The following is a 47,968-nucleotide window of genomic DNA, read 5'->3' as shown; positions in this document are numbered from 1 at the left end:
GTGCGCCATGGGCAAAATAAAACTCTTCTTATTATTACTAGGGGTGCTTGGACTGGTGACTGGATGTGGTTCTTCTAAAGAAAGTCTTCAACTTCATGAAGCTACAGTAATGTTGAAGGAACCGGGGTTGCAGAATTTGGACAACCCCGATAAGCAAATTGCGATTCTACCAACGGGAACTAAAGTTGTTATTCTTTCCAAGGAATATGGCAAGGACTATTTGGCATATGAAGTTGAAACAAGTGATGGGCTGAAAGGGTACATAATTCACTCAAACAAGATGACCCTAACAAACCCAGATTAACGACAGCTAAGGATGGGAAACAAACCATTTTCCATCCAGTTGTTCCCACACAATAAATGGGTATCGTTGTGAAAATAAACAGAACTAAGCTGGCATATATCTTAGCTCCAATATTTCCGGCACTGTATATGTTGGCAATACCGTATTTGTCAGGCTCATCATATACAGGGCGACACGATATTTTATTGGTTTTATTATTCTCATTATCGGTAAGCTACTTGTCATGCCTGTTACTAGGCTTTCCGCTTGTTAAATTTTTAAGGAAAAGAAACTCTTTAAGTCTTGTGAATGTGGTCGTCGGTGGAGTCCTATTGGGAATGCTGGTCTATTACGTGTTTGGATATGGATTTACCGCACTTCTTGATTCATCAATGGAAAGTGGATCACTTATTCAAGTGTTAGCTTGGGGCGCAGCACTAGGTGCGTTGGTAGCGTTACCATTTAGTCTAATAGCTGGATTCCCTCTCACCCACCCAAAGAAGACGGGCTGATACAAACCTGCAATAGAGTACTTTAAATTGTCTAATTGTTCCCACCGATCGATCGGTGGGACAATAATCACAATCTGAATGCATTACTAGCAATTGCCAACCATTGGTAAGGCCTGAGATTTCCCGACACCTTTTATGGTAAAAATGTAACGATAACCATAAGAGGTAAATCATGGGTAAAGGTATCCAATATTCGGACGAGTTCAAACAAGAAGCCGTAAATCAAGTCGCAGTGCATGGCTACAGTGTCAATGATGTTCCTTGCCGGCGAGTCAAAGAGCGGTACCGGTTCATAAAATCTCGTAGTTCACGTTATCCCGTGAGAGTTTTGTGCCGAACGTTAGACATTCACCCCAGTGGCTATTATGACTGGCTTAAATCGCCAGTCAGTAAGCGGGAGCGTGAAGACCAACAGCTCGCGCAAAAAATATAAAGACAACAGGGAGCGCTACAGGCCAGTAAAAATGGCGCACCCGACAGGATTTGAACCTGTGACCTCTGCCTCCGGAGGCCGCCGCACGTTGCTGGGTGTGTTTGATATTTACCGTTAAAACAAAGAGTTAAGTGGGGTTTTAATTTGGGGCAGCCCGCAAAAAGCACGCCTTTTTAGATCGTTAACCGTCTATCTTAGTCACATAACTCAATTCGAAAAATGACCATTACCCAACAAAAAAATTGTGATTGTGACAAAATTATCTAAGTCCTTGTGTCGAATATTTTTGACATGTATAACTTAGATTAGTAACTCGCCAGTGAATTCAGCTAGTCTGAGTTGCGCCTTGAGGGCATACATTGCCATTAAGATCATGATAAGGACATACTATGAATAATTATAAGGAGCTTTCTCAGTGCTTATTGCTCACATTATTCGCCGGGTTATCGCTTTCAAGCCAGGCTCGGGAGATGCAACCGCTGTTGGAGTACGGTGCTTTTGGAGAGACTTATAAGTTGGTGCAAGAGCTTGAGCCGGAGGGCTATCGAGCGCAGATGCTTGCTACCTACTATACCTTTGTAGGCCGCCAGGATTTAGTTTACGACATCGAAGAAATGCTGCCTTTACCTGATAAATGCTTAGAGGATGGTGACCCTTCACTATCGTCTGCAGAGCACTGGGCAGAAACCGCGTTCAATGACTATAAAATCGTGATGATTAACGAAAACCACTTCCACCTGGCGTCCAGAGTCTGGTTGCTGGGTATGTTAGAGAGCTTTAAAGATCAAGGTTTCACGCATATTGGTTTTGAGTCATTTGCGCCGGGCGATAAATACCCCGATGAAGGCTTTTATACCCATGAGCCGACATTTGCCGCAATGGTAGAGCGAGCTCATGACCTGGGTTTTGAGGTATTTGGTTACGAATCGACTAAGGAAGTGCCTGAAGGGGCCTCTGCCCTTGAGGTTCGCGAACAAACCCAGGCTCAGAATATTGCAGACACCATAGATGACGCAGACTCCGATTCCCGCTTTTTGATTTTCGCAGGCTGGGGTCATATCGCAAAATATCCTGTGGGCGATGACGAACAACTTTGGATGGCGGCTCGCTTTATGCAGCTTACCGACATTGAGCCTTATTCGATTGATTTAGTAAGCTGTGTGTATCACGCAAGCCAAGTCGCCCGGCCTGAACGCGGCAAAGTGATGCTCGATAGCGAAGGGGCGCCTATATTAAAAGGTCGATTCGGTCCGCTGGTTGATGCGCAGTTACACCTGCCAACGATATCCGGAGAGACTAAATCCACGGGCTTCTATCGTCAGGCCTTGGGTGAGGCAGTGTCCATACCCGAATCTCTGCGCCATACCGAGGAAACCCGACTGGTTCGTGCATTTAAAGAATCCCGATCAGACAGCATCGTGCCCTACGATCAGGTTCTTTTGTTTGCTGGCGAGAACTACCCCCTATATCTCGGATCCGGGCACACGTACGAACTCATCAGTGTGGATGAAAAAGGGGAAATACAGAGTAGGGAAACTATAAACCTGTAATACACGCCGGTATTCGGTAAAAGATTTGTGCGAGGTACTGGATGCCTACCGCAGCACATTTAAATACTGGCAGCGACGAGATAAACGTATTTCGCCAGAAGCGATCAGGCTCCGCAGTCTGGTGCGCAAAGCGCTAATGGCTCAGCCGGCGCCAGAACACTAGCTGACATGATTACCAATGATGATGCGCACAGCATTACGCTGACACGTTAGCGCGCTGGGCGCTTGATGAAGAAATTAAAGCTACCTCAGCCTCCGGAGGGCAGTCACGGGTTCGGTGGTAAATCGTTAAAGCTAGGTATAGCAAGAGTTTAAGCGGTGTTGTAACTTTTTATTTTGCGTCGAAATCGACACTTTTGAGACCGTTTAAAGACAAAATTGGTCACAGGAAACCGAAGTAGAAATTTCAATTTTTGACCTTTGCCTCGCGACAAAAAATTCTGAACATCCGAAAAATCCTGAGTTTTTAGGTGGAAAAAATTCCACCGTATTGGACATGGCTTAGACGAGTGGCATAGGTTATAATTTATGCGACTCATCATAAGGGTACATGATAATGAAACGCACAAAAAACAGCCCAGATAAACAAGAGCGCTTTGTTCCAAATATTGAGAACTTCAAAACCAGTCTTGGGTATGAAGGCCTTAAAATGAAAGAGTCTTCTGAAAAGCAGTCTATCGCATCTTTAAAACGTAAATATGCGAGATAAGTACGGCGTTGGGCAAGATCCGTATTGTTACCCAGACGCGGATGCTTTGGTTAACAAGCTCAATATTCGCGATGAGGAAAATCTAGCCGCTGCCGAAATAGAATTTACTACCCTACGTTATAAATCCTACACATCCACGATATTAGACATTCAAGAGTTCACACTCGAGCATCTGCAGCGTTTACATCTGCATTTATTTCAGGATGTATACGATTGGGCTGGCGAGTTACGAACAATTGATATTTCAAAAGGCGCAACTCGATTCTGCACGGCGTCAAGAATAAAAACTGAGGCTGATAGATTATTTCGCCAAATTCCTTTGCTAAAACATGCAAAAACACCTGAAGTTTTCGTGCGTGATGTGGCTGATTTATACTGCGAGATTAATTTATTACATCCATTTCGGGAAGGTAATGGGCGTGCGCAACGATTCTTTTTTGAAGAAATGCTATTTGCACTTGGTTATGATGTATTGTGGCCTGAAATATCGCAGCAAGAGTGGGTCTATGCCAATGTTTCTGGTGTGAATCTCGATCTTCAGCCACTTGTCGATATTTTTTCGAGCGCCATGAAGACAAGAGCAGAGTTCAATCAGTACTAGCACTTTCTACGCATAACTACTCCTATTTTTGGGGGGATTACACTCACGGATTTCAACCTGCTCAGGCGTCATCGGGCTGGCTTTTGGAGCCTTACCGGCGCGTTCTTCTCGTAGCTGCTTTACCCATTTACCAAGCGTTGAATACCCAACGCCCATGGCATCGGCGGTTTCCTTGTGAGAATACCCTTGGTCGACGACTAACTGTGCTGTTTCCAGTCTAAATTCCGGGCTGAAGTTAGGACGGTTCTTCTTTGTCATTTTGTCACCTAATTTTGCGATGCTGTCATCATAACAGCTCTAATCAGGTGGCCAAATTAACTATGTCACTACAAACGTCTACGCCAGAGTGGAGTTTACGCCAAATAAGGCGCTTTTCTTGGCTATGCTTACGGACTTTCCATTCGCCGAAGATTTTCAGCCCTGTGGCATTAAACACCACGTACGCTACAGGGCCTGCGGGGCGTGGTATTTTTACCTTTACCGTACGAGCCCGTTTGCTGGCAATGCTGTAGTCGGGACTCCTAAGCGGCACATCCATCAACTTAAACAAGGAGTTTAAAGCCTTCGGTGCTGCGCAAGCTGAGTTTATGCACCGCCTGAAGCATCATGAACATGACGATAGCCTGGTCGCGGTATGCAGGTCTCTGCCTCGTTTGCCGTATCATGCCACCACTGAGTGATAGGTTTATTGTCGAACCAGAACGTCACTGAGCCTCTGATTTTTAGGGCTTTATTGTATTCAGACCAGTTTTTAACTCGGTATTTGGTTTTGCTCATTACGATGTTCTGTATCGGCGTGGGTTCGGCGATCTGCTCAACGCGAACTGAGAAAGTTCCCTTATTTGTTCAACAAGACCCTGCTGCGGTGGTGCTCATGGCGATATATTTCTCGTACCACCGCAAGGAATAGGCATAGTTCTGGGGCAGTATCAACACCAGCTTAAAATTTCCGAATTAGGACATTTAGCAAGTGTTCACTAACAATCTAGACGCTAATTGTTTAAAACTGTATTCAGCCAGCGGAACATATCTTCTCGAGCATTATCGGGCAGAGCATGTCCTGCGCCGCTATAAACTTTTAGCTCGTACTCGTGTCCGCTTTCGTCAAGCGCTCTTGCTAATAGATGTGCTTGCTCAACATCTACTCGATCATCAGCGTCACCATGCAGAATTAAAACTGGGACGTCTGGCAGCTCATCAGCCCAGAATATGACGGAACGTTTAGCGAGTTCTTCTTCGCGATTATCTTCGAAGTTAGGTACCCGCTTTAGATAAACGTCAATCATCTCAGGACGGTCTTGCAATGCACGTTGGTGGTCAGCATTGCCAGCTTCAAAAACAAGTGCGCGAATGTCGTTGCGGTTTCTAGCAACCTGCATCATTTGGGACGCGCCCCGGCTGACACCCCACAATGCGATACGATTATGGTCTACATTCTCCATACCATGCACAATATTTAAAAGTTCACGGGTGTCGTCTACATCTGCACCACCAAACTCATCATTCTCACGCAAGTTACTACCAATAATAGTGTAACCATTAGCTGCCATATCTAGGTATTTTAAATATAAGTTGACCCATCGGATTTGCCCATATTTGCCGTTGCCTCCACGATGGTAGACCAGTACTGGAGAGTCGCTCCCTGCATTTACAGAGCGAAACATAAACCCAGGTACTTCTGTGCCGTCTACTTGATAAGTGAAACGCAGACACTCATAACGATTCTTTCTCATATCAAATAGCTGTTCGCTGAAGACATGGTTAATAGCTCTGCTCTCCATTTGTGTAAAATCAGCGATGATAGTGCGTAAATTGCTAGCATCATCATAAGGAGGCGCGAAGCAGTCAGTCTGTTCCGTAATGGCCGAATGGCTGCTGAAAAACTGGCCGTTGTTCGAGGCAGAATTTGCACTGCAAACTACACCAGACATTAATGAAATCAAAAAAACTTTTAACGCTAATTTTGAGAGTGCCATTATAATAGTTACCCTACTTTATGTACCATTGGTTCCACGACATTACAAGATTACTTAGGTTTGAGCAAATATTAGCCAGCGTAAAGTAGTACCAACGAAAAGGTGGGTAAAGGTCAAAAAATTATACCTCAAAAATCCGACCTAAAAATTCTGCCACAGATTTGCCACATATCTGCCACATGCATTTTTTAGGCGAGTTTTAGCGAATTTGGGCAAAGGTCATGCGTGATTTGAGGGTGACCTCAACTCATAAAAAGAAAAGTAATGGAATTTGCAGGGGAAATGCTCTGAAAGCCTTTGATGGCGCACCCGAGAGGATTCGAACCTCTGGCCTCTGCCTCCGGAGGGCAGTCACGGGTTCGGTGGTAAATCGTTAAAGCTAGGCGTGGTAAGGGGTTAAGCGGTGTTGTGGCTTTTTATTTTGCGTCGAAATCGACACTTTTGAGACCGTTTAATGACAAAATTGGTCACAGAAAACCGACTCCGAAATTTCAATTTTTGACCTTTGCCTTGCGACAAAAAATTCTGAATCTCCAGAAAAATCTGAGTTTTTAGGTGGAAAAAATTCCACCTCGGTGAACTCACTTGCGTGACATAAATTCATAGGCTCGAGCATTAAAAGTAGAATATTGCAGTATCTAATTTATGATAATTAGCACTTAATACTTATCGATCCGTCTAGCTCAAGCAATGTGATGTACGGCTAACAAGTTCCTTCCGTTTTTGAATAAGTAAGCTGACTTTTTAGTTTTAATTATCGAGGACAACTCTCTTTTAAATTTAGCTGTTTTCAGCGAAGGGAAATCTTCGGTGGCTCGGTTGAGATGTGCTTCAAGGCCGTCCTCACTGCACAGCCAAAGAATTTGCTTATGTAAAGAAGAGTTGTTGTAATCGTCGTATATCTCTTGAGACATCCAGCGAAGTAACTCAGTGTGCCTGCTGTATATACTTCGCAAACGCCTTATACTTTGTTTAGGTGTACTTGGACTGCTATCAAGAATAGTCCGAGAACCGTGCGTATTTAGCTGACCATTAGACATCGGAGGCTGTTCAGATAATAGGTTACCTAGCTTCCAAATCGGTTCGTGATGTGCAACACGATTTCTGAAGTTTCTAATTAGTTCCAGTCGATAAGATAACTTTGTCTGTTCTATATTTGAGTTCCATTGGTTGCTTTTAGATACACGATGGTTGGGATATATTTGGCTTAATGTGTTGGGCCAGTCAATATCAGGGCATTTTTCGACTAATGAAGACCAAAATCCGAATGTAAGGCTGGATACAACATCATCGGCGGAGGGGCTTCTTGAGCCGGCTAATGGTCTACCATTTCGTCCATGATGAGTTACCGAATGAATGTTGTTAAGGCCTTTTTTGTTCAAAATAAAACTGTTATTGATTTCTGAGTTATACCAATTACAAGAAGATTGATGACCAATGGTAGCAGAAGCGCTCTTAGTCCATTGGCGATCTTTGAAGTTTTCGACTACCTTTTTTTGTTGATTAAAGTATCTGACACTTAGAGCCGAATGCATTCGATTTCTCATTATTATTTCAATTAAACTGATGAGTTTAAACATAGAGTGAGAAAGCGCCTCATTCCACTGGTAGCATCCAAAAATTTGGTCATCGCAGAGTGTTGATCCAAAGAAAACTTTATACGCATTAATTCTCGGTGTGGATAAAGCCGAGAATGTTTCTTGTAAATTTGTTGGCCTCATGTTTTATCCTTGGCTAATTATTCATAGTCTGGCAGCTCGAATAGTTACCATATAATCCTTTAGTGCGGATTGATGTAGAGGCTTGACATTACACAATGCATCAATGATAATCAATCACGTAAGCGCTTGTGGCGTTAACCGAAGAACCGCAAAAATATCAAGGTTTGTAGGGTTACAAGTAGCAATGGACAGAAGGGAGATACTTAAGTATCTCCCTTTTTTCTTTCTAAATAACATAAATCCAAGCCTATGGTTTGACAGAATCTCTTGTGAATAGAGTGAATCGCCACTAGTTCACTAGACACTCAGTAGCCTCGTTTTTAAATCGTTTTTCATACTCTACTGGTGAAAGCTGATCGTTAAAACCATGTCGGCGTTTCACGTTGTAAAACATTTCGATGTAATCAAAAATATCGCGACGTGCATCATCTCGATTTGAATACACCCTTCGTTTAATACGCTCACGCTTTAGAAGTTGGAAAAAGCTTTCAGCAACCGCATTGTCGTGACAGTTTCCGCGACGGCTCATGCTTCCTTCTAAATTATGGCTTTTAAGGAATGTACTCCAGTCGTGACTCGTGTACTGATTTCCTTGATCCGAGTGAACGGTAACGGTTTGTTGGGGATTTCTCCGCCATACCGCCATGAGTAGCGCATCAAGCACCAACTCTTTGGTCATTCGCTGTTGCATCGACCAGCCAACCACGGGACGTGAGAATAGGTCGACTACTACCGCGAGATAAAGCCAGCCTTCGTGAGTTTTGATATACGTGACATCAGTCACCCAAGCTTGGTCTGGTTTATCCGTGCTGAACTGACGATTAAGTCTGTTCGGCGAGACGACATGAACACTACCGCCGCGATGACGTGGTTTATTGTAACCGACCTGAGCCTTAATTTTGCTAAGCTTCATCAGTCGATGAACGCGATTGACGCCAATGTTTTCGCCGTACTCACGCATATCGCTGTATATTTTTCGATAGCCATATACACCACCTGATTCGAGCCAGAATTGCTTGATCAGGCCAGCCTGACGCGTATCACGCTTCTGGCGCTTTGAGCGGGGATTTTTGAGCCACGCATAAAACCCACTAGGGTTCACTTCCAGAAGTCGGCACAGCTTTCGTACTGGCCAGCAGTCCTTGTGCTCTTTGATAAAGGCGTACCTTAGTCGGACTGCTTCGCGAAGTACGCCGCGGCTTTTTTTAAAATGTCACGCTCTTCTGTGACGCGTTGGAGCTCTTTGCGTAGTCGCTTCAGCTCGGCCTGTTCCTCATTACGGCTCTTGTTTGCCTCGGCATCCGGGCCAAATTTCTTAACCCAGGCATAAAGGCTGTGAGTTGAAACATCGAGCCGCTTGGAAACATCAGCTACCGAGTGACCTCGGTCGGTGATCTGGCGGACTGCTTCGATTTTAAATTCGTCGGGGTATCGTTTGTTGGTCATAAGCACCTCTTGTATGCCATTATCTATGGCTACGAGGTGTCTAGCAAATCAGTGGCGATTCACTCGTTTGAATAAAAATTTTACTCACAGTGTGAGATAAGTATTAAATCAGCGAATCACTGTCGCAAGTAACACGAACCAGAGCCGATCAACGATGAATGACAGAACAGAGCCAATGATCCAAAACACGGAAGCGTTTGAGCAATTACTCGAGTCACATCGCGGTATTTTGTTCAAAGTCGCCAATACATACTGCTGGCAGCCGGATGACCGAGCTGATCTGCTGCAGGAAATGGCGACTCAGTTATGGCGCGCATGGCCTGACTTTGACCCGACTCGCACTTTTTCGACCTGGATGTATCGCATTGCATTAAATGTCGCCATTAGCTATTTGCGCAACCAGTCGCCGCATCGACGGAACCTGGTGTCAATGAGCGAAGAGCATCACCTGGTTGCAGATCCGCAAACGGCTGAGCAAACATCTGAGATGACCCATCACCGCCTGCTATTACATAACTTTATTGAGCGCCAGACAGCTTTGGACAAAGCCTTACTGTTGCTCTATCTGGAAGAGCATTCGCAGCGGGAAATTGCTGACATTCTGGGTATTACGGAAAGCAATGTTTCGACCAAGATTGGTCGGCTGAAACAGCGCTTACACGATGAGCTGTGAACATGCACTTAAGCGGCAAATGAAGTAACAAAGTAAGTAACAAATTAAGCAAAGGACATCACCATGGAAACTCATGAACTAAAAGCGGCCTGGCAAGCTATCGATAAGCGCTTCGAGCGAGAAAATCGCTTAACCTGGCAGTTATTGCGCGACCAACGGCTCGACAAGGTACGCAGCAGTTTGTGGCCTTTGATTATGGGCCAATGCCTGCAGATGCTATTTGGGATAGTTTTTATTCTGCTGGCCGTTCTGTTGTGGAACACCTCGGCAAAGCCTGTTGCGACTATGATTGCCGGCATTGTGGTGCATGCTTATGGTGTCATCGTGATCATTACCGCCGGGGTGGTGTTGGGCAAACTCCGGTCAGTCGATTACGCGGCTCCCGTACTCGCCATTCAAAAGCAATTGGCGCAGGTGCGTCGTTACTACGTGATAAGCGGCATGATCGCCGGTCTGCCCTGGTGGTTTATGTGGGTACCCGTGCTGATGGTGCTGATAGGTCTCACGGGCGTTGATTTGTATGCCCATACGCCCTGGACAGTCTGGTCAGGTATAGCAGTGGGCGCCATCGGGTTGCTTAGCACGGCGTTGTTTCACCGCTGGTCACGCAGCAGCAAACGGCCAAAACTAGCTCGCTATATGGAAGATTCCGTCACCGGTTCCAGTTTGCGCAAAGCACAGTTGCAACTAAGCGAGTTGCAACGCTTTGAAGAGGATTAAAAAAGCCGCTGGAGCAAACAATGCTCCGGCGGCTTCGATGAACCAAAGACCAAGTCAACGCGGGTTGCGGTGAAGCGGACGTTACCGGTGTTACGCTCGACAATTTCATACGAGTTCTTGCCGGTTGGTTTCCACTGGTAGCCCATGTCGACTAAGTGCACGAAGAAGTCATTCGACAGCGTGCCCACACGGTCGGTGAAGACCCCATGTTTGCTGCCACCATAGTTCACACCCAGAGTCCGCATACCACCTAAGAGCACGGTCATTTCTGCTGCTGTTAAGCCCATCAACTGTGCTTTATCCAGCATCAACTCTTCCGGCTTCGACTTAAAGTCATGCTTTAAGTAGTTACGGAACGCATCATGCACAGGCTCTAGTGGTTCAAAGCCCTCGATGTCGGTTTGCTCGGCAGTTGCATCACCCCGACCCGGAGTGAAGGGCAGAGTAATTTGCACGCCACCGTCTTTCGCGGCTTTTTCAACCGCAGCGGTGCCACCAAGGACAATTAAGTCCGCTAAGCTTATTTTTTTCGCTAAACCGCTTTGAATACCTTCCAGTACGTTAAGTACTTTCTGTAAGCGGGCTGGCTCGTTGCCTTCCCAGTCTTTCTGTGGGGCTAAACGAATTCGTCCACCGTTGGCACCACCGCGATTATCTGAACCACGGAAAGTACGTGCGCTGTCCCATGCCGTTGCAATCAGTTCCGCTACCGTTAAATTGGTTGCCAGAATCTTGGCTTTCAATTCACTGATTTCACTGTCAGACAGCGTGTAATCAACCGTTGGAATAGGATCCTGCCAGAGTAAATCTTCGCTCGGCACGTCCGGGCCCAAATAACGGCTTTTCGGACCTAAATCGCGGTGCGTTAGTTTAAACCAGGCACGAGCGAACACGTCGGCGAAGTATTCCGGGTTGTTATAGAACTTCTCGGAAATCTTGCGGTATTCCGGGTCCATCTTCATGGCCATATCGGCGTCGGTCATAATTGGGTTCCGACGGATGCTTGGGTCTTCCGCATCAACCGGCATATCTTCTTCTTTGATATTAATAGGCTCCCACTGCCACGCGCCGGCCGGGCTCTTCTTCAGTTCCCAGTCGTAGTTCAGCAATAAGTGGAAGTAACCGTTATCCCATTGCGTTGGGTTAGTGGTCCAAGCGCCTTCTAAACCACTGGTCACCGTATTGGCACCAATACCGCGACTCTTGTGATTATTCCAACCGAAACCTTGATCTTCCAGTTCTCCTCCTTCAGGAGCATCACTTAAATCTTCAGCATTACCATTACCGTGGCATTTACCCACGGTGTGCCCGCCCGCCGTCAGAGCGCAGGTTTCTTCGTCATTCATCGCCATACGCTTGAAGGTTTCGCGCACATCTTTCGCTGTCCGTAATGGATCAGGATTACCGTCCACACCTTCCGGGTTCACATAAATAATACTGAGGTACGTACTATGGAATAGTCTTTCGATAGATGGCGCACCCGAGAGGATTTGAACCTCTGACCTCTGCCTCCGGAGGGCAGCGCTCTATCCAGCTGAGCTACGGGTGCATACTGAATGGGTAGAACGGAAATGAGCGGGCATTATAGTGACCATCGCTGCGCCTGTCCAGATGGAATTTGCGCAGGATGGCCAGTAATGTTAGCTGATTTTGTAAAGCCATTCGTTTGTGTGGAATTTTTCATCAACGAGCTGTTTAGCGGTCGTTAGTTCGTCTTCAAAGTAATCCCCAAGCTGGCTGCTGTAGCGTTTTGAGAAATGTTCAATAAAGGCATTGATAATGGTGTCGCGGGAGAGTCCGGTTTGACTGCGCATGGGATCAACGCGTTTGTTTGCGCTGGTGGTGCCTTTGTCAGAAAGTTTCTCTCGGCCGGTGCGTAATACTTTGAGCATACGGTCTGCATCAATGTCGTAAGCCATGGTCGCATGGTGCACAGTAACGCCATTGGCGTAGCGTTTTTGGGCGGCACCGCCAATTTTCCCTTGGGTCGAAGCAATGTCATTAAGGGGAACGTAATGGGCCTTAATTCCAACCTCCGCAAGCGCGGCTAATACCCATGTATCTAGAAACTCATACGACTTTTCGATGCTCATGCCGTCCACTAAAGAAGTCGGCACGGTCAGAGAATAGGTAATGCAGTTGCCGGGCTCCATAAACATGGCTCCGCCACCTGTGACACGCCGTACCACGCTCACGCCATGCTGTTCAGCCGCCGCCATATCCACTTCATTTTTAACCGACTGGAAGCAACCGATCACGACCACTGAGTCGTCCCAATCCCAGAATCGTAAGGTGGGCTGACGTCGGCCACTAGCGACCGATTGGGCAATCACTTCGTCCAAAGCAACATGTTCTACGGCGGGTAACGTCACCGGTGGGATAATGGTGAATTCATGATCAAACCAACTGCTGGCTTTCCCGAGCGCGCGACGCACTGCGGTTGCAATTGCTGGTGGGGAAAAGCCGAACAGCATCACATCATCGGTTAACACGGCTTGCACTGCTTGGGTAATCGCTTGGTGGCTGGCGTCTTCTGGGAGTCCAATCAGCGCCTGATTGATATCATTCAGAGCGCTATCAGGCTCAAGAAAAAAGTCACCAGAAATACTGGCTGAGCTAATTTTGTTATGAGTGACTTCAATGTCGGCAACAACCAGCTTGCCACCAGGAACTTTAAATTCTCCGTGCATCATTTCACCTGTAAGGTTTTGAGCGAATGAACCTAATTTATCATCAATGGCGAGCGGTCGCACTACTGGCGTTGTAACCGCAAATGATGGAAATCAAAACTGAAGTCGGTAAACGAAGCAATCGCTTTTAACCGCGCTTCGGTAACTTGGTTATCACGTGTTACGGTGAAATCAATATAAGCATCAGCCTCTAGCAGTGGCTCATCCCAATACACCACAAAGGTATCGCCGTTATAGTGTTCGAGTCGCCCTTGGAGCAGCGGAGTATGGGTAAAATGAATCCGCAGTTCACCTTGCTGCTCGGTAATCTCAATCGCGCCATACCAATTGTCGCGATAACTTCCGGCGTAGCTTGCTAATGGCAACGGCTCGCGGATGAGCGCAGGGCGGGTGAGTTCAAAAGTAGCCTTTTTTTGCATGGCCTGCTGGTATTTGGCTTGTTCCTCGGCGAGCCAATCTCGGTTTGGTAGTTCTAATAAATCCTCAATGGCTTCTTGGGTGATGGCGGTGAGTGCACCGAAGGCTTGTTGATTGCTCATCACAGTAATGGCAAAGCGGTGCTCAGGAATAATTGTGGTCAGCGATAACATGCCCAGAATGCCGCCGCTGTGAGAGATTTGTTTCACCCCAAACTCATTTTTGACGGCCCACCCTAATCCGTAGGCTCGAAATTGCGTGCCATTTGCTGCGGCGCTTTCCGACACCACTAAAGGGGTTACCGTGTGCCACAACTGTTGCTGGGAGGTTTCACTAAAAATCGGCGTTCCGTCCGTGGTTTTACCTTGGTTTGTTTGCACCAACAACCACTTAGCAAAATCATTCGCGTTACTAAGCATCGCACCGGCGGCAGCAAAATCTTCGAGGTAATCGAGGGGGAACCGATGTAACTGAGCGTCTTTTTCAATGGTACCAATCGCTAGGTTGGTCGCAGTGGGAGCTACCTTGGAAAAGCCAATCACGGTGTCGTTCATGCCCATGGGCTCGAGTAGAAATTGGCGGACAAAATCATGGTAAGGCATGCCGCTCACTCGGGTTACGACTTCACCTGCAACAACATACATGATGTTGTTATAAGCATATTTTTCGCGCAGACCGTTGGCTAATGGCAAATGAGGAATACCAGCCAGAATGTCAGCCATCGTTTTGTCGGTATTCGGCCAGATCATTAAATCCCCAGCGCCCAGCCCTAAACCTGTACGGTGACTCAGTAAATCGCGGATGGTGACGTCAGCAGTACGCACTGGGTCGGCTAATCGAAATTCGGGCAGGTGTTGAATGACTTTGTCATCCCAGTTCAATTTGCCCTGTTCAACCAGCAACGCTAAGGCGGTAGCAGTAAAGGCCTTGGTGTGTGACGCCACCCCAAATAAGGTGGTGGCAGTCACGGGTTCGTTGGATTGAATATCGCGCACGCCAAAGCCTTCGGCGAGGATAATGTTGCCATCTTTCACGGCCACAACGGCAAGGCCGGGAATGTTAAAGGCCGTTAGCGCTTGGTTGGCAGTCGCACGAATGTCATCGGCTTGTTGCGCGTGTAAGGCGGTTGGATTCGTAGCAGTTATCAGGCTACTGACAAATAAGGCAATGGAGACGAATCGACGCATGATGTTTTCCCTGAATGGATTTGAAATCACTGCCAATCTAACCTTGTCGCAGGGAATAGGCAACTTGCCCGAATCCGTCGCCATTGCTGCTCAAATTTAGTTACAATGGCGAACGGACTTTATTTTCTAGTAGAGGAATAACTATGAAGGCAGTGAGATTTGTTGCGTTAATTGCAGGGCTATTGCTGTCGGTGCAGGCATTTGCATCGCAGTTTGTAATTAATCATCAATTTGGCCAAACCGCTCCTACCCAAGCTGACGTGCTGGTTGTGTTTGCACACCAAGGGCAGCCAGTGACGGTTGCAGGTTGGTCGGCTGAAGCACAGCAATTGTTGAATGATGCGTTACAAGCCAATGAATTTACTGGCAAGCATGGCGAGCGCGTGGACGTGTTGGCGCCCGCGGGCGTTGCAGCCAAGCGCATTATTGTGGTGGGCTTAGGTGAAGCTGATCAGTTAACTCGTGTTAAAGCTGAGTTAGCCGGAGCAAACTTGGTAGGCGTGTTGCCACAAGAGCGCGCAGTGACCTTGGTTACGACTGCAGTGAATGACGCCAACGCTGTTGCTGCCATCGCCCATGGCATGGATTTGAAAAACTACCGCTTTGATAACTACAAGAGTCAAGCAAAAGCACGTCAGCAGGTCACCTACCAGTGGCATGTTGCTGATAGCGCAGCGGTTCAGCAGCACTATGCTGACTATGTAGCAATTGCTAAAGGGGTATTTTTAGCACGTGACATCACCAACCTACCTGGCGGTGATGGGTACCCACAAGCTATTGCTGAAATGGCTGCCAAAGCGTTGAAGCCCTACGGAATCAAAGTCACGATTTTGAAGCCAAACCAAGTTCGTAAAGCAGGCATGGGGGCGCTTTATGGCGTGAGCCAAGGCAGTGAGCACAAAGCTTACTTGTTAGCCGCGCAGTGGGAAGGCAGCAAAGATCAACCGATTGCGTTAGTTGGTAAAGGCAACACCTTTGATACGGGTGGTTATAACTTAAAAACCTCATCTGCATCCATTGTCAGAATGCAAACGGATAAAGCAGGTGGTGCGGCAGTATTAGGTTCAGTCATGGCCCTGGCTGCACAAAAAGCGCCTGTGAACGTGGTTGCGGTGGTTCCTTTATCGCACAACTTGATTTCTGGAACTGCATTACTTCCTGGCGACGTGGTGACCGCTGGTGATGGCACCACCATTGAAGTGGCGAACACCGACGCTGAAGGTCGCTTAATTCTTGCGGATGGTATCTGGTATGCGCGTGACAAATTTAAGCCGCGTGCAATTGCTGATATCGCGACGCTCACAGGGTCTAAAGTTGGTGCACTAGGCAACGTTTATGCGGCCGTCTTTAGTGATCAGGACGATATTCTTGCAAGCATGAAGCAAGCAGGTGAAGCAACCCAAGAATTGGTTTGGGAATTACCATTAGGTCCATACCCAGGCATTATCAGCAGCAATTTGGCTGACATTAAGAATACCGGTTCTCCGGGTGCCCAAGCAGGTGCCATTTTCTTACAGCACTTTGCGAAAGACACGCCATGGATCCATATCGATATGGCAGGTAATGCGTTCAGCGAGTCACCTCGTGGCATTCATCCTGCAGGTGCAAATGGCTACGGTGTTCGGTTACTCACTGAGTGGGTGAAACTGTACTCAGCACAAGCTAACTAAACTAAGAACGCTCGAATAATAAGGCCCGCTAGGGTGACGGTGATCACCCCAGCGGCCCATAAACCAATAAACCAGAGCCAACGCTGCCAAACTGGTTTAGTCATGATACCCATCACCTTCTTGCACTTTGCCACGGAACACCCAATAAGCGTAACCAGTGTAGAAGAAGATTATTGGCAATAGTACTACTGCGCCAGCTAACAAGAACGCGAGGCTATTATCGGGGCCTGCAGCTTCCCACAGGGTAATTTCAAATGGAACCAGATAGGGGAAGATGCTAATTGAGAAGCCCAAGTACGCAATAAAGAACACCCCTAATGCCCACCAATAAGGTTGTCCTTCACGTTTTTTCACCAAAGCATTCAGTAAACCACTACCAATGCCTGCAAGTAAAAATGGAATCAGCCATAGTGCCGCTGAAGTTGGCCAGTTTAACCAGCGGTCGGCAACGTTTTCAAAGTGAGAAACAAGGAACATGCTGACACCAGCAATAGCGATAATCAGTAAGACTGCCGTGTTTATTGCGATACGATAAGCCCGACCTTGTAACTGTCCATCGGTTTTCATAATCAACCAAGTGGCACCAAGGAGGGCATAGCCAACACAGACAGCTAATCCTGAAAAGATGGTGAATGGGCTGAGCCAATCAAACCAGCCTCCGGAATAGGCGCGGTCGGTCACGGCGATACCCTGCAACATGGCGCCCAGCATTATGCCCTGGCAAAAAGTTGCGACCATTGAGCCAGCCATAAAGGCGATATCCCACCAGTGTTTGTTGGCGCGGCTTTTAAACCGAAACTCAAACGCAACACCGCGGAAAATGAGCCCTAAAAGCATGGCTATTACCGGCATGTAGAGGGCGGGCATCAGGACAGAATAGGCCAAGGGAAACACGGCGAGTAATCCGCCACCGCCAAGTACGAGCCAAGTTTCATTACCATCCCAGACGGGGGCAACACTGTTGACCATGCGGTCGCGGAATTTTTCTTCTCGGAACCAAGGAAACAGAATACCAACTCCCAAGTCAAAACCATCCAATGCAACATAAGCGAATACCGCAATTGAGATCAGCACCGCCCAAATTAATGCATAATCCATCACTTAACCCTCCTCGTGATAAAGTCGCTCAGCGGCCATAGGAACGCGTGCGTATTCAGGGATATGTGTGTGTTCTGGGTTGCTGGCCATTTTTCTAATCATATATACAGCACCAGCTCCGAATACGATGAAATACACCACAATGAATGCAATAAGACTGCCGGCGACACCAACTGCATCAATGGGTGAAACTGCATCTTGGGTTCGGAGTAATCCATACACAACCCATGGTTGGCGGCCAACCTCTGTGACAATCCAACCTGCAAGCACGGCGATGAAGCCAGATGGTCCCATCCAGACCGCAGCGCGCAACAAGGCGCGTGACTCATACAAGCGCCCACACCAACGTAAGCAAGCAGACCAAATACCCAGTACGACCATCAGCACGCCTAATGCAACCATAATGCGGAATGACCAAAATACGATGGGAACGGGAGGCCATTCATCGCGTGGGAAGGCATCGAGACCAGTAACTTCAGCATCTATATCGTGTTTTAGGATAAGGCTGGCTAAACCTGGTACCTTTATCGCGTAATCAACTTTTTGAGTTTCTTCATTGGGCCAGCCAAACAAATACAATGGCGCTTGTGTTTCACTGGTGAAATGGCCTTCCATTACGGCTACTTTAGCTGGTTGATATTCCTGCGTGTTCAATCCATGTAAGTCACCCACAAATACTTGTAGGGGGGCCACAATCAATGCCATCCACATAGCCATGGAGAACATTTTTTGTGCTACTTCCGAGCGTTTTTCTTTGAGCAGGTGCCATGCACCAACGGCGCCCACAACAAACGCAGTGGTGAGATAAGCCGCAAGTAGCATGTGAACAAAACGGTAGGGAAATGACGGTGTAAAGATAGCCTCAACCCAACTGGTGACGATATATTGGCCTTGCTCGTTGAGAGCGAATCCTGCCGGTGTTTGCATCCAGCTATTAGCCGCTAGGATCCAAAATGCACTGAGCACGGTACCGAAGGCAACCATTAAGGTCGCGAAAAAATGTAAGCGCTCACCCACCTTGTTCATCCCAAACAGCATGATGCCAAGGAAACCAGCTTCAAGGAAAAATGCGGTAAGTACTTCATACCCCATGAGCGGGCCAATGACAGGTCCTGCTTTGTCTGAAAATACGGCCCAGTTCGTTCCAAATTGATAACTAAGTACAATTCCAGAAACCACGCCCATACCAAAAGCGACAGCAAAAATCTTTACCCAATAACGGTATAGCTTTTGGTAAACGGGGTTACGTGTTTTAAGAAATAGACCTTCAAGAACAGCTAGATAACTAGCTAACCCGATAGTAAATGCAGGAAAAACAATGTGGAATGCTATCGTAAAAGCAAACTGGAAGCGTGCTAAGAACACGGCATCTGCTTGCGCGAATAAACCGTCAAGCATTATCGACCTCCTTACGGACAAAGTTACTCTGTCGTTTGGTTTATGGGGTTATAGACCGATACGATTTCTGCAATTGCGCATGGATGGTATCGCGATCGAACCAACGCCCCGCTACCATAACCCCTGCGTTGTGGCGCACTGCTTCAGCGTCATACAGGGGAATGGTATACAATAAAACAAAATCCGTACGAGTATTAGGGTTAATTGTGCCAAATTTCTCATGATCACTGAAATACTGGCCTGCACGCGCTTTAATCAGACGTTGATGGCTTTGTATTATGCTCACCTCGTACGTTTTGTTGGTACTCGTTGTAATTCTGTTGTTTGTCGCATGAACTATCGTGCTAATCGGATTCGTTCACGCCAACCAAGTAAAATGGATTAGTCTGTCCTAATTCGTTTTTTCGTACACTGTATTTCGTGCAACACAACAAGGGTTCATTATGCGAAAACTATTTGTACCTGTTTTACTTGGCCTGTCTGCGATCTCGGCTTTCATGGGGGCGACACCTGTCGCAGCGCAGCAATCTACACAACTTCTCCAATCGGAAGATATCTTCGCATTGGAGTGGGCTGATGGTGTGCAAATTTCACCAGATGGGCGCTACGTCGTTTATGTCCGTCATGGATTCGATATTATGAAGGATAATACCAAGCGTAGCTTGTGGCTGGTGGATACAAAAACTGGCGCTCATACTCCTTTATTTGATGATGCTCACAGTTATGGTAACCCGAAGTGGTCCCATGACGGCACCCGATTAGCATTTAGCTCAAATCGTGACGGCCGCAGTCAAATTCATGTGTACCACGTCACTACGAAAACCTCGAGTGCAATCACCGAGGTGCAAGCGACACCCAGTCAGTTTTCTTGGTCACCGAATGATCAACAGCTGGCGTTTTTAATGCCCGTTCCTGCTGAGAAAACAGCATTCGCCAAAGCCATCAAAAAGCCACAAGCACCGAAAGGAGCCTCGTGGGCTAAACCACCGGTAGTGGTTGAAAGAACCTATTATCAACGGGATGGGGCCGGCATTTTACCGGATACCTATAGCCAAATTTTTGTGGTACCAAGTGATGGGGGAACGGCCCGTCAGCTTACTTCAGGCCCTTATAGCCACAGTGGTCCGTTGGCGTGGGTTGATGAAGGAAAAGCCATTGCCTTCAGTGCGAACCGCAATGAAGATTGGGAATACGATGTTAATGAATCGGATATCTGGAAAGTCGCGGTGGCCGACAGCACATTAACGCAGCTAACCAATCTGCCAGGGCGAGAGTTCTCGCCAGTCACTTCACCAAATGGCAAGCAGTTGGCGTTTTTACACCGCGGTAACGACACCATCCCTTATCATAATACTAAATTGCGCGTCATGCAGTTAGCGTCTCAGCAACAGCAAGAACTCCTCAGTGATTTTGATCGCTCCTTAGAATCACCGTTATGGCTGAGCAACGACCGTCTTGCCGTGCAGTTTGCTGATCGTGGTCTTTACAAATTGGCTGAAGTTCGCCTCAATGGCACACTTGTTGAGTGGGTGTCCGATGTTGGGGGTACTTCTGTTAGCCGTCCTTATTTAAGTGGCATGTACTCCATTGCACCGCAAGCTAACAAAGTGGCCTACACGCGTGCCAGCAGTTACCGTCCGGCGGATGTTGCAGTGTTTGATATTCCACGTCGTGGTACGCCGAAAGTCACGAATTTAACTGCTTTGAACGAGGATGTTCTTGGTTATCGTGAATTAGGCAAAGTTCATGAATTCACCTATCAGTCGAGCTATGACGGTACCGAAATTCACGGCTGGTATATTACTCCGCCTAATTATGATGCCAATAAAAAGTATCCATTATTGCTAGAAATCCACGGCGGACCGCATTTGGCGTATGGGCCGATGTTTGCAGCCGAGCATCAGCGTTATGCCGCGGAAGGTTATATTGTGTTCTACAACAACTACCGTGGCAGTACCTCGTATGGTGCTGAGCATGCATTAAAACTGGATGGGTTTTATGCGTCCGAGCGTGACCACGCAGACCATATGTCGGGTGTGGATGCGTTAATCGAAAAAGGCATTGTTGATACCAACAACCTCTTTATTGCCGGTGGTTCAGCTGGCGGTATCGCGACCACTTATGCAGTTGGGCTTACTGATCGTTTCAATGCGGCAGCAGCGACGAACCCGGTGATTAACTGGATTAGTAAAACGTTAACGGCGGATAGCTATATGGGACAGATTAAAAACCAGTTCCCAGCCATGCCGTGGGAAGACTATGAGCATTATTGGCAACGTTCACCGCTATCCAAAGTTGGTCAGGTGAATACGCCGGTGCTGTTATTCAGTGGTGAGAATGATCGTCGAGTTCCAATGTCTGAAATCGAACAGTTCTACCAAGCATTGCAATTGCGCAAAATTGATACGGCCATGGTTCGCGTTCCTGATGCAGCGCATGGGGTGACGGCGCGGCCATCAAACATGATTGCAAAAATTGAACACACATTGGCGTGGTTTAAACTTTACCGAAAGAACTAATTTAGTGATCTAAATCAGGCGCGATAGCATTTACTTTGTTAAGCTATCGCGTCTTTTTTATGAAGGAGTCGTCATGCAGCGGTTGTTAGAGACGATAATTTACAACCTGCGATGGATCTTGGCGCCAATTTATATGGGGTTAAGTGTTGCGGTACTATTGCTCGGGGTGAAGTTCTTCCACGAGCTAGCAGTGGTTATTCCCCACATCTTAACGATCAAAGAGGTGGATTTAATTCTCATTACGCTCACGTTGATCGATATCGCCCTAGTTGGGGGACTATTAGTGATGGTTATGCTGAGTGGTTACGAGAACTTCGTGTCAACGCTCCACATCAATGAGACCAGCGAAAAGCTGGCCTGGCTGGGTAAGATTGACTCTGGCGGGCTGAAGAACAAGGTAGCAGCATCGATTGTTGCGATTTCATCCATTCACTTATTGAAAGTGTTCATGAATACCGAAAATATCGATTATGACACCATCAAATGGTATGTCATTGTCCACTTAACTTTTGTTGGCTCAGCGTTTGCCATGGGATATTTGGATAAAATTGCCCGTGAAAGTGAATTCCGCTGCGGCAATCGTTAAGCCGCTAGCAGTGAATTCGTGGGACACGTGCGGTCACATTAGTCAGTAAATCATAGCTAATGGTACCGGCGTGTTTCGCCACGCGGGTCACACTTAAGTGAGGCCCCCACAATTCTGCTTCATCCCCTAAACCTATGGTTGGGAAGTCTGTAATATCCACGGTAATCATGTCCATTGAAACGGTGCCAACCAGCGGCACCTCATGCCCATTAATCCAAACCGGTGTGCCATTTTTAGCATGACGTGGGTAGCCATCGGCATAACCAATGGCAATGGTTGCAATGCGGCTGTCGCGATTTGCCGTCCAAGTGCCGCCATACCCCACAGTATCTCCAGCGGGCACCTGATGAAGAGCAATCACTGGGGCGATTAAACGCATGGCTGGCTGCAACGGCTGTTCAAGCTCTGTCGGTAATTCCACAGGGTTATCGCCGTAAATTAAGATACCAGTGCGAATCCAATGGCTGGCATGATGGGGCATATCCAACGCCGAGCTTAATAACGCGGCCGAGGTTTCAAGACTGGTATGCAGGGTGGTTTCAGTCACTGCGCATGCCTTAAGAAACCGCTCTTGTTGAAGGGTGTTTAATGGGTGCACGGCTTTTTCGGCGTTCGCAAAATGCGACATCATGGTAATACTGGCAACATTCGGACAGTTTTTTAATGTCTCATAAACCGCTTGGGTTTCATCAACATGCCATCCCAACCGATGCATTCCGGTATCCACTTTCACCCACACTCCAAGCGGACGGACCGAACGCAGCATAAGAATGTCATCGAGTTGTTGCTGGTGGTGGATCACCGGTTGAAAGTTGTGATGGGCGCAGATCGGCAATTCGGCGCTACTAAAACAGCCTTCTAAAATCACTATGGGATGTTGAAAACCGGCATTACGGATCGTGATCGCCTCGTCAATAAACGCCACCGCAAACGCGTCCACATAACTGCTGATAGCCTCAGCAACAGCACACATTCCATGCCCATAACCATCCGCTTTGATAACGCCTAATATTTTGGCATCGCCTGCTAATTGGCGAGCGATTCGAGCATTGTGACGCAACGCTTGGCTACTAATTTCGGCACGAGTAGGGCGGAAATGAACTCCGTTAGCCATGGTAGCCTCTTAAAAGTTGCATGGAGGATGAGGTGGTGGTGAACAATGCCATACAGCAAATTCCTTAAATCATAATCAAGCTAACAATAATATATAGGATAAACGTGATACCCCCGGCGACCAGTGCATAAGGGAGTTGAGTTTTCACGTGTTCAAGTAAGTCACACCCTGAAGCTAACGCTGAAACAGCGGTAGAGTCAGAAATTGGCGAGCAGTGATCGCCAAACACCCCTCCGCCCAATACCGCGGCTAAAATAAGCGGTACGGGTAGATCCAAAGCAATAATCATCGGCGCAGCGATGGGAATAAGAATGGCAAAGGTTCCCCACGATGTTCCGGTGGTAAAAGATACAATGGCACCCACTAAAAATAGCATCGGGGCAATGAGATACAGAGGAAGAAAATCCCCCACCAAGCTTGCTAAAAACAGCCCAGTACCAAGTTCACGTAAGCTACTGCCTAGTGCTAATGATAACAGGACAATGGTGACGAGCGGAAGCAATTCACTCATCCCTTTGAAGCCAACTTTTACCAGCTGATGGTGATTCTGTCGGCGGCTTAGCAACAACATAAAATACGCAACCACACAAGCTAAGGCGGTGGCATATAAAACTGATTTAGAACCATCCCCTTGAGTTAAGTCTCCGTTGCCCGTCCCAATCATAAAGGCGATCATGCCAAACACCAGCACGGCTAACGGCACCAACATAAACCGCGCTTTACTATTGCTGGGAACATGCTCGGGAATGTCGAGGTGACCTTGAGGCCGTTGTTCGACCGCCTTTAATGGCCCATATACTTTGCCGGTAATTGCGGTATAAAACACGAAGGAAAGTGTTACTAACGCGTAAAAGTTGTAGGGAACCGTTGACCACAAGGTCACCACCGATGAACCAGGAATTCCTTGTTGTTCAATCATTCCTAATACATAGGCTCCCCAGCCATTGAGTAGGATTAAGATACAAACAGGGGCGCAGGTGCTGTCAATGAAGTAGGCCAGCCGAGCACGGCTCATGCCCAGTTTTTCAAACAATCCTCGCGATAAAATCCCGGCTGTTAACACACTTAAATTGGATTCAATAAAAATAATGACACCAGTGCCGACTGTTAACAGACTTGCGCTGCGTCTGGTTCTTCCTAAGCCCCGTGCGAGTAAGGCTTCGACAGTGGCAGCAACGCCACCGGATTCACGAATATAGGCTAACAATGAGCCGACTAATAAGCTGAAGATTAGGATGCGTGTGTTGCTCGGTGAGCCAAATACCGCAACGATGCGCTCGATGGTTGCCGTGAATGTAAGTGCTACCGAATCACCCATTTGCAGTGTGATGAGCAACTCTGAGGTGACAATGGCAAGCAGTAAGGCTCCGATCACTTCTTTGCGCCAAAACACGACGAGAATCGCGACTAACGGTGGTAATACGGACATCCAATGCATAGGGTGAACCTTGTTTGGTTTTAATTTTTGTTCGATAGACGAGGATTATGACACCTTGCTGTGGAAATTCCCAACATCACCGAGCGCTGATGGGGGGCGATTATTCTAAGTCAAGCTCGAGCTGCAGGGCATCATCAGGATCCGGCAATTGAACACTGATCCCAATTAAACGGACCCCTCGTTGTTGGCGTCGCTCCCATGCTTCACGAGCAAGCTGATAAAAAAGACTGGGCGAAGCGGTGCTGGTGGCTCGAGAAGCGGTCGTTTGTTGGAAGTCGCTAAACTTCAACTTCGTCGCTTGGCTCTTAATGTGAGCTTGTTGCCACCGACTAACGCGCAGTCGTCGCAATAACTTTGGCAATAAATCATCATGGATAAATTGCTCAACATGACGAAGCTGCTGCATGTCTTGGGGAAGTGTTTCTTCCACCCCAACACTTTTACGAATGCGTTCTGTCACAACGGCACGTGGATCGATTCCTTGGCAGCGTTGCCACAATAACCAGCCCGCTTTTTCACCCAATAGTTCTTGCAAATGTTCCACGGGCACTTGCTGCACATCGTGACCGATAAAAATCCCCGCGTAATTAAGGCGCTCTAAACTGCGTGGGCCAACGCCTGGGATTCGATTGAGCGGAAGCCCCGCTATGTAAGTGAGCACTTGCTCAGGGGCGACAACAAACTGTCCATCAGGTTTATTTTCCTCACTGGCGATTTTTGCCACCATTTTCTGATTCGAAATCCCGGCAGAGCCTGGTAATCCCATATGGCGCAATTGATGGCGGATGCTTTCCATCGTAATACTGGCGCTGCCGTGATATTGAGTGTTGTCTGTCAGGTCAAGATAAAACTCATCGATAGAGGCAGGCTCAACCAGCGAGGTATAAGTTAATAGCAACTGGTGTACTTGGGTGGAAAGCTGCCGATAATAGCCATGGTCTGGAGGGACAAAAATCAGCTCAGGACAGAGCCTTCGAGCATGCAGGCCACTCATGGCGCTGCGTACCCCAAATTGTCGAGCCAGATAATTGGCAGTTGCAACTACTCCGCGTTCCCCGCCGCCACCGACGGCAAAGGGGCGTTTTGCAAGCGTCGGTTGGCGCAATATTTCAGCGCTAGCGAAGAATGCATCTAAATCAAGGAGTGCAATTTTGCGTGCTTGCTCACGGAGTTGCTTAGACATGGACAAGAAATGTTTAACCTTGCAAGGAATCCCGCTATAATCGCAATTACGAGCCGAGCTCGCAAGCTCATCAGCAAATACAGGAGTCCACTGTGAACGTACTCAAAGTCGTAAAATCTAGCCGCACTTGGGTTGCTGCTTTAGCATTAGTGGCTGGCGGCGCAAGCGCTGCAATGCTGCCACAGCAATCTACTGAAGAAATTAAAGATCGAATTGCTCCCGTTGCCAAGGTTCGGGTAGCAGGTGCTAGTGAAACTGCTGCCAATACTGGTGCGGCAGGAGCACGCTCAGGCGATGCTATCTACAATCGCTATTGCTTAGCGTGTCATGCTGCGGGTGTACTGGGTGCGCCAAAATTGAATGACGCGGCCGATTGGGAACCACGTTTAGCGCAAGGAATGGACGTTGTTTTAAAACACGCGATTGATGGCTTCAATGCCATGCCACCGCGTGGAACTTGTATGGATTGCAGTGATGAAGAAATGCAAGCAGCAATCGATTACATGATTAGCGATTTGTAATTAACAGCGCTTAACTTCTTCAAAAATACATTAAAAAAACCGCTTCGGCGGTTTTTTAATGCTGTTTATTTGAACAGAGCTCTTTCCAACTGTCGTGATGATAGTTATACTCCTTGGTTGTTTTTACTAATTTTTTACATCCTTGAAGTGAAAACGCCGCCGCTCATACGCGGTGCTTGATAAGAATAACAAGCATAATATGCATCAATCCAATCAGACTGATAGACACCTTCGAGAAATTGCGCGATTGCGTAAGGCCGTGGTGCGCCTGCAAGATCTTGCCACTAAATACCGCCAATCTGAGGTGGTGCAGAAGGCGTTATTTAAAATTTCTGAATTGGCGTCATCGGTCACGGATATGCAGCAATTTTACCAATCCGTGCATAATATTATTGGTGATCTCATGGTCGCCAAAAACTTCTTTATCTGCCTGTATGACCAACGTGGCGATACCATTCAGTTTGTTTATTTTGTTGATGAATACGATGACATCCCTTCGCTCGAGTCCATTCCTGCTGAGCTTTTAGATAAAGGCTTAACCGGTTATGTCATGCGTAATGGAAAGCCCTTTCTTTACGATGAATCGGTATTTAAGCGGCTGTTAGAGAGTGGTGAAATTCTAGATTTAGGGGCAGCACCAGTGGACTGGTTAGGGGTCCCCTTGCTATCGGATAGTCGAGTAATTGGTGCCATGGTGGTGCAAAGTTACACCGAAGATGTGCGTTACTCCGAAGCAGAAAAAGAATTGTTGATGTTCGTTTCACAACATATCGTGAATGCGTTAGAACGTGTTCGCCAGCGTGAAATGATGCAGGCTGAAATTGACCACCAAACCGCTAAGCTACGACAAATCAACGATGATTTAAAATTAGAAATATCAGAACGTGAGCGGGCGCAGCAGCTCAGCTCTGTTTTATTTGCGATTTCTGAGGTCACCAACACCTCGGATTCAATGCAATCCTTCTATGCGCAACTTTATCAACACATTGGGCGCTTGATTAATAACGATAACTTTTTTGTGGCGTTATTAAATGACGAATGCACCCACCTGCATTTCCCTTATTATGTTGACACCTTCGACAGCAACATGCACAAGCAGCGGCCGTTAGGGCGAGGCATGACCGAATATGTCATTCGCACCAAACGCCCTGTATTTATCGATCAGCAGAAATATCGTGAACTGCTGGCAAGCGGTGATATTGAAGCCTCTACCAGTTACTACGGAACCCAGCCAACGCAATGGCTCGGTTCGCCGCTCGTGGTGGATGATGAAGTCATTGGCGTGTTATCGGTGCAAACCTACAGCGACAAAGTTCAATACAAACAAGACGATTTGGAATTATTGAACTTTGTTTCACAACACGTGGCGGTGGCCATTGAGCGTCGCCGTAACGCTGATGAAATTAAGCGAGTGAATATTTACCTCGAGCGGAAAGTTGCAGAGCGTACCGAAGAGTTAGTGAACGAAATTGAGCGGCGTAAGAAAATTGAAGAAAAGCTGTTTTATGATGCGCATCATGATGCTTTAACTGGCTTGCCGAATCGCTCCATGTTTACCGAGCGCTTGCAGCAAACATTGAAACACAAGCGCCGGTACCCACAACATAATTTTGCGGTTCTCTTTGTAGACCTTGATCGGTTTAAAGACATTAACGATACCTTAGGGCATTCCGCGGGTGATGAATTCTTGTTGGAAGCTAGCCGCCGTATTGGTGAGTGTATTCGTGAAAATGATACCGTCGCCCGTTTGGGGGGCGATGAATTTGTCATTTTACTTGAAATGATTCGTTCCATCGATGATGCCTGTGATATCGCCAATCGCATCATCGAGAAAATGCGTTTACCTTTTGTTTATGGTGAAACGGAACATTACTCCGGTGCCAGTATTGGCATTGCCGAGTGTCAGGCGCGTAATGACTCTGCAGAACGTTTGCTCCGCGATGCAGACGCAGCCATGTATCAAGCGAAAAGCATGGGGCGTGGGCGTTATGTGGTGTTTGACGAAAGCATTCACAAGGATTTAGTTGCTTCGCTGAACCGTGAAGCTGAGTTACGCCATGCCCAGTTTGATCAGGACTTTATTCTGCAACGAAATCAGCTACTTGCCATGGATGAGCAACACCCCATGGATGAGCAACACCCCATGGGTCAAGAGTTAGTGCTTCGATGGCAACGGGGCAATAGCCTGCTTCATCCCGATCGCTTTACTGTGATTGCGGATAAAGCCGGAATGACGACAGCGCTTGATCACTGGATGCTGACGCGGTGCTGTGAGTTATTGGCTGCCGATGCGAACGCTCTCCCTGTGCATGTGAGTATTTCGTCGAAGAACTTATTCAAATTATCCGATGTTAAGGCACTGCAAGAGATCATTGTTGCCGCCAACGTTGCTCCTGAACGAATTGTTTTTCAATTCAGTGAAATTGAGCTCCATGATCATTCGAAACGTCAATTGAGCTGTTTGCGCCAACTTGCTGACTTTGGTGTGGGTCTAACCCTCAATGAATTTGGACGGAGTGCTGGCGCGCTACAATATTTGATGAATTATCCATTCACCCACGTCAAACTGGATCCGCGTTTTGTTGCAAATATTGCCGTCAGTGAGCGGGCGCAAGTCATGGTTCGTCATGTTGTTCAGTTATGCCGAGATTTGAACATTCAAATTTTAGCGGCAGGCGTGAATAGCATTGAACAGCAGCAAGCGTTGCTGAATAATGGCGTACTTATGGGGCAAGGGAGCTACTTTGGTGAACCTGAACAGGTGCTCACGCCCTCTCAACAACATGCTGAACTTCCGTTATCGGTCAACGCTGAAGCGTTTTAAATTAAAACTTTAACGCGCGGCGTAGCAGCTCAATCCCTTGGCGTTTTGAGGCTTGCTGATTTTCTTCATTGGCCTGTTGTTGGTCTTCCCATTCGAGATCGTCTTGCGGTAACTCGTAGAGAAAACGACTGGGCTCGGGGCGGTTGACGTCACCGTATTGGCGTCGTTCCTTGGCCAGGGTAAAGATCAATGAGTGTTGGGCGCGCGTAATGCCTACATACGCCAAACGGCGTTCTTCCTCAACCATCCCATCATCAATGCTCGACTGGTGCGGAAGTAAGCCTTCTTCCATGCCGACCATAAACACATGAGGAAACTCGAGACCTTTGGATGCATGTAACGTCATGAGTTGCACTTGGTCGCCTTGCTCTTCCTCTTCTTGACGAGAAAGCATATCGCGTAAACACAATTTGGCGACCGCTTGTTCTAAATCTAGAGGCTCGTGTTCGGCATCACCCTTCACCATTTCAGTCACCCAACGCATGAGTTCGCTGATATTTTTCCAGCGCATTTCAGCGGCGCTTACGCTCGGACTGGTTTCATAAAGCCACTCTTCGTAACCAATCAATTTAATCAAATCAAACAACGCCGCGGTGATCTCATCGGGGTGCTCACAACGCCGTGCGCAACGTTGCATAAAGTCAACAAAGTAACTGATGGACTGATAAGAGCGAGTACCAATCCGCGTTTTTAAGGCGGGATGAGCCGCAGCTTCGAACAAGCTCAGATTCAACTCATGTGCCAGTTCGCCGACTTGTTCAACGGTTTGTGGTCCAATGCCTCGTTTCGGGGTGTTGATGATTCGAATCAAGGCCGTATCATCATTGGGGTTCACCAACAGGCGCAGATAAGCCATGATATCTTTTACTTCCGCTCGGGCGAAAAAACTTTGGCCTCCCGTCATGCGGTATGGAATGCGGTTCGCCATTAAAGCTTTTTCGAAAACGCGAGACTGGTGGTTGCCGCGGTATAAAATTGCAAAGTGATGATAGGGCGTTCGTTCTAAGAAACGCCGCCTGACTATTTCTGCCACTACCCGTTCAGCTTCATGCTCCTCGTTGCGGCCATAGATGACTCGTAACGGCACACCGTATTCCATTTCGGAAAACAGTTTTTTGTCGAACACGTGGGGATTATTCTCAATCAGAATGTTCGCTGCTTTCAGAATGCGGCCATGGGAACGGTAATTTTGCTCCAGCTTAATCACTTGCAACTGGGGAAAATCATTCTGTAGTAACGCAAGGTTTTGTGGTTGTGCGCCGCGCCAAGAATAGATGGACTGATCGTCGTCACCGACCACGGTAAAGTTAGCTTGCTCCCCAACAAGAAGGCGTACCAATTCATACTGACTGGTGTTGGTATCTTGGTATTCATCAACCAACAAGTAACGATACTTGTCCTGCCATCGAGCACGTACATCGGGGTTATTTTTTAATAAAAGCGTCGGCAATAAAATTAGATCATCAAAGTCGATGGCATTGCAGGCTTTCATATTTTGTTGATAACGACGATAAAACTCTGCAAATAGCTGCTCATCGGGTTGCTGGGCTTGCTGGAGTGCTTGCTCGGGACTCAGCATGGCGTTTTTCCATGTCCCGATTTGTTGCTGCAACAACTTCAGGATATTTTTATCGCCATCCAGCTCGGGTTCAGTGAGTGCTTTTAGCAGGGCGAACGAGTCTTGCTCATCAAACAATGAAAACCCGGACTTCATCTGTAACTGGCGGACTTCTTTGCGAATAATAGTGAGCCCAAGGGTGTGGAAGGTCGACACTGTTAAGCCTCGGGTGTACTGGCGCCCTAAGGTTTGCCCAACGCGCTCTTTCATTTCGCGCGCAGCTTTATTAGTAAAGGTGACCGCAGCAATGTGGCGGGCCGAGTAGCCACACCGTTGAATTAAATAAGCAATTTTCTCAGTAATCACCCGAGTTTTACCACTTCCAGCCCCCGCGAGCACGAGGACAGGGCCTCGAATGGCGTGTACTGCTTCTTTTTGACGTGGGTTGAGTGACATAACGACAAAGGCCTACGCGTGGGTGAATCGAATCTGCTCAGGATTTTAGCCTAAACTCCTGCTAAGCTAAACGTGAATCCGTTAGAATAGCTGTGATTGGCTAATAACTCTGAAATGGAATGATGATGGACCCTAAAAAAATTGAAGACATTGCTCGTCAAATTAACGACAGCATTCCGGCTGGTGTTAAAGACTTTGCGGGTCAGTTCGAGCAACGCGTGAAAACCATTTTACAGCAACAGCTGAGTAAACTGGATGTGGTGACTCGTGAAGAGCTGGATGTGCAGCAACAAATGCTGTTACGCCTGCGCCAGCGCGTTGAGCAACTGGAGCAGGAACTTGCACAGCTTAAACAAGAATAATCAGCTTTCTCGAGCCGAGCTCGGGCACTGCAGCCAAGTTGTAGCGGTGATAACGTCTATGGGGCTAGGTAACGAGGCTGGCCGCATTACCTTGCAGCGCACTCTTTAGTGCTTGACCTGCTTTTTTCTCAGCGGGACGTAAACCCTGAGTATTTTGCTTGGTTCCATGAAGAAGCTCAGTTTGAATAATGGTGTACACTGAGTTTAACAGCTACTCGTACAAAAAAGTATTGGGTGTGTAGCAAAGAATATTTTAAAGGCGTACCATTGCGCGACTTTCAAGGCAAGACAAGGAGATTCCAATGGCACAGTGGTTGAACGGTGAAGTCATTGAAAATTACGCTTGGAATCAGGAGTTGTTTAGTCTGAGGGTGCGCACCGAACCCTTTAATTTTATTGCTGGTCAGTTTGTCCGGTTAGGCTTAGAACATGACGACGGTCGAGTTCAACGAGCCTATTCGTTAGTGAATGGTCCTGAAGAACCCATTCTCGATTTTCTCGTGAATCGTGTTCACGATGGCTTGTTCTCACCGCTACTGCATCAATTGCAACCAGGGCAACGCATTGAAGTATCCCAGCCTGCCAGCGGTTTTTTTACCTTAAATGAAGTCCCTGATGGTGACAGCCTTTGGTTGATGGCTACAGGAACGGGCATTGGTCCTTACTTATCTATGCTAACAACCGCTGAGCCTTGGCAACGGTTTCAACGGATTCATTTGGTACATGCCGTACGTTATGGCGCTGATTTAGCCTATCAGCAACAAATTATGAACTGGGTGAAAGCTCATCCTAACCAATTAACTTATCAGCCCATTGTGAGTCGTGAAGACTATCCAGGCGCATTGCGCGGGCGAATTCCTCAATTAATTGAAAGCAACCAACTGCAAACAGCGGTAGGGGATGTGTTGACGCATCGTGCTCAGGTGATGCTATGCGGAAATCCAGAGATGATTCGCGATGCACGAGCCTTGCTGAATGAAATGGGATTACCGAAAAACCTACGTCGTAAACCGGGTAATGTTACCATCGAGCATTACTGGTAACGTATTGATTCGGTTTATTATTTAATCCAATTCCTATTGAATATTTGGATGAAAGGCAGAAAATGTCAGAGCATCAAATCGTGATTGTTGGTGGCGGTGCCGGTGGTTTAGAGCTTGCAAGCAAGTTAGGACGGAAGTTCAAATCCGATCCAGCCACCAAAATTACTCTTGTTGACCGAAATTTAACTCACGTTTGGAAACCTTTGTTGCATGAAGTTGCAGCAGGAGCACTCGACTCCGACATCGACGGGGTCGATTATCGGGTTCAGGCAGCTGCGTCTGGGTTTCGTTTTCAGCCGGGCGAGCTGATTGGACTTGATCGTGAACAACAAACCATTACTTTGGCTCCCATCTACGATAACCAAGGGGTTGAGGTCGTTGCCGCCCGTGAGCTCTATTATGATCAGCTCATTTTAGCCATTGGTTCGGTGACCAATGATTTCGGCACAGAAGGTGCTGCAGAGCACTGTTATTTTCTTGATAGTGTCAAGCAAGCAAAACGTTTCCATCATACCTTGATGAATACGTTTTTGGCTTCACAGGCTCAGCGTTATCCTAAGCCCTTACGGGTGGGGATTGTTGGTGCGGGAGCCACCGGTGTTGAATTAGCGGCTGAGCTACATAAGTCGGCTGAGCTCATTCGTGGGTACGGCTTCGATGACTTTGATCCGGCCAAGCTAGAAGTCATTCTGATTGAAGCAGGCCCTCGTATTTTACCTGCGCTAAAAGAACGCATTGCTGCCGCTGCTGCCCATGAGCTAACCAAATTAGGGGTGGATATTCGTACAGAAACTGCGGTGAAGAGTGTCTCTGCGGAAGGCTTCACCACACAATCAGGTGAATTCATTGAGGCGGCCATTAAAGTTTGGGCAGCTGGTGTTAGAGCGCCTGATTTTTTAGCAAATCTTGCCGGTTTAGAAACAGCTCGGGGGAATCAGTTGGTGGTGAATGACACCCTACAAACCACTGAAGACCCTAAAATATTCGCGATAGGAGATTGTGCTTCCTTTACCATGCCTGATGGGCGTCGTGTACCGCCCCGAGCGCAAGCTGCTCACCAAATGGCTGAATGCATTTATGATAACCTGCTACGAACGATGAAAGGCAAGCCAATGAAACCCTTTGTGTATAAAGACCATGGGTCGTTGGTGTCGCTCTCAAACTATAATGCGGTGGGAACCCTCATGGGGAATCTGGCGCGTGGGTCAATGATGATTGAAGGGAAAATCGCGCGTATTATGTATAAATCATTGTACCGAATGCATCAGGTCGCGGTTCACGGGTATTTCAAAACTTTCCTATACATGTTGGCACAAGTGATTAACCGTCGTTTACGTCCTCGCTTAAAGCTCCACTAAAGCTTTCTTACAGCACAGCGGATGCCTGAATCCGACATTTCCCAGTTCTACGAGGGGGCTTGATTTGTTATCGTCAAGCCATCGATTTTTTTGCACCCATGACCACCAAGGAGGGAGTGATGGCAAGCAAAACGGTCTCCATTGCAAGAGTTTATACCCGTGCCCAGTATGGGATAGATGCGCCATTGGTGTGTGTTGAAATTGCTTTGGCGAGCGGGCTTCCAGCATTTACGATTGTTGGATTACCACAAACCGGGGTTCGGGAAGCGCGTGACCGAGTACGGTCAGCCATCCTCGCGAGTGGCTTTGAGTTTCCCCGAGGCACCAAAATTACGGTGAACCTCGCACCGGCCGACCTTCCAAAGCATGGTGCTCGTTATGATTTAGCGATAGCCATCGGTATTATGGTTGCAGCGGGGCAGATTAATGAACGAGCCGTGGTGGGGCGTGAGTTCTATGGAGAGTTGACCTTAAATGGTGAATTACGAGATATCACCGGTGCGTTACCCGCGGTGATCCATTGCAGAGATGAAGGGAGGGAAGCGGTGATTCCGTTAGGGAATGCTGCAGAAGCTGCCTTGCTCTCAAAACAGCAATGTGTGGCGGCAGAAAGTCTGCGTGATGTTTTTGAGCACCTAACAAGCCCCACGCCCATCCCTTACCTGAAGCCCAGTACCGTTGAACCGCCACCGCCTGAAACGGGCGATATCGCTGATGTGATTGGACAAGAGCATGCCAAGCGTGCGTTACTATTAGCAGCCGCAGGAGGACATCACTTGCTCTTTGTGGGGCCACCGGGCACGGGAAAAACGATGTTGGCACAGCGTTTGTTGGGGCTGCTTCCCCCTTTATCTGAATCTGAAGGGCTTGAAGTTGCAGCAATTCGTTCCATTCATGGTGCCTTCAAACAAACGCACTGGCAACAGCGTGTGCTGCGCGCTCCCCATCATTCCTGTTCTGTGGCGGCACTGGTAGGAGGCAGTTCCCCTCCACAGCCGGGCGAAATTTCGTTGGCTCACCGCTCACTATTATTTCTTGATGAATTGCCGGAGTTTGCGCGCCATGTCCTGGATTCCCTTCGCGAGCCCCTTGAATCAAGGTGTGTGACTATTAGTCGAGCTGGGCATCAAATTACTTACCCTGCTCATTTCCAATTAGTGTGTGCGTTAAACCCATCTCCCTGTGGTTTTTTTGATGGCACGTTGGCTAGCGCCCGAGCCACCCCAGAACAGATCATTAAATACCTTGGCAAGTTATCGGGTCCTTTGCTTGATCGGATTGATATGCAAGTTGAAGTACTGCGTCAGCCCGATGTGTTGCAGCAACAACAACGGCGTACCGCCGAGCAACGGACCCCCGCATGGCGGCAAGCCGTGGTTGCGGCGCGACAGCGACAACTGGCACGTCAGGGTTGCCTGAATAGTGAGTTAGAACCTCAGCAGCTTCCTGAATGGTGTGAGCTCAGTAGCGCTGACCATGAATTTTTGGTGGCGGCCATCGAGCAGTTTCATTTATCTCATCGGGCGTATCATCGCTTACTACGGTTAGCTCGGACGATTGCGGACTTAGCAGAGCAAGAACATATCGGTCGAACGCATTTGGCCGAGGCGTTGAGTTATCGTGCGCTCGACCGTTTGTTACAGCAACTGCATGATTCGTGAAGTCTTAGAACAGTCGTGCCATTGCTTCCACCACGCGTGTCACGTCGGCGCTGCTAATATCAAGGTGGGTAACAAGGCGCATGCGCTGACTTTTCGCGGTTAAGATTCCTTGTTGAGCCAGTTGCTGGCTGACATGCTGCGCTTGCTCCGCACTGGCAAAGTTAACATACACCATGTTGGTTTGGGCTGGCTCCACATAAATCCCTTCAATTTGACTGAGGCCCTCAGCTAGCTGTAAGGCATTAGCATGGTCTTCCGCAAGTCGTGCAATATGGTGATCGAGCGCGTAATTCATTGCTGCTGCAATGACACCCGCTTGTCGCATACCACCGCCTAACATCTTCCGCCAACGATGGGCGCGTTGAATGAATGAGGTAGATCCTACCAGGATAGAACCAACGGGCGCGCCTAAACCTTTGGAGAAGCAAATGGAAACGCTATCAAAAGGAGCGCATAGCTCAGCGATTGAGGTATTGGTGGCAACACTGGCATTAAAGAGTCGGGCGCCATCGAGGTGTAGATTTAGTCCATGGCGATCGCACAGACGACGAGCGGCCAACATATAATTTTGTGGAATTATTTTGCCGGTGTGGGTGTTTTCAAGCGCTAACAAGCGTGTGATTGGGAAGTGAGGGTCGTCGGGTTTAACCCGGCGATCGACTAAATTCAAATCAAGGGTTCCATCGGCTTCAACTTCAAAGGGTTGCGGAACAATGCCTCCTAAAACAGCCGCACCGCCGGCTTCATAGCGATAGGTATGGTATTCCTGTCCAACAAGATACTCTTCGCCACGCTGGCAGTGGGCCAAAAGGGCGAGTAGGTTGGTCTGGGTTCCACTACTAGCAATCAATGCTGCTTCTTTCCCAGTGAGTTCGGCCACTCGCTCTTGGAGAGCAATGACACTGGGGTCATCCCCAAACACATCATCACCAACAGGTGCTGCTGCCATGGCGGCGCGCATGGCAGCAGTAGGTTGCGTGACGGTATCGCTACGCAAATCAATCATCATTAGCCTTTGTAACCCCAAGCTGGTGGTGGAACATCAATCGGCTGGCTCAGATCCACGTGGACTTCAAACAGACGACCCGGGCGCGATAATTGGTAGCTCATGGTGTGCTCATCGACAAAGCGAATGGTCCACGTGTTGGTTGTGGAAACTTCCAAACCATTTTCAATGAATAATGCTTTACTCGCTTCATCCACTGGGAACGCTTGAACACTTGCCTCGCCTGCTGCGATGGTTTGCCCGCCGTACGGAGAAACGGCATCTGGGGTACCATCTTCTTGTAAATGATAATGTTGAAAATCAATGTAGCCGGCGTGCTGGGTGAGAACCCAAGTGCGCGAGCGGTCATCGCCTACGTGAAGTGGCATACGGACGACATTTTCTTCACAATCGCGAATATGAACAACAAGCGGGAAGTCCCATGCAGGGCTGGGTTGGTTGTCAGCAACAATTTTAGCTGGGAATGCTTGGCCACAATAAGGTTTGAAGGCATCCATAAACGCCGTTTGCGCCGACAGGTGACCTGTTTGAGGTTGTTCTGCGGGCTGACACGCGGCCAAGACTGAAAGACTAACTGCGGCGAGTAATGACGGGCGAATCATTGCCGTGAGGTTAAACTGACTCATTTTGTGGGTTTCCTTGTTATTTGTTATTCCAAAATGGACTGATACTTTGCCATAGGTAACTTTGCTATGAAACCGCTCATCGTGCGATAATGCCAGCCAACGAGCCCATTTATTTCTAGACTAGACTGTAACGGATACCACGATCATGCAGGTTTATCAAAATGTATTAGCAATGATTGGCAACACGCCAATGGTGAAAATCTCTTCTATCGACACAGGGCCTTGTGAGCTGTACATCAAATTAGAGATGATGAATCCCGGTGGTTCGATTAAAGATCGTATTGCTGTGAGCATGATCGAAGCAGCAGAACAGTCAGGTGCTTTGAAACCAGGCATGACCATTATTGAAGCAACCGCAGGTAACACTGGCTTAGGTCTCGCATTGGTGGCAGCGAGTAAAGGTTACCCGCTAAAAATTGTGATGCCTGACAAAATGTCGGCGGAAAAAGTGAATAACTTGAGAGCCATGGGGGCCGAAGTGATTCAGACACGCTCCGACGTGCAAAAAGGTCATCCTGAATATTATCAAGATATGGCAGAGCGGCTAGCTGAGGAACACGACTACTTCTACGTCAACCAATTTTCCAACCCAGCCAACGTTGCGGCGCATTATCAAACAACCGGCCCTGAAATTTGGCAACAGATGGAAGGTCAATTGGATGCTTTTGTGTGTGGCGTCGGATCGGGTGGAACGCTCACCGGAATTGGCCGCTATTTGCGGGAACAAAATCCGGCCATCGATTTGGTGCTCGCGGACCCTCAAGGTTCGATTCTGGAGCCCCTCATTAATCGCAACGAAACGGTTGAAGCGGGAAGTTGGTTAGTTGAAGGCATTGGGGAAGACTTTATCCCATCTATTTGTGAGATTGAGTTAGCGAACCGTGCATACGCGATCAGTGACAAAGAAGCGTTTTTAACAGCGCGCGAATTGTTGGTGAAAGAAGGCATTATGGTTGGCTCGTCAAGCGGTACCTTATTGGCTGCTGCGTTACGCTATTGTCGAGAGCAAACAACCCCGAAACGCGTGGTGACACTGGCTTGTGATACCGGCAATCGCTATTTATCAAAATTATATAATGATGAGTGGATGACGGCTCATCATTTACTGGAGAATGATCATGGCTGATGCAAAGAAATTAAAATTCGCAACCTTAGCGATCCATGGTGGGCAATCGCCTGAACCAGCCACTGGGGCGGTGATGCCACCAATTTTTACCAGTTCAACTTATATCCAAGAAAGCCCTGGGGTGCACCAAGGGTTTGAATACTCGCGGTCTCAAAACCCAACGCGATTTGCGTGGGAGCGAGCGGTCGCAAGTTTGGAAAACGGACAGCAAGGGTTCGCCTTTGCATCCGGAATGGCGGCAACCTCAACCATTATGGAGTTATTGGATTCTGGTGATCATGTGATTGCCATGGATGACCTCTATGGGGGAACGTTCCGTCTATTTGACAAAGTTCGCCAGCGTTCAGCTGGATTAACGTTCTCGTACGTGGATATGACCGATGTTGATGCGGTCGCTGCTGCAATCACTCCTGCTACGCGAATGATTTGGGTTGAAACTCCTAGTAACCCGATGCTGAAGTTAGTCGATATTGAGGCCATCTGCTCGGTAGCACGCCAGCATGACATCTTAGTGGTCGTGGATAATACGTTTGCAACGCCTTATAACCAACGGCCACTTGAGCAAGGTGCTGACATTGTTATGCACTCAGCGACCAAGTACCTCAACGGTCACTCAGATATGGTCGGGGGCATTGCAGTTGTTGGTGATAACCCTGAATTGATTGAGAAAATGAAGTTCTTGCAGAACTCGATTGGCGCAGTCGCTGGGCCGTTTGACAGTTACTTGGCGTTACGTGGGGTTAAAACCTTGGCGTTACGGATGCGTCATCATAATGCTGCTGCCCTTGAGCTGGCACAATGGTTAGAACAGCATCCACAGGTTGAAAAGGTCATTTACCCTGGCTTAGCAAGCCACCCGCAGCATGAGTTAGCGAAACGTCAAATGAGCGGTTTCGGGGGCATGATCTCGATCTTGTTGAAAGGGGATTTAGAGAAAGCCCGTCGTTTCCTTGAAACGGTCGAAATTTTTGCGCTTGCAGAAAGTCTAGGTGGGGTGGAAAGCCTCATTGAACACCCTGCGATTATGACTCACGCGTCCATTCCAAAAGAAACCCGTGAAAAACTCGGTATTTGGGATAATTTCGTGCGGATTTCAGTGGGAATTGAAGATTTGGACGATTTAAAGGCAGATCTTGATCGCGCATTGAACGCATAAAAGCGACGTTTAAATGACGAATGAAGGCCGATACTGAACACTCAGTATCGGCTTTTTTCATTATGATTCAAGCGGTAAGCAGTTGCCGCCGCTGATAATGACGCCAATCCGTTGGTCTTTAAAGAGTTTGGGATAACGTTGAATGGCAGCAATGACAGTTGCTGACGAAGGCTCGATGAGTTGCTCGGTTAAGCGAAAGATTAATTGTTGGGCGGCTAAGGCCTCTGCATCCGAAACCAGCAAAATATCATCGACGTGCTGCTGAATGAGCGGGAAGGTGTGGTCCCCTAAACTGGTGAGTAAGCCATCACAGATGCTTAATGGAGGCATCGCGGGTTGACGTTTCCCAGTGCGGAATGACGCTTGACCATCGGCGGCCAGTTCGGGTTCGACCCCATAGACTTTGGGGACTCCCATGGCTTTGGCAGCGATTGCTGTTCCACTCAGTAATCCACCGCCACCTAAGGGAGCAATCAGGCAATCTAACTGAGGTTGTTCCAGCAACAGTTCATGAGCTGCAGTGCCTTGTCCTGCAATAATATGAGGATGATCGTAAGGGGGAATAATAACCCGGCCCATGGGGCGTTGCTGTTCAATGAAGGCTTCACGTGCTGCCATGCCTGGTGCTATCGGAATAAGCTCGGCGCCATAACGTTCCATATTGGCGCGTTTCACGGAGGATGCATTTTCTGCAATTCCAACCCGCACTGGAATTTTTAGCTGTTGCCCGGCTGCGGCTAATGCAGCGCCGTGATTTCCTGATGAAACCGTGACCACACCTTGTGACCGTTCGGCTTCGGTCAATTGCAAAAGAGCGTGGCAGGCCCCGCGATATTTAAAGGCGTGGGTGTGTTGTAAGTGCTCGCATTTCAACCAGACATGAGCGCCCAATGCTTCATTTAATTTTAAGCTGACTAAAACGGTGGTGCGACGGACCATGGGGGCGATGAGAGTCGCGGCTTGTTGAATATGAGAATAGTCGAGTTGTTGATTCATAATGCGTATACTACCCAAAAATAACCGCTGGGGACGTTATGGTTTTGAATACATTTGAGCGCATGCGAGCACTTCCTTTTGCTTATCAGGCTGTTATGGCTCTGTACTTATGCCAACGGATGATGCCGAACTACGAGTTATTTCACCATGTTACTGGGTTCGGTGACCCAAAGCCACTGCAAGGCGCACTCAATGCATGCTGGGATTGGGCGTGGCAAGGGGGTGCGGTTAAAGTGAATTTTGCCCGCTGGCAAGAGAAGGTCGATGACGTGACCCCCAGCGAATATGGGCATGATTTATTAGGTGTTTACCCAGCCATGGATGCGTGCACAGCACTCAGTACTATGCTTCAAGGGTTCATGGACAATAACTCAGCCGACCTCGTCAGTGTGGCGAAAGTATCGCAGGCCAGTGTGGCCAAGTTCTTAGAGTTGTCGGAAGGCGCCGACATGAGCGCAGTAGAGCGTAAGCAACTGCTGCAAGAGCATGAGTTGGTTCACTATGAAATTGAAGTGCAGCAAGCCTTACTCAACTATTTAGAGGCGGTTGCTAGCGAGCAACCGCACCCGACTCAACAATTGGTGACCCAAGTCCGCGAAATGGTGGCGGATGAGGGCATTTCGAACATCGGCGTGAGTTTGGCAGAGGACTAATTAGTCCTCTGAGGTAGTTGTTGCTTGGCTAGCGATTCGTTGGGGTTGGGCGCGCATAATGGCCATCCAACCCACCACACCAAAAAAGATCACTTGCCAATAGTCTCCGCCGCGCCATTGTAAATGGGGCTTATAAACGGTGACAAACATCAACAGTTGAATGGCGTGCAAGATCACCAAAATAGCTGTCAGTAAAAGGAAAAATGCAAACCATTTGCCTGGAAAAGGCGCAACGATATTGGCGGCCAACACCCCCCAAATAATGGCAAATATGACACGCCCCAACCAAACCGCAATACCCATGATTTCTTTCCTTACTCAGTTACTCGTGAATGGAATAAAGCCGATAGGCCACTTGGCCAGCAAACTTTTCGCGGTGCAGCTGCCAGTGCGCAGGCACGGATGGTGTGAGTTCCACTTCTGTTTCCACATACACCCAACTGGTTGGTTTTAGCCAGCCGCGAGTAGCGAGTAGCGTGATTGCTTGTTCAACCAGTCCCATCCCAAAAGGTGGATCAATAAAGACAATATCATAGGGCTGAACCATCTCTTGCTGGAGAAAATGAATCGCATCAGTGCGATGTACCTGAGCGACTCCATTGGTGACAGCGGAGAGCTGCTGTGCATGCTGCGCTAATACACGAGCGGCTGGAGCGTCTTTTTCAATCAGCGTGACCTGTACCGCACCGCGCGATAACGCTTCAAAAGCTAAGGCTCCGCTGCCAGCAAATAAATCCAAGCAGCGTGTATCGGCAATTTCAAACTGCAACCAGTTAAAGACCGTTTCACGCACCCGATCAGGTGTTGGGCGTAATCCCGGAACATCGGCCACACTGAGCTTACGGCCCCGTAATTGCCCACCAATAATTCGCACCATTCCTTCAGGGCGTTGAGGCGCCTTTGGTGAATGGGCCGAACGCGTTCTTTTCTGCTTGTGTGAGCTTCGCGGCATGCTAAAGTAAGCCTTCTTTGTATCGACGTGATAAACTGTGCCGCATTGTAAACCGAGCAGCAGTGAACTTCCAAAGGTAAAGCAGGTATGGCCAAAGGATCTTTTTTCTCGTTATTCCGTAAAAATAACACGAGCGCAGCAACTACGGACACGTCGCCCTCTGTTACCCCCGTTGACGAACAGCCTGAAACGCAAGCAAAACCAAGCTTATGGCATCGACTAACCGCTGGATTGCGGAAAACGTCATCAGCGATCGGTGACGGTTTGTGGGGGATCTTTAAGGATAAAAAAATTGACGATGAGCTTTTTGAAGAGCTCGAAACGCAATTGTTAACAGCCGACATCGGTGTTCCTACCACTATGAAAATTGTGGAGCGGTTAACTGAACAAGCCAGTCGCAAACAATTAAAAGACGCCGAGGTGTTGTATCAGTTGCTCCAAGAGGATTTAACGGCCATCTTGGCACCTGTGGCACAGCCGCTAACGCTGCCAGAACAGCAAGATGGACCCTTTGTGATTCTCATGGTGGGCGTCAATGGCGTAGGTAAAACCACCACTATTGGCAAGCTGGCACAGCAATTTAAGCAGCAAGGGAAGTCCGTGATGCTCGCAGCGGGTGACACCTTCCGTGCGGCGGCGGTGGAGCAACTGCAAGTGTGGGGCCAACGCAATGATATTCCGGTGATTGCCCAGCATACTGGTGCCGATAGCGCTTCAGTCATCTACGATGCGGTAGAAGCTGCTAAAGCTCGAAATATTGACGTGCTGATCGCAGACACCGCTGGCCGCTTACAGAATAAGTCACATTTAATGGATGAGTTGAAAAAAGTAGTGCGCGTGATCCAAAAGTTAGACGCCAATGCACCGCATGAAGTGATGCTCACCCTTGATGCTGGAACTGGCCAAAACGCCATCAGCCAAGCGAAGTTGTTTGCCGAAGCCGTCGGTGTGAGCGGGATTACCCTCACCAAATTGGATGGTACGGCGAAAGGTGGTGTTATTTTTGCGATTGCGGATCAATTTAAAATTCCAATCCGGTATATTGGGGTGGGGGAAGGCATTGATGATCTGCGACCGTTCCAAGCTCAAGAATTCGTCGATGCGTTATTTCAACGAGAACTAAAAGAGACCCAATCGGTATGATTAAGTTTGAGCAAGTGAGCAAAACCTATCCAGGAGGCTTTCAAGCGTTAAACCAGGTGAGTTTTCACTTGGAGCCAGGGGAAATGGCATTTTTAACCGGGCACTCTGGAGCAGGTAAGAGCACCTTGCTGAAACTGATTAGCATGATGGAGCGCCCTAGTTCGGGCCGGGTGTTGATTAATGGCCACGATTTGAAGCGGATTAGTAATCGCCAAATTCCTTATGTGCGCCGCGATATTGGCATGATTTTTCAAGACCATCGGCTGTTAATGGATAAAACCGTTTTAGATAATGTCGCGCTGCCGCTGTTAATTGAAGGCTACAGTATGCAAGAAGCTCGTAAACGAGTTTCGGCAGCCCTCGAAAAAGTTGGCTTAGGCGATAAGCTGCGCCATTACCCCATGATGCTTTCCGGTGGGGAACAACAGCGGGTGGGAATTGCCCGCGCCATTGTGAATAAGCCACCCCTGCTATTAGCGGATGAGCCAACGGGGAACCTCGATCCAAAACTCTCAATGGAAATCATTCGGTTATTTGAAGAGTTTAATCGGGTTGGGGTGTCCGTCCTGATAGCAACCCATGATTTAGGCCTGATTGCTCGCCTGCGCTATCGCACCTTGACGCTCAAAGAGGGGCGCATGATAAATGATGGTTTACAGGAGGGGTAGGCCATGAGTTTATTGTTTCGCTCACGTCAGCAAGGCGCACAACAAGTAAAAATTTCAGGCTTTCGTCGTTTTGTCATGTTTTGGGTGCATAATCTCCAGCAAGCTGTAGCGAGTCTTGGAGAATTAGCCCGTTACCCCTTTGCCAGCTTGATGACGATGGCGGTGCTAGGACTAAGTTTGACACTGCCTGCGACACTCTATGTGGTGGTCAAAAATACCGAGGCAGTGGGGGCGTCCTGGCAACATGCCTCCGAAATGACGCTATTTTTGCGGAAAGAATTGAGTCAGCAGGAAATCTCAACCTTGCATAAACGCTTAAGCTTATCGAACGATATTGAATCGGTACGATGGATTGATAAAGACGAAGCGTTAGCAGAATTTCGCGTGCATTCGGGGTTTGGTGATGCGCTAAAAGGTCTTGCCCAAAACCCGCTCCCTGATGTGTTGGTGGTGTTACCTGCCGCCCATAAACGCAGTGCAGGGCAGGCGCAGCAATTAGCACAACAGCTACGGCAAGAACGAGAAGTGGAACAAGTTCGGCTTGATTTAGATTGGTTACAGCGGCTGGAAGCGCTCATCAATTTGGTTCGAGATGGCTTATTGGCGTTAGCACTCCTACTGTGTTTGTCGGTGGTGCTGATTGTCGGGAACACAATTCGCCTGAATATTCTCAGTAAACGAGAGGAGATTATGGTGATGAAGTTGGTCGGGGCAACCGACGGCTTTATTCAGCGCCCTTTCCTTTATACGGGGGTATGGTACGGCGTGGTGGGTGGCTTGATCGCGTGGATCGCCACTTGGATAATGATGGCGTGGATTGCTGGCGCTGTTGCTCAAATTAGTGAATTGTATGAGAGTCAGTTTTCTCTGGTGGGATTAACCGGCCAAGAAATGATGATTCTGTGGTTGTTGGCAATAGGACTAGGGCTGCTGGGCTCGTACTTGGCAGTTCGAAAACATGTCAAAGAGGTTGAACCTCAATAAATCGTCCCTATATCTAAGGGGTAGATGGTTAAATACTATCCCTAAGTAGTCATTGTCAGCAGCGTCAAATTTGCTAAAATGAGGGAACTTTCAGGCGGAATTTTTGTCTGAATCAGTGTCTGGATAATTATATGCAGACCCTAAGTAAAGAGGATGTTGTTGCATGAGCTCTGAAATTTCTAGTATGGCATTAGCTGTTCCTCTATCGAGTGGTAGCATAGAAGCCTATGTTGCGACTGTGAACCGTATTCCAATGCTTTCTGCAGAGGAAGAAGTCGAATTGGCAACACGCTTACAAGAACAGGACGACCTTGATGCTGCGCGTCAGCTTATCATGTCGCACCTGCGCTTTGTCGTACATGTTGCCCGCAGTTATTCAGGCTATGGCTTACCTCAAGCAGACTTAATCCAAGAAGGCAATATTGGCCTGATGAAGGCAGTGCGTCGCTTCGACCCAACGGTAGGAGTGCGCTTAGTTTCATTTGCTGTGCATTGGATTAAAGCTGAAATTCACGAGTATGTGCTGAAAAATTGGCGGATGGTCAAAGTTGCGACCACCAAGGCTCAGCGCAAACTGTTCTTCAACCTTCGTAAGATGAAAAAACGTTTAGGTTGGTTTACTCCAGAAGAAGTCAATACGGTGGCGACTGAGTTAGGCGTCAGCACCAAAGATGTGTTGGAAATGGAAGCGCGCATGAGCGCGTATGACCAAGCGTTTGAGCTCAGTTCAGATGACGACGATGCTCGCGAAGGTCACACCTTCTCACCGGCACAGTATTTAGAAGATAAACGTTCCGATGTGGCAGAAGAAGTTGAAAATGAGCAATGGGAAAACCATACCCAACAACGCTTGTTGTCAGCGATTAAAACATTGGATGAACGCAGCCAAGACATTGTGCGGGCACGTTGGTTAGACGAAGATAATAAGCTAACCTTGCAAGAATTAGCCGATCGCTATCAAGTGTCGGCAGAACGCGTGCGCCAACTTGAAGCAAACGCGATTAAAAAATTACGTTCAGCGATGATGTAAACTACGTTGCTTGAATGAATTCAAAAGCCCCTGCATGCAGGGGCTTTTTTCATGGGCATGTCGCTGCTGTACTCCGCGATACTGCTGTCGATTCGACTTGGTGTGTGCTTTTGCGTGAGTATGTGCAGAGCCAAGTTACCCCTGAATAGAACCGCTGCGCGGTTCCCGCTTGTATCCCCGCCCGATTGGGCGAGGGTTTACGCGGATTTTGCTAATGACTGAGATTTTCGACGTCTCATTGCTCCGACTTTTCGGGAGGATTACACATGAGAGTGTTCAAAACTCTTCAAAATTTTCTTTTTGAATTGAATAAGGAAACGATGACTTAATATGATCCACGAGAGACGTATGCAAAAGTTTTAAGTCACATTCCTTACAATCAAAAAAGGAAATAACAAATCTTTTTTCGTCCATTAAATTGTTAATTTTGATTACTCGGTTTCCATTAGTATCTGTGAACTCTATTAATATGGGGTTTTTACCTGTTGGATAGCTGCGAGAGCTATCACTAACGCTTAAGCCATGCTTGTTAGCGAACTCAAATAGAGAAGCTCGAAAAAAATCAAATTTATCTTCTTCTAACAAGAAGCCGCTGCAACGCCTATTCTTTCAGCTAATTTCAGAGCTTCTGCTTTAAATTCTTGCGTGTGGACTTTGCGTGTTTTATTTGCTTTCATGATTCACCTCGTTAAGTGATTTTACTCACTTAGCGAGGTGTCCAAAAGTACTGGTGCGGATCAGTATATGGAAAAGATGAATTAACAATCTTGTAAATTTCTCTTCAAATATGATAGAACTTTATAAAAAAATGGGATTCCGATTATTCCAATACCTATATACAACCAAATACTATAGGTATTATCGTAACCATTTGAATATAGAATCCAGCACCCTACGAATATAATAAAATAGCTCAATGATACATATATATCCAAGTAGGGCACTTCTCGCCGCAGTAATTTGATTTTAGGTAGTAGAAAATAAGCAGCAAAAAAAATAATCGCTCCTATAATCCCAAGCCACCATTGGCCTCTTAGTACCAACACTATCGGTAGCCCAAAAGATACTAAATAACAAGAAATGACTCTGTCTGCTTCTGTTCTCATAACTTCTATCCTATAAGCACTTGAAGGGGATATCACATGCTACTGTTACAGCTGTGTTTAGGTGACCAACATTCTCTATCGTCTGTTGCAAAGGCGTTGCTCCTGGGAAAAAGAAATCATCTACCGGCCTCATCGCTTTTCCTAGTGGGCCTGTGGTAGCTCCGATTATGTTTTGCAGTGAAGGATCTAGCACCGCGGCACTACCTAAAATTAACCAGCCAGCGAAGACGGTACCTCCTGTACCAAGTGTTGCAAGACCAGTTCCTAAATAACCAAGAGCTGTAGCTGCTTCTTCTTTTGTAGTCTCTATATAATCCGACATATTCGTACCCGTCTGACGCGCAAGGTAATCCGAACCAAAGTTTTTAGCATGTACCTGAGGATCAGCCCAGTACCACTCAGGGCGAGATCGTGAACGTTTTTTAACCAGCTGAAGACCCGAACAAACGATCGGTTTGACGATCTGAATTACCTGTGATCATATACTCCCTTTTTCGGGAGATAACTCATGTACATCGAAGCCTTCACTAGTCACTTTGGCGCATTAACAGACGCACGTCAATCAGCAAAGGTCACCTATCCGTTTGAGGATATCTTGTTTATTACGCTGTGTGCTGTCACGGCTGGAGCCGAGGGCTGGAGTGACATTCGGATGTATGCTGAAGGTCATCGAACATGGTTCGAGAAGCACGGTTTTTTGCAACACGGTATTCCTGTCGATGACACAATCGCTCGCACCATCTCCCGCATTGACCCCGAGCAGTTTCGACTTTGTTTTGTCGGTTGGATGCAAAGCATTCATGAGGCCAGCCAAG

42 protein-coding genes, 1 tRNA gene and 2 pseudogenes are annotated in these 47,968 nt (G+C 47.8%); 23 read left to right on the top strand and 22 right to left on the bottom strand.

Going from position 1 to position 47,968, the window contains the following annotated elements; all coding sequences use genetic code 11:
* The 4 genes from BLP64_RS10830 to BLP64_RS09790 all read left to right on the top strand — a co-directional run.
* Positions 1 to 304 (top strand): SH3 domain-containing protein (locus BLP64_RS10830; protein WP_176754934.1); only part of this gene is annotated, 304 nt, incomplete at its 5' end.
* 1,313 nt (positions 305 to 1,617) lie between these two features.
* The gene (locus tag BLP64_RS09795; RefSeq protein WP_092593875.1) at positions 1,618 to 2,778 is read left to right on the top strand and encodes a hypothetical protein; all 1,161 of its coding nucleotides are present in this window, start codon (positions 1,618 to 1,620) and stop codon (positions 2,776 to 2,778) included.
* Between the two features lie 556 nt (positions 2,779 to 3,334).
* Positions 3,335 to 3,487 carry a hypothetical protein gene (locus BLP64_RS10825; RefSeq protein WP_162014622.1) on the top strand — a complete coding sequence of 51 codons (153 nt, stop codon included), beginning with the start codon at positions 3,335 to 3,337 and terminating at the stop codon, positions 3,485 to 3,487.
* Entirely contained in the window at positions 3,477 to 4,088 is a 612-nt protein-coding gene (locus BLP64_RS09790; protein ID WP_092593874.1) for a Fic/DOC family protein, read from the top strand. The genes BLP64_RS10825 and BLP64_RS09790 overlap by 11 nt, the downstream gene beginning before the upstream one ends.
* Positions 4,089 to 4,130: 42 nt before the next feature.
* Here BLP64_RS09790 and BLP64_RS09785 read toward each other — a convergent pair.
* The 5 genes and pseudogenes from BLP64_RS09785 to BLP64_RS09765 form a co-directional block, all read right to left on the bottom strand.
* A pseudogene (locus BLP64_RS09785) lies at positions 4,131 to 4,346 on the bottom strand (transposase); the annotation flags it as partial.
* Between the two features lie 43 nt (positions 4,347 to 4,389).
* Positions 4,390 to 4,638, bottom strand: a complete 249-nt coding sequence (locus BLP64_RS11025; protein WP_143001095.1) for a transposase — start codon at positions 4,636 to 4,638, stop codon at positions 4,390 to 4,392.
* Between the two features lie 442 nt (positions 4,639 to 5,080).
* Positions 5,081 to 6,064: an alpha/beta hydrolase family protein gene (locus tag BLP64_RS09775; protein WP_092593872.1), complete on the bottom strand. Its 984-nt coding sequence runs from the start codon at positions 6,062 to 6,064 to the stop codon at positions 5,081 to 5,083.
* 683 nt (positions 6,065 to 6,747) lie between these two features.
* On the bottom strand, positions 6,748 to 7,785 hold the full coding sequence (locus BLP64_RS09770) for an Abi family protein (RefSeq protein WP_092593871.1): 1,038 nt from the start codon (positions 7,783 to 7,785) through the stop codon (positions 6,748 to 6,750).
* Positions 7,786 to 8,074: 289 nt separating this feature from the next.
* Positions 8,075 to 9,231, bottom strand: a protein-coding gene (locus BLP64_RS09765) for an IS3 family transposase (RefSeq protein WP_092593870.1) whose coding sequence is annotated in 2 segments (ribosomal slippage) — positions 8,075 to 8,994 and positions 8,994 to 9,231 — 1,158 coding nt in all. Because the reading frame shifts where the segments join, the coding sequence is not laid out codon by codon here.
* A gap of 154 nt (positions 9,232 to 9,385) precedes the next feature.
* On the opposite strand from BLP64_RS09765, the gene BLP64_RS09760 reads away from it, so the two are divergent.
* A complete protein-coding gene (locus tag BLP64_RS09760; protein WP_199286062.1) occupies positions 9,386 to 9,904 on the top strand; it encodes an RNA polymerase sigma factor in 519 nt (172 codons plus the stop codon).
* Positions 9,905 to 9,967: 63 nt separating this feature from the next.
* A complete protein-coding gene (locus BLP64_RS09755) occupies positions 9,968 to 10,624 on the top strand; it encodes a hypothetical protein (protein ID WP_092593868.1) in 657 nt (218 codons plus the stop codon).
* A 35-nt stretch (positions 10,625 to 10,659) separates the two neighbouring features.
* On the opposite strand, the pseudogene katG reads toward BLP64_RS09755, so the two are convergent.
* The 4 genes and pseudogenes from katG to BLP64_RS09735 form a co-directional block, all read right to left on the bottom strand.
* Positions 10,660 to 12,096, bottom strand: a pseudogene (gene katG / locus BLP64_RS09750) (catalase/peroxidase HPI); the annotation flags it as partial.
* Positions 12,097 to 12,173 (bottom strand) — tRNA-Arg (locus BLP64_RS09745).
* Between the two features lie 91 nt (positions 12,174 to 12,264).
* Positions 12,265 to 13,314 (bottom strand): lipoate-protein ligase LplAB, encoded by a 1,050-nt coding sequence (locus BLP64_RS09740; RefSeq protein WP_092593881.1) that lies wholly within the window; start codon positions 13,312 to 13,314, stop codon positions 12,265 to 12,267.
* Positions 13,315 to 13,376: 62 nt separating this feature from the next.
* Positions 13,377 to 14,918, bottom strand: coding sequence for a serine hydrolase (locus BLP64_RS09735; protein WP_092593866.1), 1,542 nt, complete (start codon positions 14,916 to 14,918; stop codon positions 13,377 to 13,379).
* 143 nt (positions 14,919 to 15,061) lie between these two features.
* On the opposite strand from BLP64_RS09735, the gene BLP64_RS09730 reads away from it, so the two are divergent.
* Complete coding sequence (locus tag BLP64_RS09730; RefSeq protein WP_092593865.1) at positions 15,062 to 16,588, top strand: leucyl aminopeptidase family protein; 1,527 nt, start codon at positions 15,062 to 15,064, stop codon at positions 16,586 to 16,588.
* Between the two features lie 96 nt (positions 16,589 to 16,684).
* Here BLP64_RS09730 and cydB read toward each other — a convergent pair whose 3' ends face one another.
* From cydB to BLP64_RS09715, 3 genes are read right to left on the bottom strand one after another with little or no spacing between them, the layout of a single operon-like run.
* Complete coding sequence (cydB, locus tag BLP64_RS09725) at positions 16,685 to 17,686, bottom strand: cytochrome d ubiquinol oxidase subunit II (protein WP_092593864.1); 1,002 nt, start codon at positions 17,684 to 17,686, stop codon at positions 16,685 to 16,687.
* A gap of 3 nt (positions 17,687 to 17,689) precedes the next feature.
* The gene (locus BLP64_RS09720; RefSeq protein WP_092593863.1) at positions 17,690 to 19,084 is read right to left on the bottom strand and encodes a cytochrome ubiquinol oxidase subunit I; all 1,395 of its coding nucleotides are present in this window, start codon (positions 19,082 to 19,084) and stop codon (positions 17,690 to 17,692) included.
* 40 nt (positions 19,085 to 19,124) lie between these two features.
* On the bottom strand, positions 19,125 to 19,370 hold the full coding sequence (locus tag BLP64_RS09715; protein WP_092593862.1) for a hypothetical protein: 246 nt from the start codon (positions 19,368 to 19,370) through the stop codon (positions 19,125 to 19,127).
* 157 nt (positions 19,371 to 19,527) lie between these two features.
* Between BLP64_RS09715 and BLP64_RS09710 the strand changes: the two genes are divergently transcribed.
* The gene (locus BLP64_RS09710; RefSeq protein WP_176754968.1) at positions 19,528 to 21,603 is read left to right on the top strand and encodes a S9 family peptidase; all 2,076 of its coding nucleotides are present in this window, start codon (positions 19,528 to 19,530) and stop codon (positions 21,601 to 21,603) included.
* Between the two features lie 73 nt (positions 21,604 to 21,676).
* A complete protein-coding gene (locus BLP64_RS09705; protein ID WP_092593861.1) occupies positions 21,677 to 22,189 on the top strand; it encodes a TIGR00645 family protein in 513 nt (170 codons plus the stop codon).
* A 4-nt stretch (positions 22,190 to 22,193) separates the two neighbouring features.
* Here BLP64_RS09705 and alr read toward each other — a convergent pair whose 3' ends face one another.
* The 3 genes from alr to dinB form a co-directional block, all read right to left on the bottom strand.
* A complete protein-coding gene (alr, locus tag BLP64_RS09700) occupies positions 22,194 to 23,303 on the bottom strand; it encodes an alanine racemase (protein WP_092593860.1) in 1,110 nt (369 codons plus the stop codon).
* A gap of 64 nt (positions 23,304 to 23,367) precedes the next feature.
* Complete coding sequence (locus BLP64_RS09695; RefSeq protein WP_092593859.1) at positions 23,368 to 24,741, bottom strand: Na+/H+ antiporter NhaC family protein; 1,374 nt, start codon at positions 24,739 to 24,741, stop codon at positions 23,368 to 23,370.
* A gap of 100 nt (positions 24,742 to 24,841) precedes the next feature.
* On the bottom strand, positions 24,842 to 25,924 hold the full coding sequence (gene dinB / locus BLP64_RS09690; RefSeq protein WP_092593858.1) for a DNA polymerase IV: 1,083 nt from the start codon (positions 25,922 to 25,924) through the stop codon (positions 24,842 to 24,844).
* 173 nt (positions 25,925 to 26,097) lie between these two features.
* Here dinB and BLP64_RS09685 point away from each other — a divergent pair, with 173 nt between their 5' ends.
* Together BLP64_RS09685 and BLP64_RS09680 are read left to right on the top strand one after the other, a co-directional pair.
* On the top strand, positions 26,098 to 26,445 hold the full coding sequence (locus tag BLP64_RS09685; protein WP_092593879.1) for a c-type cytochrome: 348 nt from the start codon (positions 26,098 to 26,100) through the stop codon (positions 26,443 to 26,445).
* Positions 26,446 to 26,644: 199 nt separating this feature from the next.
* Positions 26,645 to 29,269, top strand: a complete 2,625-nt coding sequence (locus tag BLP64_RS09680) for a sensor domain-containing phosphodiesterase (protein WP_092593857.1) — start codon at positions 26,645 to 26,647, stop codon at positions 29,267 to 29,269.
* A 1-nt stretch (position 29,270) separates the two neighbouring features.
* Here the strand turns inward: BLP64_RS09680 and rep are convergent, their stop codons facing one another.
* Positions 29,271 to 31,283 carry a DNA helicase Rep gene (rep, locus tag BLP64_RS09675; protein ID WP_092593856.1) on the bottom strand — a complete coding sequence of 671 codons (2,013 nt, stop codon included), beginning with the start codon at positions 31,281 to 31,283 and terminating at the stop codon, positions 29,271 to 29,273.
* A 122-nt stretch (positions 31,284 to 31,405) separates the two neighbouring features.
* Here rep and ubiK point away from each other — a divergent pair, with 122 nt between their 5' ends.
* The 4 genes from ubiK to BLP64_RS09655 all read left to right on the top strand — a co-directional run bounded on the left by ubiK (position 31,406) and on the right by BLP64_RS09655 (position 35,707).
* The gene (gene ubiK / locus BLP64_RS09670; protein ID WP_176754967.1) at positions 31,406 to 31,645 is read left to right on the top strand and encodes a ubiquinone biosynthesis accessory factor UbiK; all 240 of its coding nucleotides are present in this window, start codon (positions 31,406 to 31,408) and stop codon (positions 31,643 to 31,645) included.
* 302 nt (positions 31,646 to 31,947) lie between these two features.
* On the top strand, positions 31,948 to 32,688 hold the full coding sequence (locus tag BLP64_RS09665) for a ferredoxin--NADP reductase (RefSeq protein ID WP_092593854.1): 741 nt from the start codon (positions 31,948 to 31,950) through the stop codon (positions 32,686 to 32,688).
* Between the two features lie 62 nt (positions 32,689 to 32,750).
* A complete protein-coding gene (locus BLP64_RS09660) occupies positions 32,751 to 34,046 on the top strand; it encodes an NAD(P)/FAD-dependent oxidoreductase (protein ID WP_092593853.1) in 1,296 nt (431 codons plus the stop codon).
* Between the two features lie 119 nt (positions 34,047 to 34,165).
* Positions 34,166 to 35,707, top strand: a complete 1,542-nt coding sequence (locus BLP64_RS09655) for a YifB family Mg chelatase-like AAA ATPase (protein WP_092593852.1) — start codon at positions 34,166 to 34,168, stop codon at positions 35,705 to 35,707.
* 4 nt (positions 35,708 to 35,711) lie between these two features.
* Here the strand turns inward: BLP64_RS09655 and ltaE are convergent, their stop codons facing one another.
* Together ltaE and BLP64_RS09645 are read right to left on the bottom strand one after the other, a co-directional pair.
* Positions 35,712 to 36,713 carry a low-specificity L-threonine aldolase gene (gene ltaE, locus BLP64_RS09650; protein WP_092593878.1) on the bottom strand — a complete coding sequence of 334 codons (1,002 nt, stop codon included), beginning with the start codon at positions 36,711 to 36,713 and terminating at the stop codon, positions 35,712 to 35,714.
* Positions 36,714 to 36,715: 2 nt separating this feature from the next.
* The gene (locus BLP64_RS09645; RefSeq protein ID WP_092593851.1) at positions 36,716 to 37,339 is read right to left on the bottom strand and encodes a hypothetical protein; all 624 of its coding nucleotides are present in this window, start codon (positions 37,337 to 37,339) and stop codon (positions 36,716 to 36,718) included.
* A gap of 145 nt (positions 37,340 to 37,484) precedes the next feature.
* Between BLP64_RS09645 and BLP64_RS09640 the strand changes: the two genes are divergently transcribed.
* Both BLP64_RS09640 and BLP64_RS09635 read left to right on the top strand, forming a co-directional pair.
* Positions 37,485 to 38,465, top strand: a complete 981-nt coding sequence (locus BLP64_RS09640; RefSeq protein WP_092593850.1) for a PLP-dependent cysteine synthase family protein — start codon at positions 37,485 to 37,487, stop codon at positions 38,463 to 38,465.
* Positions 38,458 to 39,621, top strand: a complete 1,164-nt coding sequence (locus BLP64_RS09635; RefSeq protein ID WP_092593849.1) for a cystathionine gamma-synthase — start codon at positions 38,458 to 38,460, stop codon at positions 39,619 to 39,621. Before BLP64_RS09640 ends, BLP64_RS09635 begins: the two co-directional genes overlap by 8 nt.
* Before the next feature lie 60 nt (positions 39,622 to 39,681).
* On the opposite strand, the gene BLP64_RS09630 is transcribed toward BLP64_RS09635, so the two are convergent.
* Entirely contained in the window at positions 39,682 to 40,617 is a 936-nt protein-coding gene (locus tag BLP64_RS09630) for a threonine/serine dehydratase family protein (protein ID WP_092593848.1), read from the bottom strand.
* A 38-nt stretch (positions 40,618 to 40,655) separates the two neighbouring features.
* On the opposite strand from BLP64_RS09630, the gene BLP64_RS09625 reads away from it, so the two are divergent.
* Entirely contained in the window at positions 40,656 to 41,270 is a 615-nt protein-coding gene (locus BLP64_RS09625) for a YjaG family protein (protein WP_092593847.1), read from the top strand.
* Here BLP64_RS09625 and BLP64_RS09620 read toward each other — a convergent pair whose 3' ends face one another.
* Positions 41,271 to 41,573, bottom strand: coding sequence for a DUF1145 domain-containing protein (locus tag BLP64_RS09620; RefSeq protein WP_092593846.1), 303 nt, complete (start codon positions 41,571 to 41,573; stop codon positions 41,271 to 41,273).
* Positions 41,574 to 41,592: 19 nt separating this feature from the next.
* The gene (gene rsmD / locus BLP64_RS09615) at positions 41,593 to 42,222 is read right to left on the bottom strand and encodes a 16S rRNA (guanine(966)-N(2))-methyltransferase RsmD (protein ID WP_092593845.1); all 630 of its coding nucleotides are present in this window, start codon (positions 42,220 to 42,222) and stop codon (positions 41,593 to 41,595) included.
* An 87-nt stretch (positions 42,223 to 42,309) separates the two neighbouring features.
* On the opposite strand from rsmD, the gene ftsY reads away from it, so the two are divergent.
* The 4 genes from ftsY to rpoH all read left to right on the top strand — a co-directional run bounded on the left by ftsY (position 42,310) and on the right by rpoH (position 46,047).
* Positions 42,310 to 43,365 carry a signal recognition particle-docking protein FtsY gene (ftsY, locus tag BLP64_RS09610; protein WP_092593844.1) on the top strand — a complete coding sequence of 352 codons (1,056 nt, stop codon included), beginning with the start codon at positions 42,310 to 42,312 and terminating at the stop codon, positions 43,363 to 43,365.
* Complete coding sequence (gene ftsE, locus BLP64_RS09605) at positions 43,362 to 44,033, top strand: cell division ATP-binding protein FtsE (protein WP_092593843.1); 672 nt, start codon at positions 43,362 to 43,364, stop codon at positions 44,031 to 44,033. Before ftsY ends, ftsE begins: the two co-directional genes overlap by 4 nt.
* A 3-nt stretch (positions 44,034 to 44,036) precedes the next feature.
* Positions 44,037 to 45,017 carry a permease-like cell division protein FtsX gene (ftsX, locus tag BLP64_RS09600; protein WP_092593842.1) on the top strand — a complete coding sequence of 327 codons (981 nt, stop codon included), beginning with the start codon at positions 44,037 to 44,039 and terminating at the stop codon, positions 45,015 to 45,017.
* A gap of 163 nt (positions 45,018 to 45,180) precedes the next feature.
* Positions 45,181 to 46,047, top strand: coding sequence for an RNA polymerase sigma factor RpoH (gene rpoH / locus BLP64_RS09595; RefSeq protein ID WP_092593841.1), 867 nt, complete (start codon positions 45,181 to 45,183; stop codon positions 46,045 to 46,047).
* Positions 46,048 to 47,163: 1,116 nt separating this feature from the next.
* Here the strand turns inward: rpoH and BLP64_RS09590 are convergent.
* On the bottom strand, positions 47,164 to 47,475 hold the full coding sequence (locus BLP64_RS09590) for a hypothetical protein (RefSeq protein ID WP_092593840.1): 312 nt from the start codon (positions 47,473 to 47,475) through the stop codon (positions 47,164 to 47,166).
* A gap of 186 nt (positions 47,476 to 47,661) precedes the next feature.
* On the opposite strand from BLP64_RS09590, the gene BLP64_RS09585 reads away from it, so the two are divergent.
* Positions 47,662 to 47,968: ISAs1 family transposase (locus BLP64_RS09585; RefSeq protein ID WP_143001094.1), on the top strand; the 307-nt coding region annotated here is incomplete at its 3' end.

It is taken from the genome of Pseudidiomarina indica (assembly GCF_900104245.1).
GTDB lineage: Bacteria > Pseudomonadota > Gammaproteobacteria > Enterobacterales > Alteromonadaceae > Pseudidiomarina > Pseudidiomarina indica.
The sequence above is the reverse complement of the archived record's forward strand: the minus strand, read 5'-3'. Positions and strand labels throughout refer to the sequence as shown.

Excerpts from the sequence above, each read along its gene's own strand:
- cydB (WP_092593864.1), bottom strand. The coding sequence starts at position 17,686 with ATGGATTATGCATTAATTTGGGCGGTGCTGATCTCAATTGCGGTATTC.
- ubiK (WP_176754967.1), top strand. The coding sequence starts at position 31,406 with ATGATGGACCCTAAAAAAATTGAAGACATTGCTCGTCAAATTAACGAC.
- BLP64_RS09730 (WP_092593865.1), top strand. The coding sequence starts at position 15,062 with ATGAAGGCAGTGAGATTTGTTGCGTTAATTGCAGGGCTATTGCTGTCG.
- ftsE (WP_092593843.1), top strand. The coding sequence starts at position 43,362 with ATGATTAAGTTTGAGCAAGTGAGCAAAACCTATCCAGGAGGCTTTCAA.
- BLP64_RS09640 (WP_092593850.1), top strand. The coding sequence starts at position 37,485 with ATGCAGGTTTATCAAAATGTATTAGCAATGATTGGCAACACGCCAATG.
- BLP64_RS10825 (WP_162014622.1), top strand. The coding sequence starts at position 3,335 with ATGAAACGCACAAAAAACAGCCCAGATAAACAAGAGCGCTTTGTTCCA.
- BLP64_RS09755 (WP_092593868.1), top strand. The coding sequence starts at position 9,968 with ATGGAAACTCATGAACTAAAAGCGGCCTGGCAAGCTATCGATAAGCGC.
- alr (WP_092593860.1), bottom strand. The coding sequence starts at position 23,303 with ATGGCTAACGGAGTTCATTTCCGCCCTACTCGTGCCGAAATTAGTAGC.
- BLP64_RS09710 (WP_176754968.1), top strand. The coding sequence starts at position 19,528 with ATGCGAAAACTATTTGTACCTGTTTTACTTGGCCTGTCTGCGATCTCG.
- BLP64_RS09665 (WP_092593854.1), top strand. The coding sequence starts at position 31,948 with ATGGCACAGTGGTTGAACGGTGAAGTCATTGAAAATTACGCTTGGAAT.
- BLP64_RS09630 (WP_092593848.1), bottom strand. The coding sequence starts at position 40,617 with ATGAATCAACAACTCGACTATTCTCATATTCAACAAGCCGCGACTCTC.
- BLP64_RS09795 (WP_092593875.1), top strand. The coding sequence starts at position 1,618 with ATGAATAATTATAAGGAGCTTTCTCAGTGCTTATTGCTCACATTATTC.
- BLP64_RS09680 (WP_092593857.1), top strand. The coding sequence starts at position 26,645 with ATGCATCAATCCAATCAGACTGATAGACACCTTCGAGAAATTGCGCGA.
- dinB (WP_092593858.1), bottom strand. The coding sequence starts at position 25,924 with ATGTCTAAGCAACTCCGTGAGCAAGCACGCAAAATTGCACTCCTTGAT.
- BLP64_RS09775 (WP_092593872.1), bottom strand. The coding sequence starts at position 6,064 with ATGGCACTCTCAAAATTAGCGTTAAAAGTTTTTTTGATTTCATTAATG.
- BLP64_RS09695 (WP_092593859.1), bottom strand. The coding sequence starts at position 24,741 with ATGCATTGGATGTCCGTATTACCACCGTTAGTCGCGATTCTCGTCGTG.
- rsmD (WP_092593845.1), bottom strand. The coding sequence starts at position 42,222 with ATGCCGCGAAGCTCACACAAGCAGAAAAGAACGCGTTCGGCCCATTCA.
- ltaE (WP_092593878.1), bottom strand. The coding sequence starts at position 36,713 with ATGATTGATTTGCGTAGCGATACCGTCACGCAACCTACTGCTGCCATG.
- BLP64_RS09720 (WP_092593863.1), bottom strand. The coding sequence starts at position 19,084 with ATGCTTGACGGTTTATTCGCGCAAGCAGATGCCGTGTTCTTAGCACGC.
- rep (WP_092593856.1), bottom strand. The coding sequence starts at position 31,283 with ATGTCACTCAACCCACGTCAAAAAGAAGCAGTACACGCCATTCGAGGC.
- ftsY (WP_092593844.1), top strand. The coding sequence starts at position 42,310 with ATGGCCAAAGGATCTTTTTTCTCGTTATTCCGTAAAAATAACACGAGC.
- BLP64_RS09740 (WP_092593881.1), bottom strand. The coding sequence starts at position 13,314 with ATGCACGGAGAATTTAAAGTTCCTGGTGGCAAGCTGGTTGTTGCCGAC.
- BLP64_RS09645 (WP_092593851.1), bottom strand. The coding sequence starts at position 37,339 with ATGAGTCAGTTTAACCTCACGGCAATGATTCGCCCGTCATTACTCGCC.
- BLP64_RS09705 (WP_092593861.1), top strand. The coding sequence starts at position 21,677 with ATGCAGCGGTTGTTAGAGACGATAATTTACAACCTGCGATGGATCTTG.
- BLP64_RS09590 (WP_092593840.1), bottom strand. The coding sequence starts at position 47,475 with ATGTCGGATTATATAGAGACTACAAAAGAAGAAGCAGCTACAGCTCTT.
- BLP64_RS09735 (WP_092593866.1), bottom strand. The coding sequence starts at position 14,918 with ATGCGTCGATTCGTCTCCATTGCCTTATTTGTCAGTAGCCTGATAACT.
- BLP64_RS09660 (WP_092593853.1), top strand. The coding sequence starts at position 32,751 with ATGTCAGAGCATCAAATCGTGATTGTTGGTGGCGGTGCCGGTGGTTTA.
- BLP64_RS09625 (WP_092593847.1), top strand. The coding sequence starts at position 40,656 with ATGGTTTTGAATACATTTGAGCGCATGCGAGCACTTCCTTTTGCTTAT.
- BLP64_RS09685 (WP_092593879.1), top strand. The coding sequence starts at position 26,098 with ATGCTGCCACAGCAATCTACTGAAGAAATTAAAGATCGAATTGCTCCC.
- BLP64_RS09770 (WP_092593871.1), bottom strand. The coding sequence starts at position 7,785 with ATGAGGCCAACAAATTTACAAGAAACATTCTCGGCTTTATCCACACCG.
- BLP64_RS09790 (WP_092593874.1), top strand. The coding sequence starts at position 3,477 with ATGCGAGATAAGTACGGCGTTGGGCAAGATCCGTATTGTTACCCAGAC.
- ftsX (WP_092593842.1), top strand. The coding sequence starts at position 44,037 with ATGAGTTTATTGTTTCGCTCACGTCAGCAAGGCGCACAACAAGTAAAA.
- BLP64_RS09760 (WP_199286062.1), top strand. The coding sequence starts at position 9,386 with ATGAATGACAGAACAGAGCCAATGATCCAAAACACGGAAGCGTTTGAG.
- BLP64_RS09635 (WP_092593849.1), top strand. The coding sequence starts at position 38,458 with ATGGCTGATGCAAAGAAATTAAAATTCGCAACCTTAGCGATCCATGGT.
- BLP64_RS09655 (WP_092593852.1), top strand. The coding sequence starts at position 34,166 with ATGGCAAGCAAAACGGTCTCCATTGCAAGAGTTTATACCCGTGCCCAG.
- rpoH (WP_092593841.1), top strand. The coding sequence starts at position 45,181 with ATGAGCTCTGAAATTTCTAGTATGGCATTAGCTGTTCCTCTATCGAGT.
- BLP64_RS09620 (WP_092593846.1), bottom strand. The coding sequence starts at position 41,573 with ATGGGTATTGCGGTTTGGTTGGGGCGTGTCATATTTGCCATTATTTGG.